We start from the raw sequence: 54795 nt of genomic DNA on the forward strand, positions 1-54795 counted from the left end.
ACGGGGGAGGGGGGTGGCGGGCTTGGCTTGCGGCTCCGCCGGGCCTGCCTCGGCCTCCGGACCGGGGTCGGCCTGCGGCTCCTCTGCCTGCGGCGCGGGCTGCGGTTCCGCCGCCTCGGCTTCGCCTTCGGCGGATTCGTTCCCACCCGCACCACCCGTGACGGTCTCGTCGTCGGGTGCGGGTGGCCCCTGTGGGGCGTCCCCGCCGTCGGCGGCTTGCGGTCCGTCCACGTCACCACTCGCCCCGGCCTCCGGCCCGGACTCGGGCTCCGGAAGGGCCTTGGGCTCAGCCTCTGCCTCGACGTCTGGCTCGGGCTCGGGTGCGGGCTCAGCCTTGGCCCCGGGCCCGGCCTCTGCCTCGACCTCAGACTTGGCCGCGGCCTCAGGTTCCGGAACGGCCTTGGCCTCAGGGGCGGGCTCGGGCTCCGGAACGGCCTCAGGTTCGGCCTTCGCCTCGGCCTCCGGGACGGCCTCAGGCTCGGGCGCGGCCTTGGCTTCGGGCTCGGGCTCTGCCTCGACGTCAGACTGTGCCTCGACCTCGGGCGCGGGGTCTGCCTCGACCTTGGCCGGTTTGGGGGCGGTCGGTTCTGCTGGGTGGGGGACCGTGACGTTGTCGAAGGCCGCTGTGACCAGGTCGTGTTCCTGGTCGTCCGAGTGGCGGGGCTCGGGGATTTCAGGGGCGGCGGACTCGGTCGGGGGCTGCGACGGGAGTCGGTCCGCACCCTCTGCTTCGGCCGGGCTGCCCTTGCGGGAGCGGCCGAACGCGTTCCGCAGGAGAGTGAGAATGCCCATGTGCGCAACCCTTCGGGTGAGTTGTGGCCCGTCGATCCCTGGCCAGGACGGACACGTAAGGTTAGCGGCCCAATATCTCAGTGCGGTGACGCGTTCGTCCGCGAGTGCAGCGTGAGGTCGACCAGTACCGCCCGGTGGTCCGTGTTCGTGAGGGTGGGGAAGCCGGCGCGGGTCGCCGAGAAGTCCGGGGTCACCAGGACGTGGTCGATCTGGGCGCCGATGACGGAGGCCGTGCGGGACGGCCAGGTGGGGGTGCGGTCGTGGCCGGCCAGGCGGGCCGCGTCGGACAGACCGGTGTCGAGAATGTGACGGAAGCCCGCGTGGTCCTGGGAGGCGTTGAAGTCGCCCGCGAGGACGGTCGGGGTCCGGGGGGAGGACGCGGCGAACGACCGCAGGCGGTTCAGTTCGCGGTGCCAGAGGGCCACCTGGCCCGGCAGCGGGGGCATGGGGTGGGCGAGCTGGAGGCGGACGGAGTGCCCGCGGATGTCGGCCACCGCGCCCGGCATGCCCATGGTGCCGCGGACCCCGGCGGTGCCCCGGAGCGGGAAGCGGCTGAGGATGAGCGAGCCGTGTGAGCCGGCCGCCGCCACCGCCTGCCGGTAGGGGTAGCCGGCCCCGAACTCCCGTCGCAGCGTGGCCTGGCAACCGTACTCGCACTCCTCGACGAACACGATGTCCGGCTTGTCGGCACGGATCAGGGGGACCAGGGCCGGGGTGCCGTGTCCGAACTCGACGTTCGAGGTCAGGACGCGGAAGGAGGCCAGCGGGGGGCCGTCCGGTTCGTGCAGCTTGCCGTAGGGGTCGCTGAACCACGCGAGCAGACCGAGGACGGCGACGGACCAGACCAGGCCCGGCCACCAGCGGGCCAGCAGTGAGAACAGGAGAGCGACGCCGGCCGGCACGAGCAGCCACGGCAGGAAGGCGAGCAGTTGCGGTACCGGCGTGATGCCGTCGGTGTCGGCGACGCGGCAGCCGGCCACCACGCTCACCCCGGCCAGCAGCAGCCCGGCGCACCAGGCACCGAACCGGCGTCCGGGGCGATCTGTCACGCGCCGAGCCTACGAGCGCCCGTCGACTCGCGCCAGGAAGCCGGCCAACACCGCGTTGAACTCCGCCGGCCGCTCCAGGTTCGGCATGTGCGCCGCGCCCTCGACGACGTGCAGCATGGAGTCGGGCAGGGCCGCGTGCATCGCCTCGGCGTCGGAGACCGGCGTGTACGTGTCGTCGGAGCCGACCACCACCAGGGCGGGGACGGAGACGGTGGTGAGCAGGCCCCGGTAGTCGGGGCGTTCGGCGCGGCCGCGCAGGGCCGCCGCCGCGCCCTCGGGGTCCGTCGCCGTCATCATGCGGTGCACATGGGACTTGACCTCGGCGTCGGCGTACGGGGCGACCATCTTCTCCAGCACCTCGTCGGCGTAGCCACGCATGCCCTCGCGCAGCAGCCGTTCCGCCATGGCGGCCCGGGACCGCCTGCCCTCGGGTGTCTCCGGGGCGGGGAAGGTGTCCGCGAGGACCAGGCCCCGGATCCGGTCCGGGAACCGCCGGTAGCACTCCATGACGATCTGGCCGCCCATCGACAGCCCGCCCAGCACGAAGTCGCCGACGCCCAGGTCGTCCAGCAGTGCCCCGATGTCCTCGGCGTGGAGCGGGAGCGGAGTGGTGCCCGGGGTGACGGGGGAGGCGCCGTAGCCGCGCAGGTCGGGAACGATCACCCGGCGTTCGGGCGAGAACGCCGACAGCTGCGGCTCCCACATCGAGCGGTCGAAGGGGTGGCCGTGGACGAGGATCAGGGGGAGGCGTGAGGTATGGGCGCCTTTGTCGTCGTATGCGAGGAAGGGGGGCATGTGGGGAGCCTAGGCCGGGCCAACTCCTCGGTGCAATAAAATCTTTGCCCTCGGTGCAATGTGCGGATCGGGGCAAGGGGGCGGGCAGAGTGCAGGACCATCGCGACTACCGGCGGATCGCCGACCGGATCGCCGCCGACATCGTGGGCGGGCGGCTCAGTCCCGGGCAACGGCTGCCGCCGCAGCGCGCGTTCGCCCGCCGGTACGGCCTCGCACCGTCCACGGCGGGCCGGGTATACGGCGAACTCGTGCGCCGCGGGTTGGTGGTGGGCGAGGTGGGGCGGGGGACCTTCGTCCGCGCCACACCAGCGGGGGCGGCGGCCGGACGCGCCCTCACCGAGGCCGGCACCACGGTCCCGGACGCCTCGGACGCTCCGCACGCGGCCCCCGCCCCCGTCGTCAACCTGGAGCTGAACTACCCCTCCGCACCGGGCCAGTCCGAGCTGCTGGCCCCCGCCCTCACCCCCCTGCTGCGGCCCGACGTGCTGACCGAGGCCCTGCGCCCAGCCGCCGTCACCGGCACCGGGGCCGCCCGGTCGGCCGTCGCCGACCTGCTCGCCACCGGTGGCCGGCGGCCCGACCCGGCCGGGATCCTGTTCACCGGCAACGCCCGCCAGGCCATCGCCGCGACCCTCGCCTCCCTGGTCCGGCCGGGCGGCCGGGTCGGGGTGGAGCCGCTGACGTATCCGCTGGTCAAGGAGATCGCCGGGCGGCTGGCCCTCACCCTGGTGCCGCTCGCGACGGACGAGCACGGCGTGCTGCCGGAGTCGCTCGCGGGCGCCCGCCTCGGTGCCCTCTACCTCCAGCCGACCCTGCACAACCCGACCTCGCTGACCATGAGCGCGGGGCGGCGCCGGGAACTCGCCGATGCCGTCACGGACTTGGGCCTGCCCGTCGTCGAGGATCGCATCTGGTCGTTCCTGCACACCGGCCCCGAGCCCCCGCTCGCCGCGCTCGCGCCGGGGCTCACCCACGTCGTCGACGGGCTGTCCAAGCGGGTCGCGCCCGGTCTGACGGTCGGCTTCGCCGTCGTACCGCCCGAGCGGGCCGGGGCGGTGGCGGCCGCCGTACGGTCGGGCGGGTCGAGTCCGGGGTCCTTCGCGCTGGAGGCGGCCGTGCGGTGGATCGGGGACGGGACCGTGGCTCGGCTGGTGGCCGCGAAGCGGCGGGACGCGGGGCGGCGCCAGCGGCTGGTGGCCAGGGAACTGGCCGGCTTCGCCGTGCGGTCCGACCCGGCCGCCTACTTCGCCTGGTGGGAACTGCCCGCGCCGTGGCGGGCGGACACGTTCACGGCCGCCGCGCGGGCGCACGGCGTCGCCGTCACCCCGGGCAGCGCGTTCTGCGTCGACCCGAGCCGGACCCCGAACGCGGTCAGGCTCGGACTCGCGTCGGCGCCTGAGCAGGAGCTGGCGCGGGCGCTGCGGACTCTGGCAGGGCTCGCCCGGTCCCGCTCCGGCGCAGGTACCGGCTGACCCAGGCAACCGCGGCCACGGTGAGGCCGAGCGCGAGGAGGAGCCAGGACGCCGTGCGCAGGGTGGCGGTGAGGGCGTCGTAGACGGCGCCGACGGCCGGGTGGGGGACGTCGGCGGGCAGGTCGGCGAGGGTCAGGCTGCGGCCCAGGGTCAGGGCCAGGCCGAGCAGGGCACCGCCGAGGGCGGTGCCGAGCGCGGTCGCCGCGATGGCGCGGCGGCGGTGGACGGCGACGGCGATCCCGGTGGCGGCGAAGGCGACGGCCGCCACGGGAAGCCAGAAGCCGGCGACTTCCAGCACGTGGAATCCCTTCCGGAACCGGGCCAGTTCGCCCGCCGGGAGCACCGCGACAGCGGTGTGCTCCACGGGGATGTGGGCGGCGAGCGGCACATGGTCCTCGGTGAGTTGCTGTTTGACCCGGGCCGTGACGGGCGCCAGGTCGACGGTGACCGGCCCGGCGGGTCCGCCCCGCCCGCGCAGGGCGCGCAGGACGGCGTCGTGCGTGACCCGGTTGCCGGTGTTCCAGGCCACGCGGAACGCGCGGGTCTGGGTGAAGGAGCGCACGGCGTCCTGGACGAACGGGCGTACGGTGCCCGGCATCGCGTGGCCGGTGTCCACCTGGCGCAGGATGCCGTCGCCGACCGTCTCCGCGACGGCTTCCCGCACGGCCGGGTCGGCGGCGAGCGGTGCCATCGTGGTGACGTAACGGCCCGTGTCGGCGAGCCCGTACGACGCCCAGGCCGCCAACGCGCCGAAGGGCACGAGCAGACAGGCCAGGGCGATCAGTACGGCCGACAGGGCGGTCCTGAGTCGTGGGGGCACGTATCCAGGCAACGGCCGGTGGGCCGGGGGCGCGAGCGGTACGACGCCATTCGGGCGACGCGTCACGCCGTACGGCCGTCCACGCCGGCGGAAGGCCGGCGGAAGTCTGGCGGAAAGCCGGCGGAATTGTAGATTCCGCTCTCCGGTGGAGCGTTCACCCGAACGGGTGTTTCCTGGTGCTGGGGAGAAGGAGGCGAACGTATGCGCACCAGTGTGACCCTGCGAACCCTGTCCGCGGCCCTGCTCACCGGCGGCACCCTCGCCGCGGTGGCGTCGGCGACCCCGGCGTCGGCCGCGCCGGAGACGACACCAGCCACCACACCGGCTTCCGCGCCGGCCTCGTCGTACGCGTCCGGCAACAGCGGTGACGGACGCCCGGTCTGGGGCACCGTGACCTCCGCGACCGCACTCAACGTGCGGGCGGCGCCCACCACCCACTCCACCGTGGTCGACCGGCTCGCGCCGGGCAGCCGGGAGCGGGTGCAGTGCGCGGTGACCGGACAGAGCGTCAACGGCACCGCCACCTGGTACTGGTTGCCCGGCTCCAAGGGCTGGGCGAGCGCCGCGTTCGTCGGCACGGGCCGTCACCAGGTGCCCGACTGTGCGGACCCGTGCCCGGTCTGGAAGGACGGCTCGGGCTGGACCAACGGCGGCTGGACCCCGGACGGGAACGGCTCCGGCTGGACGTGGAGCAGCACGGACTCCGGATCCGACTCCGGTTCCTTCCACCTCGACATCTCCGTCTCCGGTTCGTGGAGCTGACGAAGGTTCGGAGAGCTGACGGAGACTGACGAGGACAGGGAGTGCGTGGGCCACGGCCTCGGCAGGAGGCCGTGGCCCACGCGCGGCTCAGCGGACCCGGTGGCCGGCCTCGTCCTCGCGCGTGTAGAAGCGGTAGAAGAACGCGCCGTACGTCACCACCGAGACCAGCAGCGAATAGCCGATACCCCGCAGATACGTGCCGCCGGCCTGCGTGTACATGAACCCGAACGCGGTGCCGACGAACGCCGTCCACAGCAGGGCGTGCACCTCCCGCCGCACATGCGGGGCGATGGCCAGGACGGCCATGTACACCAGCGCGAACACCAGCGCGCTGAGGAACCCCAGCAGCAGGTTCGAGCCCGTGATGGGGCCGCCGTCGCGGTCGTTGGACGCGACCCAGTAGCCGTAGATCAGCCCCAGCCCCACCGGCCAGCCGATCCGGCCGATCGCGTGGGTGCGGGGCTCGAAGACGTCGACGGGCGCGTGGCCGCCCGGACCGTGCCCGGCCGTCACCTCGGGGGTACCGCCGCGTCGGGGCATGCCACCGGGTGCGGGTGCCGCATGAGCCATGAGAGCACTCCTCTCTCCTCGCCCCCGTCTTCCAGGGCACACCGGGGGACGTACCCTGGCAAATCGGCCACATCGGACCCCGGGTACCCCGGTGCGGGGCGGTGGCCCGGATGCGGGCCGTCGGCGCCCGTGTTTCGCTGAGGGACATGGAGGGCCTGGCCGGCGCGACCGAGGACGAGGCCCTGCGGCGCCGGACGCTGCGAATCGGCGGGCGCAGCGTGGCCTGGGTGGCACCGCTGCTGGTGCTCGCCGCGGTCACGGTGCTCGACGTCGTGACCGGCGAGCGGTACCGGTTCGTCTCCTGGATCGTCCTGGTACCCGGTACGGCCGCGGCCCTGTGCGGTATCTGGACCACCGCCGCCATAGCGGTGCTGTCCCTCGCGACCTACCTGGCGCTGGACAGCGCGTGGCCCGGCCAGTACGAGGCCGGACTGCCCGACTTCCTCCTCGTCGGCCTCGGCGGGGTGCTGGCCGTGCTGGCCTGCGCGGTCCGGCTGCGCCGCGAGCGCGGCATGCTGCACATGCGGGACGTCGCCGAGACCACGCGCCGTACCGTGCTGCGCCCGCTGCCGCCGCTGTGGGCGGGCCTGGAGCACGCGGCCCTCTACCTCTCCGCCGACGCCGAGGCGCGGGTCGGCGGCGACTTCTACGACATGCAGCCCGGCCCGCACGGCGTCCGGCTACTTCTCGGCGACGTGCAGGGCAAGGGGCTGGGCGCGGTCGAGACGGCGGCCACGCTGCTCGGCACGTTCCGGGAGGCCGGCTACCACGAGAGTGACCTCGCGGCCGTCGCCGAGCGGCTGGAGTCACGGATCGTCCGGTACCGCGAGTACACCGCCGCGCTCGGCCGCCCCGACGGCGACCGTTTCGCGACCGCCGTGCTCATCGGCTTCCCGGCGGCCGGATCCGGCGTCGTCGAGGTCGTCAACTTCGGTCACCTGCCGCCCCTCGCCGTCGGCCCGCACGGCATACGCCCGCTGCCCGCCGGGAACGGCGTTCCGCTCGGCCTCTGCGACCTCGTGGGTGGACTGCCGCCCCTGAGGCGGGTGCCGCTCGCGGCCGACGAGACGCTGCTGCTGGTCAGCGACGGGGTCACGGAGGCGCGCGATGTCTCCGGCGAGTTCTACCCCCTGCGGGCCGAGTTGGCGCGGGCGATCGCCGCGGACCCCGGGCGGGCCGAACCCCGGCGCCTGGTACGGCGGGTACGGGAGGGGGTGCTTCGCCACACCGGCGGGCAACTGGCCGACGACACGACGGCGTTCGCGGTACGGCGGGCGCGGGCGCCTCGGGCGCCGTCATAGGTGGTGTCTCGTCCGACGGCGCGTCGTGGCTGAGCGCGCAGTTCCCCGCGCCCCTTTGGGGGCGCGGCCACTGGCCCGGAGTCTCATGTGCAGCGGATACGGTGCTGGTTGCAGGAACCGACTGGCGCGACGACAGGGGAGGGGACCATGCCCGGAACCGTGCTGCTGCTGGCGGCTTCGCCGCTGGGGCGGTCGTGTGTGGTGGACGCGGCCGGTGTGCTCCCCGTCCTCGCGGCCGTGGCCCCTTCGGTGCTGGCCGGTACCGAGACGGCCAACGTCGTCGAACTCGCCGACCCGCTCGACCCGCAGGCCGTTCTCACCCGGCTGCGCGCGGCGGCCGCCGCTCCCGGACCCCTCACGCTGTACGTCACCGGGCAGCTGCATCTCGACCGCCGGCAGCGCCTGCCGCATCTGGCGCTCGCCCGCACCACCCCGGCGACCGTCCGCTACACCGCGCTGCCCTGGCACTGGATCCGTGAGGAACTGCGGCTGCGGCCGGCCGGGGCCACGGCACTCTTCGTCGACCTGCACACCGACGCCGACACCTGGCAGTACCTGGCGGGCCGCCCGCTCGACTCGGGCCGCGACAACGCCGTCTACGGCCGGATCGCCCCGCCGCCCGGCCGGCGGGGGCTGGCGGAGCCGACGTACATGAAGGCCGTGGCGACGCTGCTGCGCAGCGGGCACCGGCCGCCCTCGGAGCAGTTGCACCAGCAGGCCGTGGCCAGGCTCGGGGACGAGGCGGCGACGAACATCCTGCTCGGCGCGCGGGCCGCGCACAGCGGTGACCCGCACGCCGCCATCAGCGCGGCGGTCCGGGCCGGCCGGTACGCCGAGGCCGACGCGCTCGCCGGGCGCTGGGAGCAGACCGCCGCACGCGCGCACGGTCCCGCCTCCGAGGACGCCCTGCACTGGGCCGAAGTCCGCGCCGACCTGGCGATGTTCGCGGGGGACGCGGCGGGCAGCTGCCGGGCCTGGCTGACCGTCGCCGGGACGCGGCTGGGCGCCGGGCAGCCGGTGGACGCGGCCGCCGTGGAGGCGGCCGTGGACCGCGCCCACCACCAGTGGGGCCGCATCGAGGACCCGGCCCGGGCCCGTGAACTCGGGCCTGCCCTGGCCCAGTTGCGCCTGCGGGTCCCGGGCCGCCGCGAGGGTGCCCTGGAGAACGTCCAGCAGCACCTGCGGCAGCTCCAGACCCAGTGACGGCGGCGTCGTCGCGGGCCGCCGGACGGGCTCAGCGCCGCTCGACGGTCTCCAGGTACAGGCCGACGTAGCGGTCCACGTCCACCTCCAGGCCCACGTCCACCAGGGTCTGCATGCGGGCGCCCTCGTGGATCTCGGCCTCGCCGGGTCGCGGGCGGCGGTCCACGACCGTCTGGCCCCGGGTGGGTCCGGGGGCCAGGGACACCTCGACCGGGAGGCGGCGGGTGGTCAGGCCCGCGGGGTCGGCCACGGCGCAGACCGCGCCCGCGTCGCCGAGGCCGCCCGCCTCCTCGGCCTCCGTGGGGCCGCCCTGGGAAGTCGGCCGGTGGGCGAGGAGGTCGCCGGCCAGCCGGGTGCCGGGGTCGGTGCTCGCGCGCAGGCGGTGCACGTCCGTACCGGGGACGACGACCCGCATGAACACGTCCAGGCCGTACATGGTGATCGGTACCCCGGCGGTGAGGAGGATCGCCGCCGCCTCCGGGTCGTGCCACACGTTGAACTCGGCGACCGGGGTCGCGTTGCCCGTCGCGACGGCGCCGCCCATGAAGACGATCCGCTCGATGTTGCGGGTCACCTCCGGGTGGGTGCGCAGCAGCAGGGCGATGTTGGTGAGGGGCGCGGTCGGGATCAGGGTGACCGGGCGGGGGCTGGCCAGGATCTCCCGGTGCAGGAGCGTCACCGCGTCCACTGCGGCCGGGGCACGGGTCGGCGCGGGCAGGCCCAGGTCGCCCATGCCGTCGTGGCCGTGCACATGCCGGGCCGAGCGGGCCGGCTCGATCAGCGGCCGCTCGGCACCCCGGGCCACCGGGATGTCCGGGGCACCGGCCCGCTCCAGCACGGTCAGCGTGTTGCGGACCACCCCGTCGACGTCCGTGTTCCCGGCGACACAGGTCACCGCGCGCAGGTCCAGCCCCGGGTGGCGTACGGCGAACAGCAGGGCCAGGGCGTCGTCGACCCCGGTGTCGCAGTCGATGATCACGGGGATGGCGGGCCGGTCGCTCACAGCGGACTCCTTCCGTCGGGACCGACCTTAGAGCCCGCACCGAGAGACCGCGCGTCTCACGGCCACGGTCGTCTCACGGGCCGGCCTTCTTACGGCCCCGGCCGTCTTACGGGCCCGGTCCGCTCTCAGCCCCAGTCCTCTTACGGCCACGGTCGTCTCACGGCCCCGGCCCTCTCGCGGCCCCCGCCTTCTCGCGGCCCCCGCCTTCTCGCGGCCCCGGCCGTCGTCCTACGGCCACAGCCCGGACCCCCGGGCCGCCACCCTCTCGCCGATCCGTCGCAGCAGCTCCGGGGCGGGCATCGGGCCGGGGCGGCGGCCGTCCCGCAGGCGTACGGCGGCCAGGCCCGCCTCCGCCTCACGGGCGCCCAGCACCACCTGGTACGGCACCAGGCGGGCCGCCCGGATCCGGGCGCCCAGGGTGCCCCGGTCGGGGCCCGACAGCTCGGCCCGCAGCCCCAGGGACTCCGCCTCCCGCACCAGTGCCGCCGCCCGCTCCCGCTGCTCCTCGGCCACCGGCAGCACGGTCAGCTGCACGGGCGCCAGCCAGGCCGGGAAGGCGCCGCCGTGGGTCTCGATGAGGTGGGCGACGGCCCGCTCCACGCTGCCGATCACGCTGCGGTGCACCATGACCGGGCGGTGCCGGCCGCCGTCGGGGCCGATGTAGTGCAGGTCGAAGCGGGCGGGCTGGTGGAAGTCGATCTGCACGGTCGACAGGGTCGACTCGCGGCCGGCCGGGTCGGCGATCTGGACGTCGATCTTCGGGCCGTAGAACGCGGCCTCCCCCGCCTCCTCCTCGTACTCCACGCCCGCCGCGTCCAGCACCTCCCGCAGCAGTGCGGTGGCCCGGTGCCACAGCGCGGGGTCGGCGACGTACTTGCCGCCCTCGCCGGGCAGGGACAGGCGGTGCCGTACGGCCCGGATGCCGAGGTCGGCGTAGGCGCGGGCGATCAGTTCCAGGGCGGCGCGGGCCTCCTCGACGGCCTGGTCGAGGGTGCAGAAGATGTGGGCGTCGTTCAGCTGGATGGCCCGGACCCGGGTCAGCCCGCCGAGCACCCCGGACAGCTCGGCCCGGTACATGGTTCCCAACTCGGCGATGCGGAGGGGTAGTTCACGGTAGCTGTGGGAGCGGGAGCGGTAGATCAGGGCGTGGTGCGGGCAGAGGCTGGGCCGCAGGACCAGTTCCTCGGCCGCACTGACGTCCTCGGGCCCACCGGAGTCCTCGAAACCGCCCAGCCTCATCGGCGGGTACATGTCCTCGCTGTAGTGGTCCCAGTGCCCGGAGATCTCGTACAGCTCGCGTTTGCCGAGGACCGGCGAGTACACGTGCCGGTAGCCGGCCCGGCGCTCGGCGTCCCGGACGTACTCCTCCAGGGTGTGGCGTACGACGGCCCCGTCGGGCAGCCAGTAGGGCAGGCCGGCGCCCATCAGGGGGTCGGTGCCGAAGAGGCCGAGGTCGCGGCCGAGGCGGCGGTGGTCGGGCAGGGGGGCGTTCTCGTTCACGGGCGGAACCTCTCGCTGAGGGAGGCGGACACCCCGTGAGAGGACCGACACGACCGCTGGCACGGCCGAAGCCCCGGGGCGTTCGCCCCGGGGCTTCGGATGACTGGCTCAGGTGTCAGCGCGCCGGGACGGTCTCCGGCGTCGTCGTGCCCCTCGGGCACATCGCGGACTTCGCGGACTTCTGGGCGGCGCGCTGCATACGAGGACCGTAACAAGCCGCCGCGCCCGCCCTCAACGCAATTGCTCACTCGTACGGACCGGAGCGCTGGTGGGGTCGGCCCCGCGATGGTGCCGTGGGGGAAGGCGGCCTCTCCCCCCACCGGCCCGACCCCCGACCAGGAGGCACCCCGATGACCCCTGCCGCGATATCCCGCCGTGCCCTCCTCCTGGCCGTCGGTCTGGTCACCCTCTCCGGCTGCGCCACCCTCGGCCTCGAACACCCGGCGACCGCGCCGACGCCGACCCCGACGATCGACCGGCCGACGCCCACCGCGAAGGCGCCGAACCGGGCCGACGGCTCCACGCTCAGCGACGCGCAGGCCCGTGAGGCCCTCATCACGGAGACCGACCTGGGGCCGCCGTGGACCGCCACGCGCGGGGCGGCCACCTGGCGGGACGGTCTGCTGAAGGCGAGCACCTCGGCCGGGGACTGCCAGCGCCTGCTCGACGCCCTCTACGACGACGAACTCCTCGGTGGCCCGCCGCGCGTCGCCGTCGGCCTCGACGACACCGACACCGACGCCCAGATCCGCTTCCAGATCGGCGCACGCCGGCCGGCGGACGTCGACGGGGCGCTGGCCTGGCTCGGCGGCATGCCGTCGCAGTGCGCCCGGTTCACGGCCACCACGGAGGCCGGCACCCTCGAGGACATCCAGGTCACCGACGCCCCGCTGCCCGACGTCGGGGACGTACGCCAGGGTCTGCACATCACCGTGGCCGCCCTCACCCGCGACGGGGACCAGCTGCTCCTGACGATGGACGTGGCCGCCGTCCGGGTCGGCACGGACGCCTTCGCCCTCACCAACGGCGGTCTGGGCGACGTACCGAACGACGCCACGCAGGCAGCCGTGCAACTGGGCGCACTGCGCCTGGCCGACGTGCGCAAGCAGGGCCGGGCCCAGGTCTGAACACCCTTGCGCCCCTTGCCGATCCAGCCGTCCGTCCCTAGGTTGAACGGCACCCCGCCCCTGCCCGACCGACCCCCCACCGCTGTTGCTGCGAGGTCCCCGTGCCCGAACGCACAAGCGCGAGCCCCCACTCCCGGCTCCGCGCCCTGAGCGCGACCCCCACCGCCCGAAGCGTCGCCGCCGCCGTCCTCACCATCGCCGCCCTGATCACCGCGGGCAACGCGATCCCGGCCCACGCGGCGGAACCGGCACCCTCCCTCACCGCCCCGGCCGCCGGGCACTGAGGCAGCAGTTCCCTCACTCCGACGCCGCGGGTGCCTCCAGGGTCCAGCGGTCCTCCACGCGGGCGAGGCGCCAGTAGGAGAGGGCGAGGGCCCAGACGACGACGAAGAGACCGACGATGATGTAGCCGACGCTGTCCAGGTTGAGGCCGGCGATCCAGGTGGTGACGGCGTCGCTCAGGGCGAACTTGTCGTGCAGGACGCCGACCAGTTCGATCGTGCCGATGAAGAAGGCGACCGCGATGGACAGGCCGGTGATGGTGAGGTTGTAGAACACCTTGCGGACGGGGTTGGAGAACGCCCACTGGTAGGCGAAGTTCATGAACGTGCCGTCCAGCGTGTCGAACAGGCTCATGCCGGCCGCGAAGAGGAGCGGCAGGCACAGCACCGCGTACCACGGCAGTCCCGCCGCCGCGCCCGAGCCGGCCATCACCATCAGCGTGACCTCGGTGGCCGTGTCGAAGCCGAGGCCGAACAGGAAGCCCAGCGGGTACATCTGGCCCGGCCGGGACACGGACCTGGTGAGCCGGCCCAGCAGCCGGTTCATGAACCCCCGGGAGTCCAGGTGCTGTTCGAGTTCCTTCTCGTCGTACGTCCCCGCCCGCATCGCGCGGAACACGCGCAGGATGCCGACCAGGGCGATCAGGTTGAGCGCGGCGATGAGATAGAGGAACGTGCCCGAGATCGTCGTACCGAGGAACCCGAGCACCCGGTGGGTGGCCGAGTGCTCGTCTGTCACCTTTCCGGCCAGCGAGGTGCCGCCCGCGATCAGCAGGGCGAGCAGCACGACCACGCTGGAGTGGCCGAGCGCGAACCAGAAGCCGACGGACACCGGCCGCTTGCCGTCGGCCATCAGCTTGCGGGTGGTGTTGTCGATCGCGGCGATGTGGTCGGCGTCGAAGGCGTGCCGCATGCCGAGGGTGTAGGCGGTGACGCCGAGGCCGATGCCGAAGACCTCGTGGCCGACCTTGTAGTGCTGCGGGGCGACCAGCAGGAACAGCACGCCGAACGCGACGACGTGCAGGGCGGCGATCACGGCCAGCAGCCCCGCCGTGCGGTAGGTGTCCTCCCGCCGCCACTTGAAGGTGTTCGGCCCGGGGGCGTCCGGTCCGGTCGAGCTCGGCCTCACGGCCGTACTGCGGGCAGGGTCGGGCAAGGTCATCCGGTTCACGCTCCAGCACCTCGTGGATCACTTCGTGAGCTGCCGTGGCCGGTCTCCTGGCTGACGGGTCGCGCGTTCGCCGTCCCTGCCTTCCCGGTCGTACGACCAGTGGCCCGGCGGGTGCCGGACGGGACGAGAACTCCCCGATCACAGTGGCGAGGGCCGCGTCGGCATGGACCCCTGAGGGGCCGTCACCGACTTCCCGAACACCACGGCGTGCCTACGGTAGAGGTGCGGGCGGGTGCCTGCATAGCTGCATACCTGGGCAGGTATTCAAGATCACATCGCGGCCTGCGAAGATGTCGGCATGCATCTCGTGCCTGCCGACCGAGCGGACCGTCGCACCATCGACGGTCACCGGGTGTGCGAGGCGATCGCCGCCATCGGCGACGCGGGCCACGTACGCACCTGGGCCGACCGCTTCTCCCTGCTCGCAGACCCCAACCGGCTGGCCCTCCTGCTCGCCCTGCACCGCACGGGCCCGCTCGCCGTCTCCGACCTCGCCATCGCCACCGGCATGAACGACCCCGCCGTCTCCCAGGCCCTCCGCCTGCTGCGCGCCGCCGGCGCGGTAACGGGCGAGAAGGAGGGCCGCGTGGTCCGCTACCGCTTGGTCGACGAGGAGATCGCAGCGGTACTCCAACACTGCTGAACCCGCCTGCCCGCCGCCCACCAAGGCCCCCTCCCGCCCCACCGAGTCGTCCGCCGGGGGTTCCTTCCGTCCCGCCGGGTCGTCCGTCGGGGGTTCCTTCCGTCCCTGCGGGTCGTCCGCGGGGGGTTCCTTCCGTCCCACCGGGTCGACCACCAAGGGTCCCTCCCGCCCCTGCGGGTCGTCCGCGGGGGGTTCCTTCCGTCCCACCGGGTCGACCACCAAGGGTCCCTCCGCCCCACCGAGTCGGCCGTCCGGGGCCCCCTCCGGGCCACCGAGTCGGGCCTCGGCGGTTACTTCTCGATCCAGCGAGTCGGGTGGTGGGTGGGCGAGGCCGGGGGGTTCGGGGGCGGAGCCCCCTGAGGGGCCCAGCGCGGCGCCGCCGCACGAGCACCAACCCGGCCCAGTGTCACCGCGCCCCAACCCCAATGTTCCCTTTCCGGGCAATGTGGACAGAGTCCAGGTATGGCAGACCTCTCCCCCCGCAACCCCGACTGGTGGCGCCAGGCAGTCATCTACCAGATCTACCCCCGCAGCTTCGCCGACGCCGACGGCGACGGACTCGGCGACCTCAACGGCATCACCGCCCATCTCGACCACCTCGCCACCCTCGGCGTCGACGCCCTCTGGCTCAGCCCCTTCTACCCCTCCGAACTCGCCGACGGCGGCTACGACGTCGCCGACCACCGTGACGTCGACCCCCGCCTCGGCACCCTCGACGACTTCGACGCCCTCGCCGCCGAGGCCCACCGCCTCGGCCTGAAGGTCGTCGTCGACCTCGTCCCCAACCACACCTCGCACCAGCACGCCTGGTTCCAGGAGGCCCTGCGCTCCGCCCCCGGCTCCCCCGCCCGCGACCGCTACGTCTTCCGCCCCGGCCGCGGCCCGCACGGCGAACTCCCGCCCACCGACTGGCAGTCCGTGTTCGGCGGCACCGCCTGGCGCCGTGTCCCCGACGGCGAGTGGTACCTCCACCTCTTCGCCCCCGAGCAGCCCGACCTCAACTGGGCCAACGAGGAGGTGCGCGCCGACTTCCGCACCACGCTCCGCTTCTGGTCCGACCGCGGCGTGGACGGCTTCCGCGTCGACGTCGCCCACGGCCTCGCCAAGGACCTCACCGAGCCACTCCGCGACACCGGCGACATCGGCGCCACCGGCGAGGACGCCCTGCCCCGGGTCCCGCCCGGCACCCACCCCCACTGGGACCGGGACGAGGTCCACGAGATCTACCGCGACTGGCGCCGCGTCTTCGACTCCTACACCCCGCCCCGCACCGCCGTCGCCGAGGCCTGGGTACCGGACGCCCGCCGCGCCCTGTACGCCCGCCCCGACGAACTCGGCCAGGCCTTCAACTTCGAGTACCTGCAAGCCGGCTGGGACGCGGACGAACTGCGCGAGGTCATCGGCGGCTCCCTCGCCACCGCCCGCGCCGCCGGCGCCTCGGCGACCTGGGTGCTGTCCAACCACGACGTCGTCCGGCACGCCACCCGCCTGATGCTCCCGCCCGGCACCGACCCCGACGCCTGGCTGCTGTCCGGCGGTCACGCGCCGGCCGTCGACCAGGAGGCCGGCCTGCGCCGGGCCCGCGCGGCCACGCTGCTGATGCTGGCGCTGCCGGGATCGTCGTACGTCTACCAGGGCGAGGAACTCGGCCTGCCCGAGGTCGCCGACCTGCCCACCGAGGTCCTCCAGGACCCCATCTGGGAGCAGACCGGCCACGTCCGCAAGGGCCGCGACGGCTGCCGGGTGCCCCTGCCGTGGACGACGACCGGACCGTCGTACGGCTTCGGGACCGGGGCCTCCTGGCTGCCGCAGCCGGCGTCGTTCGCGTCGTACGCCGTCGAGGCACAGGCCGGTACCGAGGGCTCCACGCTGGAGCTGTACCGCACCGCCCTGCGCCTGCGCCGCAAGCTGCTCCAGGGCGAGTCGCTGACCTGGACGCCCGGGGCGCCGGCCGGGGTCCTGGACTTCGCCCGCACCGAGGCCTGGCGCTGCGTCACCAACCTCACCGCCGCGCCCGTGCCCCTGCCCCCGGGCGAGGTCCTGCTGGCCAGCACCCCGCTCCCGGAGGCGGGACTCCTCCCGCCGGACACCACCGTGTGGCTGGACTAACCCGCCGTCGGGGCCGGCCCCGGCGCGTTGCCCCGGTCCTTGCTGTCCCCGCTGTCGGTGATGCCGTTCAGGTCCAGCGGCGTGGACGTCGCGTTCGGCGGCGGGGTGAGGATCACCTCGGGCTGGCCGGCGGGCGGGGGCGGCGGCGTCAGGTCGGCCTGGGGCAGCTTCGGCGGGGTCGTCTGCTGGAAGAGGGTCTGGTCGAAGTCGATCAGGCCCGTCCTCTCCATCACCGTGATGTGGTCGAGCACGGTGTCGTTGGCCTGGTCGGCCAGCGCCCGCACCAGCGAGTTCTTGGTGGTGGAGCGGATCTTCGCGATCGTGTTGAAGATAGAGCCGTGCGTCATCCGCAGCGTGTTGGCGAAGTCGACGTCGAACTGTCTGCCCTGGTCGGACTTGAGCGTCTGCACGAAGCCCTCCTGCTGGGGGCTCGCCACGTTGGGCAGCGTGATGTTCAGCATCGGCGCGATCTTGCGGCAGGAGGCGTCCAGCGCCGCGTGCCCGTCGATCAGGTGCCGGCTCGCGGTGACCACCCCCTTGGTGGTGCCCTTCTGCAGCCCCAGCTGCCCCACCGGGTACTCCCACAGCCCCGCCGCCCGCACCTTCACCACGAAGTCCCGGTCGCCCTCGGTCAGCGGCCCCCACTGGGTGTTGGCGATGATCCGGGTGGACTGGCTGGTCACCTGGTTCAGGCCGAGCATGCCGGGATAGACGAGCGCGGCGAGGGTGAGGGCCATCGCACCCCCCACGAAAATGGTTCCCGTCGCGTTCCGCGAAAAGCGCACCGTGCCTCCTGCCCGGCCATGGATCCGCCCGGCGGGCGGTGAGGACACACAGCAGTACGGACGCGGGAGCCGTTCGTATCTGTCGCGCACCGAAAAATCCGGGAGCTTCCCGCGCCCCTCCGGCGACCTGGGCGGATCGCCCGTAACGCCTGCCTTGCCCGGCCCTCGGTTGGGCAAAGATTGACCATCCGCAGGGAGAGTTGACCATTCCCCGGCCGAACCCAGGACGAACCCCGCCCTAAGTTCGGCCGTATGCCCGCTCAACCCCCGCCCAGGATGCCCGCCGCGCTGCCCGTCCTGCCCTACCGCAAGCCCACCAAGGGCCGCGACTACTGGGTGCTGGACGACGTCCTGCCCGACGTGGACGCCGTACGGGAGCGGTGCCTGGCCAAGGACGACTGGGTCAAGGGGTACCCGTACACCTCGGAGACCTGGCCGGGCCTGCGCGCCATGCCCGGCCTGGAACCGGCGGAACTGGCCCGCATCGAGCGGCTGGTGAGGAAGGCGACCGGGGCGAAGGAGCTGTGGGTGCAGCAGGCGCCCGGCGGCGGCACCCTCAACCACAACTGCGTCCAGGTCGTCGGCGAGGGCGAGAGCGAGCCGCGCCCGCACACCGACTCGCGCGCGCTGTGCCGGTACGCGGCCGTGCTGTACCTGAACCCGGCCGTCCCCAAGGACTGCGGCACCAGCTTCTTCCGCCAGTCCCTGCCCGGCGGCCGGCTCGGCGGCAACGTCGTCCAGGCCCCGCACAACAACCTCGTCGAGGCCCTCGGCACCCGCTTCGTGGCGCCGAACGCTTTCGAGGAGGACGTCCGCGTCCCCCACAAGTACAACCGCCTCCTCCTCTACAACGCCAACCTCGTGCACAGCGCGACGGGCTACTCCGGTACGACGCTGGAGGAGAAGCGGATGACGGCGGTCTTCTTCTGGATGGCCTGACGGTGCGGTGACCTGGCCGGAGCCGCGGTGCTCTGGCAGGTTGCTCCCATGGACCACGACGGCACGGACCACGAGGACGCGGGCCACGAGGACGCGGATCACGAGGACGCGGACCACGACGGCACGGACCCGTACTTCTCCCACCGGCGGCTGCTGTTCGCGACCGCCTACCGCATGCTCGGGAGCGTGACGGACACCGAGGACGTCCTCCAGGACACCTGGCTCACCTGGCACGCCGCCGACCGCACCACCGTCCGCAGTCCCCGCGCCTACCTGGTCCGCACGGTCACCAACCTCTGCCTCAACCGCCTCACCTCCGCGCGCGCCACCCGCGAGCACTACGTCGGACCCTGGCTCCCCGAACCCCTCCTGGCCTCCCCCGACGCTGCCGAGGAGACGGAGCTGGCGGACAGCGTGTCGACGGCGATGCTGGTCGTCCTGGAGACGCTCGCCCCGGTCGAACGGGCGGTGTTCGTGCTCCGCGAGGTCTTCGGCTTCTCCCACGCGGAGATCGCCGGCTTCCTGGACCGCCCCGAGCCCGCCGTCCGGCAGATCGCCCACCGGGCCCGCTCCCACGTGCGCTCCCGCCGCCCCCGCTACGACACCGACCCCGGGCGGCGCGCCGCCGTCACCGACCGCTTCATCGAGGCGTGCGCCGGCGGCGACCTCAACGCGGTGCTGGAACTCCTCGCCCCCGACGTCACCGTCTGGGCCGACGGCGGCGGCAAGGTCAGCGCCGCCCGCCGGCCCGTCCACGGCCCCGACCACGTGGCGCGCTGGATCCTCGGCATCCTGACCAAGCCGCAGATGACCGGCGTCGCCTTCGAACCCGCCCGGATCAACGGCGAACCGTCCCTCCTCCTCACCGCCTCCGGCACCCCGGCAGGAGCCCTCACCTACGACCTCACGGAGGCGGGCATCACCAACATCCGCCTCCAGGTCAACCCGGACAAACTGCGCGGCCTGCGGCCGTCGGGGCTGTCGTAGCCGTACCTCTCGGCCGGGTCACGTGGCCCCGGCGCACCGCCGTACGCCAGGATGATCACGTGAATGACCAGATAGCGCAGTCCCTCTTCCGGCCCACCCGCTCGGCCGGGCGGATGGCCGTCGGCACCCTGCTGCTCGCCGGACTCGGCTACCTGCTGCGGGCGGTGTGGGAGATCAGGCTCGCCGCCGCCGGTGAACCGGCCTCCGGTCCGCCGGACCAGGGCGAGGGCGTGCACCGTCCGCTCACCGCGCTGGAGGACTCCTACCACTTCGTCGCCACGGTGACCGGAGTCCTGACCGCCGTCTGCGCGATCTGCTTCCTGGCCTGGCTCCGCCGCGTCCGCGAGAACGCCGCCGACCTCTCGGGCTGCCCCCCGAAGTACTCCGGTCTCTGGGTCTACCTCGGCTGGATCGTCCCCGTCGTCAACCTGTGGTTCCCGCGCGGCATCGTCGCCGACGCGTTCCGCACCACCGCCCCCGGCCGCCGCCTCCCCGCCTCCGTCAGCATCTGGTGGGCCCTCTGGCTGACCAGCCTCGTCACCGGCATCGGCCTCATCTACTCCGCCTCCACCGACGAGATCATCGCCCGCGCCTACTCCTCGATCTGGCCCCTCCTCGCCTCGGACGCGGCCACCATCGGCGCGGCAGCGGCAGGCGCACTGGCGGTACGGGCGGTGACGTCGGCGCAGCTGGCCTGCTTGGCTGGGGACGAGGCTGCGACACCGCCCGAGTGGGCCGGGGCATAGCTGGAGCTTGCCCCACCTCGCGGCCCCGGGAAGGGAGCACCGAGGTGCTCCCTCAGCCGCTCACAAGCGTCGAACGCCGGATAGGCTCGTCGGCGTGGCTGACTACGTGCAAGTGTCCACGGCGACCCCGACCCGTGAGCATGCTGTGGAGTTGGCGCGTTCCGTCGTCAGTGAGCGGTTGGCCGCAGGCGCCCAGATCGTCGGGCCGGTGATCTCCGCGTTCTGGCACGACGGAGAGTTCGGCACGGGCGAGGAATGGCGGTTGCTGCTGAAGACCAGCGCCGCTCGTTACCCGGATCTGGAGGCGCACATCCTCAGGCACCATCCATGGCAGAACCCGGAGCTTGCGGCTGTGCCCATTGTGTCCGGTTCCCAGGGCTGCCTGGAGTGGATCTCCGCCCACACCGAGCCGTCCGAGTAGGGCTCGGTGTGGGGCTCCCGTCACAGTGGGCGGTGGCCGGTGGCCAGCAAGTGGGAGCCGGCGGACAGTAGTTCGGGGTAGGGCTCGGCCATGCGGGCCGCGGTCAGGGCCGACTCGAACATGGGTGAGTCGATGAGGGACTTGCCGGTGTGGCGTTCCGCCGCGGCCAGGAGAGACCACGCGGGACCCTCGACGCCGTGCACCTCGCCCCCTTCGAACCCCGCTGCCGTCACCTCGCCGAGGAGTTGCTCCGCGCTGTGGAAGTACGCGGGCGTGAACGCCTTCTTCCCGTCGTGGGTCTGCGTGGCCAGGATGCCGCCGATGTTCTTCCGCATCGATTCCTTGTGGAGGTGCGCGTACGCGGTGTGTTCGAACAGCGAGGCGTACCGGTTGATGCCGGCCGCCGCGACGAGCCCTCCGGGCCGGAGCACGCGGTAGGCCTCGGCGAGGGCCCGGTCCCGGTCGGCGCGGTCGAGCAGGTGGTACAGCGGGCCGAGGACGAGGACGACGTCGTACGACCCGTTCGCCGCGGCCAACGCCCTGGCGTCGCCCAACTCGGCGGTGGCTCCGGTCTGGGCGGCCTGTTCGACGTGCCGGGGGACCGGGTCCACGAGGTGTACGGCGTACCCGTCGGCCACGAGCCATCGCGCGTGGGCGCCGGGCCCGCCTCCGACGTCGAGGACCTTCGCCGGCGGCTTCGGCAGTCGGCGGCGCAGCAACTCCTGGGTGCGTACCATCTCCAGGCGCCCGTCGGCGGTGGTGCTCAGCCGTTCCGCCTCGTCGATGGTCTCGCTGTAGAACCTGACGATCTCCGGCGCTACCTCGGGGCTTGTCATGTTGGGCATTCTGGAGGCTTACCGGTGGACCAGTCCAGTGATCGGAAGTGCTCACCATGACGCTGCTGAAGTACGAGCAGATCGCCGACGACCTGCGCACCCGCATGGCGAACGACGAGTTCGCGCCGGGGGACCTGCTGCCCTCGGGGCGTGACCTCGCCGAGCAGTGGGGAGTCTCGCGCGCCACGGTCGTCAAGGCGTACGACGTGCTGCGCAACGACGGTTTGGTCGTGGCACGCCAGGGCTCAGGCTTCGTCGTCGCGAAGACCCCGCTCGCCCGCCCGGCCGGTGGCCGGCGCGCAGGCGTCACCCGGCTGTCCGCCGGTGCTCCGTACCGGCGCCTCGGTGTCCCGGACCGTGCCGTGCCGCCCGCACGCGTGGGCGCGGCGCTCGAAATCGGCTCCGGGGAGCAGGCGTTGCGCCGCGTACGGCTGGTGCTGCTCGACGACGGTACGCCGCACAGCCTCGTGACGGCGTGGTTTCCCCCGCTCGTCGCGGACGCCGCGCCGCGTCTCTCGGCGAAGGGGCCTGTCGCCGAGGGCACCACGCACTACGTGCGACGGCAGACCGGCCGGTTCCCGGTGGAGGGAGTCGACATCACCACGGTGCGTCTGGCGACTCAGGAGGAGGCCCGGCTGCTGGAGGTGCGGTGTCCGTCGGCCGTGGCCGTCGTCCTGCACACGGCATTCGACCGGGACGGTACGCCGCTGGTGTGCGAGGAGGGGGTAACGGCACCCCACGTCTTCGAACAGATTGACAAGTACCCCATGTAACAAGGGAACTGACGTGCCATCGGTGATGGTGCGGGCTTGACTGGACCGGTCCACCGGTCCAGTCTCTGGGGTGGTTGGCCCGCACCGTGAAGGAGTGCCGCGCATGGAACCTGTCACCGAACCGCCGCCTCCGGCCCCGCGCCCGGCCAGTCCGGAGTGCCGCACGCTCCGGCATCCCGCAACGGACCGCAGGCGCGCGATCGAGGACTGGCTGCTCTCCACCCACCCAGCTCCTGGGCGCGCCCGCCGGGAATGGCAGGAGTACAAGGTGGCGCTGGTCCCCCTGGGAAAGCTGTTCGCCGCCGTGCGGATCCCGGGACAGGTGCTCCACGGTCTGGCCGGGTCGGCCGAGTGGGGCGAAGTGGACGCGTTCCTGGATGACGTGCTCGACGGTGGCGCGGCGATCTGTGACCCGCACGGGCCCCGGTACTACGTCCTGGTGCCGGCGGGCATGCCGGCCGCCTGGGGCCAGGCGGCGGAGGCGTGGCGGACCGTGCTCGGTGCGTGCGTTCTGGGGCGGGACACCTACCTGGGCGTGCCCCGCGTGACCGAAGTGGACTTCACTCCGCGGGCCTGCGTCAGCTACTGGGCCGTGCCCATGACCTCGCCCGCCGCACTCTGTGCCCCGCTGGGCGTCGCGCGGCTCCTCACGGACGCCTGGAAGGCGCGGGTGGACCCGGAGTTCTGATCCGGCATCAGGAAAGTACTTGCATTTAGGGAAAGTAGTCTCCATGATGAAAGTGACCACACGGGCGGCGCCGACCGAACCGCCCCAGCCGTAACGGAGGTTCACGCATGGGTGCCACGGGGGACGAGTCGATGGAGCTGCTTCGGGTGGCGCGCAAGGCGCGCGACGACGCCCGGGCGGCCGGTGCCGTGCGGTCACCGGTGTACGCCGTGGGGCAAGGCCTCGCCTGCGCCGCGGGGTTCAGCGCGCTGGGGCTGGCCGACGTGTGGCCGGGCTGGTCGGCGTGGCTGCTCGGCGCCGGTGTGCTCGCGCTGGCCGGGTTCCTCGTGCTCATCTGGGCCGGCGTGCATCATGGCGGGACGACTCCCTGGTTCGGGCGGCGCCGCAGCTGGGTGGCGTCCCTCGTGCCGATCGGTGTCGGCTTCCTCGCGTGGGTGCCGTACGGGCCGTCGGGGTGGCTCGTCGCCTTCGGGGTGGCCAGTGGGCTGGAGTACGTGATGCGGGGCGTCAGAACAGGAGCGGCGCAGTGAGTGACGGCGGCGGGAGACGCGCGACGGATCCGGCCCTGGACCGGGACCTGCACCACCCCACGCGGCTTGCCCTCGTGGCCTACCTCTCCGGTTGCGGCGAGGCCGAGTTCGGCGTCCTGCGGGACTACTGCCAGGTCTCCGACTCGACGATGAGCAAGACGCTCTCCGCCCTGGAGAAGACCGGGTACGTCAGTGTCCGCAAGGGGCACGTCGGCAAGCGGCCGCGCACCTGGGCCGCGCTGACGTTCACCGGCCGCAGGGCGCTCGCCGGCCACCTCGCGGCCCTGGAGGAGATCGCGGCGGCGGCCCGGCGGGCGGCGGCCGCGAACACCTCCGCCGACGGCAGCTGAACAACGACTGCCGTCGGCTTGCGAAGAGGGGGCCGGGGAGGAGGAGTTACTCCTCGTCGGAGGTCGTCGGGCGGGTGCGGCCGGGCTCCGGGAGCTCTGCGAGCTGGCCGCGCTCGTGGAGGACGTCACCGATGAACAGGTCGTACGCCAGGACGCCGACCACGCCGCCGATCAGCGGCCCCACGATGGGAATCCACCAGTACGCGCTGAACGAGCCCGCCAAACTCCCTGGGAAGGCCAGACTGTTCCAGCCCTCGGCCCAGGTGAAGAGGCGGGGTCCGAAGTCGCGGGCCGGGTTGATGGCGTAGCCCGCGTTCGCGCCGAAGGACATGCCGATCGCGGCGACCACGAAGCCGATGACCACCGGGCCGAGGTTGGCTTTCACGGCGGTGTTGCGCAGGTCGATCACCGCCACGATCAGCATCACCAGGAACGCCGTGCCGACGATCTGGTCGACCAGCGGGCCCCAGATGCCGCCGTGGAAGTACGGGGCTGGGAAGGTCGCGAAGATGGAGAACGTGGCGAGCGTGTGCCCGTTCGTCTTCGGCCCCCTCGTCGCGCCGTCGAAGGCGCTGATCGCATCGTGGTAGACGGCGTAGACCAGCGCCGCCCCGACGAAGGCGCCCGCCACCTGCGAGATGATGTACGGCACCACCTTGGCCCAGGAGAAGCCGCGGCGTACCGCGAATGCGAGGGTCACCGCGGGGTTGATGTGCGCGCCGCTGACGCCGCCCGCGACGTACACGCCGAACATGACGGCGAACGCCCAGCCCCAGGCGATCAGCAGCCAGTCACCGGCCGCGAGGAAGATCGTCGTGGGGGTGGCGGCACGGCCCGACCCGGGCAGTGCGGCGACCGCCATCGCGACCACACCGCAGCCGAACGCGATGAGCACGAATGTTCCGATGAACTCCGCCAGGCACTCACCCAGCAGACCCCCTCGCCTTCTGAGGTGGGAGGGCTTGATCAGCGGAGGGATCTCGACAGCCATGAAGGCCCCCTTTGAGAGGCGAGCGCGGCCACCCTGTCGCGTGTCATGTGACCGCCATCACCCATAGTGGCGCACAAACGCTCTTCACGCAGGATGCGCGTCAGCTGTCGAGGTCGTCGGCGTAGTGGCGGAAGCCCCGGCGCTCCCGGTGCATGCCCCACAGCGTCGCCGCGAGCACGTCCGGATCCTTGCGTACGTGCCCCGGCGTGATCGCCCCCGGGATGATCAGCTGGCCGACGTGGATCCCCTCGGCCGCGAGCCGCTCGTGCAGCAGATGCCCGTACGCGCTTTCCGCCGCGAACGCGATCGAGGTCCCCGCGCGCTCCGGATGCGGTACGGCCGCCGTGCCCCCGTTGACGAACAGGATCGTCCCGCGCCCCAGCGCCCGCATACCGGGCAGCACCTGCTGTACGGCGGCGACGGGACCGTACACCGAGAACTCGATCGGACCCAGCAGCTCCCGGGGCCCGGTCTCCAGCACCGGCCGCATGAAGTCCCGGTGCGGTACGGGGCTGTACTGCAGCACCTCGATGGGGCCCAGCGCGTCCGCTGCGGCGTGCAGGGCGCTCGCCAGCTCCTCGGGCCTGCGCACGTCGGCCCGGAAACCCCGCGCCGTGATCCCCTCGGCGGCCAGCTCGTTCACGAGGACCGCCAGCCGATCCGGATCGCGGGCGACGAGCGCGACCCCGTACCCCTCCCGTCCGAACCGCCGCGCGACGGCGGCCCCGAGCCCGGGGCCGGCACCCACGACGGCGACGGTGGTCGGCCCGGGACCGTGGGCATCGGCACTGGTGCTCATGCAGTCAGCCTTACCGCAGATGACGGCGGACCGCCCGTCCACAGCTGTGGACGACTGTGTCACCACCCCGTCGACAGCAGATGGTTGAGCAGCAGCGCCAGGGTCGCCTGGGCCGTCAGCCAGGCGCGGGGGTGGGGGAGGCGGGCGGTGGCGGGGAGGAGCCACAGGGCGAAGGGGAGCCAGATGCGTTCCGTCTCCGCCTTGCTCATGCCCGAGAGGTCGGCGATCAGGACGGCCAGCAGGGTGGCGGTGACGAGGACGGCCAGGCGGGCCGGGGGAGAGCCCCGGCGCAGCGGGCCACCGGTGAGCGTGCCGGCCGTGCGGGGGAGGGCGGCGGCTGTCGCCGGGCCCGTGATGAGGACCGTGCAGGCCAGGTTGGCCCAGACCCAGTAGCTGTAGGGGCGCGTGCCGCCGACCCCCTGGTTGTAGCGGGTGACCAGCAACTGGTACGCCGTCCACCAGTCGAAGCCCGCGAGGGTGAAGGCGAGGGGGACGACCGCGAGGCCCGCCAGGAGGGGCAGGACGAGGGCCGGGCGTACGGCGGCCCGGTGGCACAGCAGGAGCATGGCCGCGGCGATGACGGCGACGAGCGTGAGGCCGTAGGAGAGGTAGCAGGTCAGGCCGAGGAGGAGGCCGGAGCCGGCCGCCCACGCGGCTGAACCCACGGCTGGACCAGTGGCCGACCGGTGTGTGAGGGCCAGGGCCAGCAGGGCCAGGGCCCAGGCGGACACCGCCGTGAAGTAGGCGTCGGCCGAGGTGCCCAGCCAGACCGCCGCCGGGGCCAGGACCAGGAAGGGTGCCGCCCGGCGGGCCAGGGTCTCGTCCGCCAGCGCGCGGACCGCGACCAGTACGGCCGCGCACGCCGAGCCGCCGAGCACGACGCACCACGTCCCCGCCCAGCCGCCGCCCCCCAGCCCGATCCGGTCCAGGAGGACGAACGTGAGCGTGGCGGCGGGCGGGTGGCCGGCCACATGCGCGGGCCAGGGAGCGGGGGTGCCGGCGACGATGTGGTGGGTGAAGTCCCGCAGGGTGGCCGGGATGTCGTGGAAGCGGCCGATGACCGTCAGGTACTCGTTGTGGGTGGTGAGCCGGGTCGCGACCCCCCGGTGCCAGCCGTCGACCAGGGCCAGGGAGAAGATCCAGGCCGTCGACGCCGCCCAGGCCGTCACCAGCAGCGGGCGCCAGGACAGGCGGGCGGCCAGCGCCGGGCCGTAGGCGACCCCGGCCACCGCGAGGAGTACGGCCGCGGGGGTCCCCGGGCCGACGTGCGGGTCCCATTCCGCGAGCACCGGCGGCCAGTGCACGAACAACGTGTGGCGGGTGAACTGGATGTGCCGGCCGACCAGCACAGCCGCCGTCACCAGCAGGGCGGCGGCCCCGGCGGCCAACAGGTCGTACGGCACGCGGCGGGGGGAGCGGTCCGCGGCGGGGCGGCGGAACGTGCGGGAGGGGGAGGGGATCCGGGTCACACCGGCACGCTAGGACGAGCGGGGCGCGGCGAGCGGTCGTACGGCGCGGACGTCAGCGTTTCGTCATCGGTCGGACCCCCTTTTCCCGGCCTGACCAGGCCTACCGTCGGGACATGCGAGACGATCCGCGCCTTCCGTCCTCCCCCGGTTTCTGGCGCAGCCCCCTGCGCGGCCCCTGGTTCACCTCGGTGCTGGGCCTCGTCCTCCTCGTCGGCGTCACGGTGCTCTTCGTGACAGGGCTGGTGTCGTACGCCGCCTACAACCCGGGCCTGTCCCGCGTGAACGACACCACCCCGGACAAGGGCCTCCTCGGCTTCTACCTGTTCGCCTGGCCGACCGGACCCGTGTGGCTGTACCGGTTCACCCAGGGCCTCCACGTCACCCTCGGCATCACCCTGATCCCCGTCCTGCTGGCCAAGCTGTGGTCGGTGGTGCCGAGGCTCTTCGCCCTGCCGCCGGCCCGGTCCCTGGCGCACGCCCTGGAGCGGGTGTCGCTGCTGCTCCTCGTCGGCGGCGGCCTGTTCGAGTTCACCACCGGCGTCCTCAACGTCCAACTGGACTACGTCTTCCCGGGCTCCTTCTACCCGCTGCACTTCTACGGCGCCTGGGTGTTCTTCGCCGCCTTCCTCGCGCACGCCGCGCTGAAGGCGCCGAAGGCGGTCCGGACCGTACGGCGCCGGATGCGGGACGAGGGCGAGCGGTGCGAGGACGGGGGTGAGCCGGCCGGTGCGGGGCGCAGGGAGGACGGGAGCCTCGTCTCGCCGGACCCGGCTCCCCCCACCGTCTCCCGGCGCGGGGCGCTGTGGCTGGTCGGCGGCGGATCGCTCGCGCTGTTCGTGACGACCGTCGGGCAGAGCCTGGGCGGGCCGCTGCGCCGTACGGCCCTGCTGGCACCGCACGGCGGGTCCGACCCCGGCAGCGGTCCGAACGCGTTCCAGATCAACAAGACCGCCGCCTACGCGGGCGTTCGCGCGAAGGACACCGGCGAGGAGGCGTGGCGGCTGGTCGTCGTCGGGCCCGCCGGCACGCGTCGGCTCAGCCGAGCCGAACTGCTGCGCCTCCCGCAGTACAGCTCCTCGCTGCCCATCGCCTGCGTGGAGGGCTGGTCGACCGCCGACCAGTGGTGGCGCGGCGTACGGCTGCGGGACCTGGCCGCACTGGCCGGGTTCGACGGCGAGCCGCCCGACCTCTTCGTGGAGTCGCTCCAGCGGCACGGCGCCTTCCGGCGCGGGGCGCTGCGTGCCAACCAGGTGGCCGACCCGCGCTCCCTGCTCGCCCTGCGGGTCAACGGCGAGGACCTGTCCCCCGACCACGGCTACCCGGCCCGGATCATCGTGCCCGCCGCACCCGGCGTGCTCTGCACCAAGTGGGTGGCCAGGCTGACCTTCGGAGACCTGTGATGCGACCGCGTGTTCCGGTGGGGAGTCCCCTCCAACTGCTCCTGCTCATCTGCTCCTTCGCGCTCGCCGGTTATGCGGCGGTACGGCTCCTCGCCGGAGACTGGCGCGGCGTGACCCTGTGGATCGTGGGCGCCGCGCTGCTGCACGACCTCGTGCTCCTGCCGCTGTACTCGGTCGCCGACCGGGCGCTGGTGCGTGCGCTGGGCACGGCCGGGCGGCGGGCCTGGACGCCGTACGTGCGGGTGCCGGCCGTGCTGTCCGGACTGCTGCTGCTGGTGTGGTCCCCGCTCATCCTCGGTGTGACCGACCGGCGTTACCGGCTGCTCACCGGGCGCTCCGCCGATGGCTACCTCGGCCGCTGGCTGCTGATCACCGCCGTGCTCTTCGGCGGCTCGGCCCTGCTGCTCACGCTGCGCGCGCGGCGAGCGGCGCGCGTGCGCAGGGCCACGAAGCGGCGGTCGCCGGCCGCCCACTGAGCGGCGGGGCGCCATCCGGTCCGGGCCGCGTAGCGCAGCAGGGCCGGGGTGCCGATCCGGGCCCAGGGGAACGGGTCGCCTACGGCCGTACGGCCGTGAGGGGCGCCGACCATGTGCACGTGGGCGCGCTCGTCGATGTCGATGGGTGCTGTCTCGACGACCAACAGGCCGCCGGTGCGGAGGAGTTGGGCCGTGCGGCGCAGCAGGCCGGCGGGGTCGCCGCCGATGCCCACGTTGCCGTCCATCAGCAGGACCGTGCCCCAGCGGCCCTCGCCGGGGAGCGGGTCGAACACGGAGCGGTGCAGGGCCTGGCCGCCGAGGGCGAGGGTGCGGTGGACGGCCGCGTCGCTGACGTCGACGCCGAGGACGGTGCAGCCCCGGGTGGCGAGCTCCGCTACCAGGCGGCCGGGGCCGCAGCCGACGTCCAGGACGGCACCCTCGCAGCGGTCCAGTACAGCGCGGTCGACGGCGTCGGCGCGGGCGCACCAGCGCTCGACGTCGAGGGGGAGGAGCCGGCCGTCGGGGTGGCGGAGGAAGAGGGGGCCCCGGCCGGCGCGCAGGGCGGTGGCGTAGGGGCCGGTGGCCCAGTGCGCGGCGGTCCGCGACGCCGGCTGCAAGGCCGTCTCGGCTGCGCCTTCGGCGGATGTGTTCTCGCCCGCACCACCCGTGACGCTTTCGACGCCGGGTGCGGGTGGCCCCAGCCGGACCGACCCCCCGTCGGCGGCCGCGGGTGGCCGGTAGCGGGGGGCTGTCTGTGGCGGGGGTGAACTCAGCAGGCGCGGCACCGTGTTCATCGGGACCCCGCCGGGGCGCACTCGGACAGCAGGGCGGCGAACCGGCCGTGCGGGGCCAGGGCGGCGACGGCGTGGGCGTCGGCGGCGGTGTCGACGTCCCGGAGGCGGGGGAGGTCGCACACCCGGAGTCCGGCGGCGCGCAGCCGCTCCCGCTGGGCCTGCCCGGTCAGCGGCGACGACATCGGCACCCCGCGCAGCAGGGCGGGGTCGGGGCGGGCCAGGCCCAGCGCCCAGAAGCCGCCGTCCTCGGCCGGGCCGAAGCAGGCGTCGTAGCCGTCGAGGTCCACGGTGAGCAGCTCCGGGGTGACCTGTGGGGTGTCCATGCCGATCAGCAGGGCCGGCCCGGTGCAGCGGGCGAAGGCGTCGGCGAGCCGCGCGTCCAGTCCGCCCGCGCACTGAGGTACGACGTCGAAGCCGGGCGGCAGCCAGGGGCCGGGCCGGCCGTCGAGCACGAGGACGCGCCGGCCGGCCGGGGTGGCGGCCACCGCGTCCAGCGTGTCGGCGAGGGCGGCCTCGGCGAGCGCGGCGGCCTGGACGCCGGTGAACGGCGGACTGAGCCGCGTCTTGACCCGCCCCGGCCGGGGCTCCTTGGCGATGACGAGCAGGGTGGTGGGGCTGGTGCGTGCGGTCACCCGGGCCTCCCCGCCGCTGCTCGCTCCGGCCGCGCCGGGCCCTCGTTCAGGACGCGGCTCATGTCGCGTACCGCCTGCCAGGTGCCGCGCCAGGTGCCGGTGACCTTCGAGGCGCCGGCGCGGGGGCGGTACGGGACGTCGCGTTCCCGGACGCGCCAGCCGGCGTCGGCCGCGCGGACCACCATCTGCAGGGGGTAGCCGCTGCGCCGGTCGGTCAGGCCGAGGGAGAGGAGGGCCTCGCGGCGGGCGGCGCGCAGGGGGCCGAGGTCGTGCAGGCGCAGCCCGGTGCGGCGGCGCAGCAGCAGGGAGAGGGCCAGGTTGCCGGCGCGGGCGTGGGCGGGCCAGGCGCCCCGGCCCCGCGGGCGGCGCCTGCCCAGCACCAGGTCGGCCTCGCCGTCGCGGAGCGCGTCGACGAACGGCACGAGCAGCCCGGGGTCGAGGGAGGCGTCGCAGTCGCAGAAGCAGACGATGTCGGCGGTGGCGGCGGTCAGCCCGGCGTGGCAGGCGGCGCCGAAGCCCCGGCGCTCCTCGTGGACGACGGTCGCGCCGAGCGCGCCGGCGAGTCCGGCCGAGCCGTCGGTGGAGCCGTTGTCGACGACGAGGGCACGCCAGCCGGCCGGGATCCGGTCGAGCACCCAGGGCAGCGCCTCGGCCTCGTCCAGACAGGGCAGGACGACGTCCACGGAGGGACACGGGGGCAGGGGCAGCGGGGGCCGGAAAGGCTCCTCGGACGCCGGGGGCGCCGGGCGTCCCGGGGGTTCCATCGGTGAGGGTGAGGTGGTCACGAGGCTCACCCTACGAACGTGAACCGGGACAAACCGGGCCGCGGCACCTTACGAAACGCGGACGCCGAACGCCTGCTCACGCCTTCGCGCCCGCGCGGTGCGAGGGTGGAAACATGCAGCAGCCGCACGCCTCGCCGCCCCCCGAAGCGGCAACCCCGCAGGCGCCGACCCCCCACCCCGCCCCGGCCCCGGAAACGGCCTCCACACCGGTCGACGGAACCGCCTCCGCCCCGGCCCCCGGGACCACCTCCGCCCCCCAGCCCCGCCCCGGGGCCGCCCCCGGGCGGGTTCTCGTCGTCGATGACGATCCCACCGTCGCCGAGGTGGTCGCCGGGTATCTCGATCGGGCCGGGTACGTCGTGGACCGGGCCGCCGACGGGCCCGACGCTCTCGTCCGGGCGGCCGGGCACCGGCCGGACCTGGTGGTTCTGGACCTGATGCTGCCCGGCATGGACGGGCTGGAGGTGTGCCGGCGGCTGCGTGCGCGAGGCCCGGTGCCGGTCATCATGCTCACCGCGCGCGGCGACGAGGACGACCGCATCCTCGGCCTGGAGGTGGGCGCCGACGACTACGTCACCAAGCCGTTCAGCCCGCGCGAACTGGTGCTGCGCGTGGAGTCGGTACTGCGCCGCTCCCGCCCGGCCGGCCCCCGCGCCCCGCTCGGCGCGGCCGGTCTCGCCGTCGACCCCGCGGCCCGCCGTGCCACCAAGAACGGCGCCGAACTCGCCCTCACCCTGAGGGAGTTCGACCTCCTCGCCTTCCTCCTGCGGCATCCGGGGCGGGCGTTCGGCCGCGAGGAGCTGATGCGGGAGGTGTGGGGCTGGGACTTCGGCGACCTGTCGACCGTCACCGTCCACGTCCGCCGGCTGCGCGGCAAGGTCGAGGACGACCCGGCCCGCCCCCGCCTGATCCAGACGGTGTGGGGCGTCGGCTACCGCTTCGACCCCACCGGGGACCGGCGCGAGGGCGGGGACGGCCACCGGGACCGGACCGGGGAGGCGGACTGAGATGCGTGCCAACCTGCTCATCGCCCTCTACGCCTTCCTGGGTGCCGCCGCCACCGGCCTCGCCGGCGCGGTCGTCCTGCGGATGATCCGCCGCCGCTCCCTCACCGCGTCCCTCGGCGTGGTGTCCGGGGTCGGCGTGGTCGCGATGCTCGCCGGGACCATGGCCGTGGCCTGGGCGATGTTCCTGTCGCCGCACGACCTCAGGGTCGTCACCACCGTCGTCGCCATGGCCGCCGTCGTCTCCTTCGCCACGGCCCTGCTCCTCGGCCGCTGGGTGGTCGCGCGCAGCCGTGAACTCGCCGACGCGGCCCGGGACTTCGGTGAGGGCGGCGCCTTCGCGGTGCCTTCCGTCCCGGCCACCGCCGAACTCGACGCGCTCAGCCAGGAGTTGGCGGCCACCAGCGCCCGGCTCGCCGCGTCCCGGGAGCGCGAGCGCGCGCTGGAGACCTCCCGGCGGGAGCTGGTCGCCTGGATCTCGCACGACCTGCGCACGCCGCTCGCCGGTCTGCGGGCCATGTCGGAGGCGCTGGAGGACGGTGTCGCCGCCGACCCCGACCGCTACCTCAAGCAGATCCGCACCGAGGTGGAACGCCTCAACGACATGGTCGGCGACCTCTTCGAGCTCTCCCGCATACACGCCGGCACCCTCCCCCTCAGCCCCGCCCGCATCTCCCTCTACGACCTGGTCGGCGACGCCCTCGCCGGTGTCGGCCCCCTCGCGCGCGAGCACGGCGTACGGCTGGTCGGCGACCGGGTGGAACCGGTGCCGGTCGAGGTCGACGGCAAGGAGATGAGCCGCGTCCTGGCCAACCTCCTGGTCAACGCCATCCGCAGGACCCCGGCCGACGGTACGGTCGCCATCGCCGCCGAGCGCGCGCCGGACGGTGTCGTGCTCTCGGTCACCGACGGCTGCGGCGGCATCCCCGAGGAGGACCTGCCCCGCGTCTTCGACACCGGATGGCGCGGCACGGACGCGCGGACGCCGCCGGCGGGGGCGGGCCTGGGCCTGGCCATCGTCCGCGGCATCGTCGAGGCCCACCGCGGCCGTACGACCGTGCGCAACATCCCCGGCGGCTGCCGCTTCGAGGTCACCCTCCCGACGGGGGAGGCCACCGCCCAGGCCTGACTCGTCAGGGAGCCCCGGGTACGGTCGGCCGACCGCTCACCCCTCCGCCGCGAACTCCCGCATGCCCTCCGCGAAGGCGATCTCCGGTTTCCAGCCGAGGTCCGCCCGCAGGCGGCCGGAGTCGGCGGTGATGTGCCGTACGTCGCCGAGGCGGTACTCGCCGGTGGTCACGGGCGCGGGTCCGGCGCAGGCCGCGGCGAGGGCGTGCGCCAGGTCGCCGACGGTACGGGGCTCACCGCTGCCGGTGTTGTAGGCCGTCAGCGCTCCCGGCCGGCTCTCCGCCTCCAGGGCGGTGACGTTGGCCGCCGCGACGTCCCGGACATGGACGAAGTCCCGCCGCTGCCGCCCGTCCTCGAAGACGCGCGGTGCCTCACCGCGGCCGAGCGCCGAGCGGAAGAAGGAGGCGACGCCGGCGTACGGGGTGTCGCGGGGCATCCGGGGGCCGTACACGTTGTGGTAGCGCAGGGACACCGCCGTACCGCCCGTCGAGCGGGCCCAGGCGGCGGCCAGGTGCTCCTGGGCCAGTTTGGTCGTGGCGTACACGTTGCGCGGGTCGGCCGCCGCGTCCTCGCCGACCAGCCCCGGCGCCAACTCCGCTCCGCACAGCGGGCAGTGGGGCTCGAACCGGCCCGCGTCCAGGTCGGCCACGGCGCGCGGGCCGGGTCGTACGACGCCGTGCTCGGCACACTCGTAGCGGCCCTCGCCGTACACCACCATCGACCCGGCGAGCACCAGCCGCCGTACGTCCGCGTCGGCCATGGCGGCGAGCAGGACGGCGGTGCCGAGGTCGTTGCGGGAGATGTACTCGGCCGCGTCCGCGACGCCGTTGCCGAGGCCGACCATGGCCGCCTGGTGGGAGACGGCGTCCACCCCGGCCAGCGCCTCGGCCACGGCCACCGGGTTGCGCACGTCGGCGCCGGGTCCGGACCGGACGTCGTACACGACCGCCTCGTGACCGCGGGCCCGCAGGGCGTCGACGACATGGGACCCGATGAACCCGGCACCGCCGGTGACCAGTACGCGCATACTGTCACGCTAGGGCGGACGGGGGTGCCCGGCGGGGGTCGGCGCGGGGTACGTCACGGGTCCGTAAGACCCCTGGCGCGGGTGACCAGGTCATCAGACCGCTTCCTACCATGGCGGCATGTCCCTCTCGCCCCGCCCCGCAGCCCACCCTCCCGCGCAGACCGGCAGCTACTACGAGCGCATCGACGAGCACCGCTACAAGCCCACCGTCCACGCGAGCGGCGCCTGGGACCCCGACGAGCTGCACTTCAGCCCGCTCGGCGGCCTCGTCGTGCACGCGATCGACCACCACCTCGCCGGACGCCCCGGGCGGGGCGGCGGCCTGCTCCTCTCGCGGATCAGCTACGACATCCTGGGGCGGCTGGCCCTCGACGAGTGCGAGATCCGGGTGGAGACGGTCCGGCCCGGCCGCACCATCGAGTTGCTCGAAGCCGTCGTACGGGTGGCCGACCGTCCGGTGGTGCGGGCCCGCGCCTGGCTGCTGGCCGCCGGGGACACCGCGGCCGTCGCGGGCGGCGGTCCGCAGCAGCTCACCCGGCCCGGGGAACTGGACTCCTGGCCGATGGCGTCCCTGTGGCCCGGCGGGTACATCGCCTCCCTGGACGTACGGCCGCTCGCGCCGCCCCGGCCGGGCCGTACGACCGCGTGGATCTCCACCTCGCTCGACCTGGTCGCCGACGAGCCGATCAGCCCGCTCGCGTCGTACGTCGCCCTGGTCGACACCGCCAACGGCATCGCCGTACGCGAGGCGCCGACCGCGTGGATGTTCCCCAACGTCGACCTGACGCTCCATCTGCACCGGCAGCCCGAGGGCCGCTGGACCGGGCTGGACACCACCGTCACGTTCGGGCCGACGGGGCAGGGCGTCACCAGCACCGTGCTGCACGACGTCACCGGCCCGGTGGGCCACGCCCAGCAGATGCTCACGGTCCGCCCCCAACCTGAGTGACGCAGGTCACATCTGTGCCCTGTCACATCGCGTCCGGCCCGGTTGTCAGAGAGGCGTACACCGAACGACAACGGCACAGGAGCTGACGATGGACGCTCGTATGAACCTCTTCGGCAACGCGGTCGCAGGCAAGTTCCTCCGCTACCTCAACTCGGGCAGCAAGGCGGTCACGGACTCGGCGCTGCCGGCGGCGACCCAGGAGCTGGTGAAGATCCGCGCCAGCCAGATCAACGGCTGCGGGTTCTGCACCGACATGCACACCAAGGACGCCATGAAGGCGGGCGAGGACGTGCAGCGCCTCCTGCTGGTCGCGGCCTGGAGGGAGGCGACGGTGTTCACGCCCGCCGAGCGTGCCGCGCTGGAGCTGGCCGAGCAGGGCACCCGTATCGCCGACGCGGCCGGCGGCATCACCGACGAGGCCTGGGAGAACGCCGCCCAGCACTTCGACGAGGAGCAGCTCGGCGCGCTGGTCTCCCTCATCGCCCTGATCAACGCCTACAACCGCATGAACGTCATCGTCCAGCAGCCGGCCGGCGACTACCAGCCGGGCCAGTTCGGCTGAGCCCCACGCCGAGGAGCCGCGGCCGCGGCGGTCGCCGAAGGGCGCCACCGCGGCCGGCTGTGCCTCAGGCGGCGCCCAGACGGGCGCGCAGGGTGGCCGCGAAGTCCTCGGCCATCGCCAGGCGGGCGCGCAGGGATTCGCAGCGGGCGTCGGCCGTCTCCCGGTAGGCGTCGAGCCGGCCACGCAGCCGAGCCAGTTCCTCGCCGGTCGGCGGGCTGTCGGTGCGCCCCAGCCGGTCGGTGATCTCCAGCAGGTCCCGCATCTCCTCCAGGGAGAAGTCCAGCGGCTTCATGCGGCGGATCACCATCAGGCGCTCGACGTCCGAGTCCGTGTAGAGGCGGAAACCGCCCTTGCTGCGGGCGGAGGGGACGACGAGGCCGACTTCCTCGTAGTGGCGGATCGTGCGCAGCGACAGACCGGTCCGCTCGGCCACTTCACCGATCTGCATGTGCCGCTCTTCCGTCATCCCCCCATGATCCCCCTTCGTCGGGTGTCCTCGGCCCCACACCCTCCCCTCACGTCAGGGTAGAGTTGCCTCCTGTCGCCGCTGACGCCGGCTGGAACGCGGGTGCACCACGGCATCACCGCGCTGACGACGCGGGCGCGTACCGGATACGGGGACGCGTGCGCCTGAACGGAAACGGTCGCATGTCCCCAACGCTGCCCGCAGCGCCCAAGTCGCCCAGATCCCCCTGGTCTCGCCTGCCCAGGCCCGTGTGGCTGACCTCGCCGACGGTCCTGCGCACCGAGGTGCTGGCCGGTCTGGTCGTCGGTCTCGCGCTGATCCCGGAGGCGATCTCGTTCTCCGTCATCGCGGGCGTCGACCCCCGGGTCGGTCTGTACGCCGCCTGCACCATGGCCATGGTCATCGCGTTCGCCGGCGGACGCCCGGCCATGATCTCCGCCGCCACCGGCGCCGTCGCCCTGGTCGTGGCGCCGATAGCCCGCCAGTACGGGCTGGGCTACCTGGTCGCCACCGTCATGCTCGCCGGCGCCTTCCAGGTCGTCCTCGGTGCGCTGGGCGTCGCCAAGCTGATGCAGTTCGTGCCGCGCAGCGTCATGGTCGGCTTCGTCAACGCGCTGGGCATCCTGCTGTTCCTGGCCCAGATACCCAACCTGCACGACGTGCCGTGGGCGGTGTATCCGCTGGTCGTGGCCGGTCTGGTGCTCATGGTGCTGTTCCCGCGGCTGACCCGGGCGGTGCCGGCGCCGCTGGTGGCGATCGTGATCCTGACCGTGATCACCGTGGCCGCCGGGATCGCCGTACCGACGGTGGGGGACAAGGGCAAGCTGCCGTCCGCGCTACCGGTGCCGGGCCTGCCCGACGTGCCGTTCACCCCGCACACCCTGACAGTCATCGCCCCGTACGCCTTCGCCATGGCGCTGGTGGGGATCATGGAGTCGATGATGACCGCGAAGCTGGTCGACGACCTCACCGACACCCGGTCCGACAAGACCCGCGAAGCGGTCGGTCAGGGCATCGCCAACATCGTCACCGGGATCTTCGGCGGCATGGGCGGCTGCGGCATGATCGGCCAGACCATGATCAACGTCAAGAACGGCGCCCGTACCCGGCTGTCGACGTTCCTGGCCGGGTTCTTCCTGCTGATCCTGTGCATCGTGCTCGGCCCGGTCGTCTCCCGGATCCCCATGGCCGCCCTGGTCGCCGTCATGATCCTGGTCTCCGTCGGCACCTTCGACTGGCACTCGGTGAAGCCCGCCACGCTGCGACGGATGCCGGTCGGCGAGACGACGGTCATGGTCATCACCGTGATCGTCGTCGTCGCCACGTCCAATCTCTCCATCGGCGTGGTCGTCGGCTCCGTCACCGCGATGATCATCTTCGCCCGCCGGGTGGCCCACCTCACCCACGTCACCTCGGTCACCGACCCCGACGGCACCCAGGTCGTCTACTCCGTGACCGGCGAGCTGTTCTTCGCGTCCTCCAACGACCTGGTCACCCAGTTCGACTACAGGAACGACCCGGACGACGTCGTCATCGACCTCTCCGGCACCCACGTCTGGGACGCCTCCTCCGTGGCCGCCCTGGACGCCATCGAGACCAAGTACGCCCAGCGCGGCAAGAAGGTCACCATCGAGGGCCTCAACCAGCCGAGCGCCGCCATCCGTGAACGCCTCGCCGGCCGGCTGTGAGGCCCGTCCACACTTGGAGGCGCTCCCTGAGCGGTACGGTGCGCCACCGAGGCGTCCGGATCGAAACACGGAGTCACGCGCCGACCCGCCCGGCCCGGGAAACCCGGGCACCCGGTCCGTATGCGTCTGTTCAGCCGGAGCGGGGGGTGCCCGCCGAGTCGGCGGCCGCGCGGCGGTGCTCGGCGTTGATGCGCTGTGCCTCCTCGAGCTGGTCCTCGAGGATCACGATGCGGCACGCTGCCTCGATCGGCGTCCCCTTGTCGACGAGCTCGCGGGCGCGGGCGGCGATGCGCAGCTGGTAGCGGGAGTACCGGCGATGTCCTCCCTCCGAGCGGAGCGGAGTGATCAGACGAGCCTCCCCGATGGCCCGGAGGAAGGCCGGGGTGGTGCCGAGCATCTCGGCTGCCCGGCCCATCGTGTAAGCGGGGTAGTCGTCGTCGTCCAGACGATCATTCAGTGGGTTGTCCGATGTCATGTCACCTCGCTGTGTAACGCGTCGAGGGGCCCCGGTGCCGTACGGCACCAGGGCCCCGAAGGAAATTCAACACCATCCGTCGGCTCTGCTGCTCTGCCGACTTTCTGTTTCCGCTAACCGGCCCGGCGGGCCGGAGCGAGGGATCGCAGCTGCTTGACCGGGGACCACCATCCATTCCGGGGTCTTGCGGTACCCGGGCCGAGCGTTTCTCGGGCCCGGGCGATCCTGATGGCGTCTGCTCCTCCGTTCCTCTTGAAACCAACCGATGACTGAACCGGTACTGCCGTCGGCAGCTCCTCGACTGCGAGCCGCCCAGCGCGGCTCTCAGTCCCGTCGCCGCTACTGGGAAGTCCTTGGCTTCGAGGCTCGGGAGCCACACTGACCTGCGTACTTCGTGTCCATCCATCCGCCAGTTCGTGTCTGGCGGGTCTTCGTCGACCTTGGCTACACGAGGAACCATACCCATCTCGCTTCTGAATATCTACTCTGGTGAGAGAAGGTTTCATCCTTTTGGTGGAAGAAGAGGCCTGTGGTGATCGGTGCTCACCGGTTGGCCGGAAGCCGTCTCCCGGGGCCCGCGCGACCACTTCACAACGCCGCGGGCGGTTCCGGTACGGGCGAGGCCGCATAAGATCTGCCTCCATGTCGAACCCTGATGAGCTGCTCGTCGCCATCTCCGCCGCAGTGGAGTCCGAGCGAAGCAATCAGATGTCGTTGACCGTCGTCGTCGGCGGTGCCGTCATCACCGGGCGGCTGGCCCCGGAGGCGGTGTGGAGGGAGCGGGTGGCCGACGTCCTGAAGGACTCGGACCGTCTGGCCCCGTTCTCGGACGTCTTCGCCCGAGGTGGCCGGGAGAACCGGCCCGGTCGCGGCGAGGCGCCCACACATCTGCACTTCCACCTCGCCCGGATCCTGCAGGGCAGTCTCGGGATCCCGGAGACGGGCGGCATGTACCGGGTCGCGATCAAGGACATCAGCGCGTGGACCGTGGGCGATCTCGTCCACTTCGACCGGTGAGAGGGCAACCGCCCCCACCGGTGTGGTGAGGGCGCTTCACCGCCCGTTCCCCCGCCTCGGGATCGTGCCGCCGAGCCCTGCCCTGCCGAGCCGTTCCCTGCCGCGTCGAGGCCGCGTGGGATGCGGTACGCCCCGACGGCCGCCCATGCCACCGCGCGCGCCCCGGTGCGGTCGGGCGCGGGCGGTGGCAGGCGAAGCCGGGGCACGTCATGGTCCGCATGCCTTCGCGGCGGAGGAGGCAGGGCGGTCCCGGGGCCCGGCGGCCTTCCCGGCGAACGGACGGGTACCGGATGAGGACACGACGCCCGACGCCTGAAAGGGCGTAGTCGCGGGGGCGTGGCGGGATGCCACGGTCAGGCCGGGGGCAAGGACTACGCGCCGACCGGCCCAAGGCTGATCAGCGCGACGGGGTGAGTACGTCCGGAACCCGGCCGCCGCATTCACCGGCGCAGCCGGGGCGGTCACCGGGCGGCGACTGGGCGAGGACGTCCCGCAGCCGGATCCGGTCCGTGTACGCGGAACTGTCGCGGAGTACGGCGAGCCGGACCAGGGTGATCGAACCCGTGCTCTGGTCGTCCCCGTCGCAGACGGTCAGGTACTCGACCCGGGCGCCCGCCATGACGGCGAGGCCACCTCGACGGTCATGTCGTCGCACACCCGGGGCCCGTGGCCCGCGGCGTCCTCGATCACGACCTCGGGAGCGGGAGCGGGGCCCGGCATGACGTACTCGGTCCACGTCGGCGTCAAGGGTGTCTCCTTCGGCAGGGGCTGGTCGGCTCGGGGACGCTCGCGGCAGGGGAAGGCCACGGGGGCGTCGGGGGACGGCGCCGGACTAGGCGGCGGACTGTGCGGCGGAGTCGTTGCCCGGCCGCCGTGGGGTCCGTCGGCGCGCCCCGGCGCCGGCGGATCGGCCCTGACCGGTGCGGTCCCGGCGGCCCCGAGCCGGCGACGAGGCGCGGCGGGAGCGTTCGGGGGCGGGCGCGGCGATGACCACCGGGACGCCGGAGGGCGCCTGGGCGCCCGTGATGCGGCTCAGTTCCGCCTCGCCCGAGCGGACCGAAGTCACCTGCGGGCTGATGCCGGCCGAAGCCATCAGCCGGGTCATGCCCCGACGCTGGGCCGGGGTCACCAGGGTGACGACGCTGCCGGACTCCCCGGCGCGGGCCGTACGGCCGCCACGGTGCAGGTAGTCCTTGTGGTCAGTGGGCGGATCCACGTTGACGACCAGGTCGAGGTTGTCGACATGGATGCCGCGGGCCGCGACGTCGGTGGCCACCAGGACGGTGACCCGACCGTCCTTGAACTGCGCCAGCGTCCTGGTGCGCTGCGGCTGGGACCGGCCGCCGTGCAGGGCCCCGGCCCGGACACCGCTCTTCAGCAGATGCTCGGTCAGCCGGTCCACGGCGTGCTTGGTGTCGAGGAACATGATGACCCGGCCGTCCCGGGCCGCGATCTCCGTGGTCGTACGGTGCTTGTCCGCGTCGTGCACGTGGAGCACATGGTGCTCCATCGTGCTGACGGCACCGGCCGACGGGTCGACGGAGTGGACCACCGGGTCGGTCAGGTAGCGGCGGACCAGCAGGTCGACGTTGCGGTCCAGGGTGGCCGAGAACAACATCCGCTGACCGCCGGGGCGCACCTGGTCGAGCAGGGCGGTGACCTGGGGCATGAAGCCCATGTCGGTCATCTGGTCGGCCTCGTCGAGCACCGTGACGCCGACGTCGGTGAGCCGGCAGTCGCCGCGGTCGATGAGGTCCTTGAGCCGGCCGGGCGTGGCGACGACCACCTCCGCGCCGGCCCGCAGCGCACCGGCCTGCCTGCCGAGGGACACTCCGCCGACGACGGTGGCGAGCCGCAGCCGCACGGAGCGGGCGTAGGGAGCGAGCGCGTCGGTGACCTGCTGGGCCAGCTCACGGGTGGGCACGAGGATCAGGGCCAGTGGCCTGCGCGGCTCGGCACGGCGGCCCGCCGTACGGGCCAGTACGGGGAGGCCGAAGGCGGAGGGTCTTGCCCGACCCGGTGCGGCCGCGGCCGAGCACGTCACGGCCGGCCAGGGAATTGGGCAGGGTCGCCGCCTGGATCGGGAACGGTACGGTCACGCCTGCGTGGCCGAGTGTGGCCAGCAAGGGCGCCGGCATGGCGAGATCGGCGAACGCCTCGACAGCGGGCAACCCGGGGGTGATCGTCTTCGGAAGCGCGAACTCTCCCCCGGTGGGCCGCTGGTTCCGGTGTCCACCGGAGCGGCGAGGCACGCCGGATCGGCCCGGGGCGGAACGTCCCCCGGATCGTTCGTGGGCGCTATTCGTGCGGGTGCGAGCGGTACGTGTGCGGCTCATGCGGAACCTTCCTCGATGCGGGACGAGTATCAAGGGATTTCCGCAGCAGAATGAGCGGCGCAGAGAATCGCGAGAGAACGGCCCGATAAAACAGGGCCGAATCGCCCTGAAAACAAAGCGAGCTGGGGCCCGCACCCCAAGGTGCGGGCCCCAGCTGCGAAGTACGCGTATACGCCGGTGCGTCAGGCGGGAACGATGTTCTCGGCCGTCGGGCCCTTCTGGCCCTGGGCGATGTCGAACGACACCTTCTGGCCTTCCTGCAGCTCGCGGAAGCCCTGGGTGGCGATGTTCGAGTAGTGGGCGAAGACGTCGGCGCCGCCGCCGTCCTGCTCGATGAAGCCGAAGCCCTTTTCCGCGTTGAACCACTTCACGGTGCCAGTAGTCATTTGTTTCTCCTTCGGAGACGGTGTTCAGTAATGCGCCCTGTGCGCATCCTGTTGTCGCCGTGTTGATCAGCCGTCGGAAAAACTTTCTGGCAACCACACCTGCAACTGATGACGACAGTAGCACGTCGATGTCGGCCCTGCGCGGTGAGTAATTCCGTGCAGTCCGTGGCCGCAGGAAATATTGGCCGCCCGCCGACTCGATTTCTTATCTCGCCACCACAGATATTGATTTCGCGAGGCCACAGTGTCGCGGTGTCGCGGTCTGGTGGCGCGCGGCCTCGGGCACCGCTTCAGCCGCCCGGAAAGGGTTCTCAGCGCACCGCGTACGCGTTGTGGACCGTGGCCGTCGAGCTGTCACCGTGGGTGTCGGTGACCGTGGAGCGCAGACCGACGCGGCCGGCGGAGGCGGGGCTGTGGACGTTGGCGGTCCACTTGCCGTGGGACAGCTTCGCGGTGGTGGCGTGCCAGTGGACGCCGTCGTCGGTCGTGTACCAGGCGTGCACGGACTTCACCCCCTCCGACAGCCGGCCGATCGTGCCGTCGTTCGTCCCGAGGCGCTGCATCCCCGGCTCGACGGTCGTGGTCGAACGGGCGGCGGCCTGGCTCCTGGAGTTCAGCCCCTCGGGCCAGAGCCGGGTGATGTAGTCCCGGATCTGCCGGTTCTTGCCGGCGTCGGCGTAGAAGTGCAGGGAGAGGCTTGAGGTCGTCGACAGCGAGCCGGACGGCAGGCCGCCCCGGTGGGCGGTCTGGGTGACCGTGTACCAGCCGGACCCCGGGATCCGCACCTGCGGGGCGATGTCCTGCGAGGGGCCGTAGCTGCGCGAGTAGAGCGTCTTGCTCCCGTGGGTCAGCTTCAAGGAGCCGGAGGCCGGCACCCCTCCCGCCGTGAGCCTGGGGTCGCTGGACGCGGGGGTGGGTGACCGGCACATGGAACCAGAACGGCACGGGGTGCCCTCTGCGTGTTGTAGTGCCTTTTGCAGTCTCTTTTGCAGTCCCTTTGAGACAAGGACGAGCCACCGAATGATCACGCTCACGAAGGAAGACGGCCCAGCGGACCTGGACGGGGTGACCCATCTGTCCATCGGAGTTTCCTGGGACCCCACCGCCGGCAGCAGCGGCGGAGTGCTGGGCAAGCTGCGCCGCAAGACCGGCACCGATCTCGACCTGATCGCCATCGCCCTGCAGGGCGGTGACCCGGTGCGCCTCGCGGGTCTGGACTCGCTCGACCCCATGGGCAACGGCTCGTTGGTGCACAGCGGCGACAACCAGACGGGGCACGGGGACGGTGACGACGAGACGGTCACCGTCGAGTTCGCCCGGATACCGTCCAACATCACGTCGATCGTGTTCGTCGCCGCCGCGTACAAGAAGGGCAGTTCGTTCCAGAAGGCACGCAACATCAGCTTCAAGGTCTACGACGCGACCGGGGGCAGCTCTCAGCAGGTCGCCGACATCTGGCCCAGCCTGCTCACCCGGGACAACGGCTGCGCCGTGGCCAAGGCCGTTCGGGTCGGCGGCAGTTGGAAGCTCGAAGTGATCAACACGACGGGCAACGTCAAGCAGGGTGACGAGCACGCCCTCATGCGTTTCGCCGTCAGCAAGTAGGACGCCCGGCACTTCGTCACCGAGGCCCCGCTGGAGCCGGCGGGGCGAGGGCCGTCCAGCCGACGACGCCCATGAGGAGGCCGCCAAGCGCCGGGGTCTGGGACGAGCCGCTGTTCTCGCGCACCTTCGAGGGGCCGGGGCGCACACTGCCCAAGTCGGAAGTCCGCGACACGGTCGCCGATGCGGTCTGGCGTGAGACCGGCTCGGGCTCCGGATCCGCCCGGTGATCATCGTCATCGCCGATACGTCTGGCCTTCAGGCAGCGCTGGGTTCGGCTCACCCGGAACATCGGGCGGCGAACGAGGCCATCATGGCGGCGGGCCTGCTGGTCATGTCTCCCCTCCTGCCGGCCGCACTGGATCACGTGGCGACGCGCGAGCTCGGCAGGGAGGCTGCCGTCAGCGCGGTCGACGACCTGCGGCGCTGGATGAGCCTGGGGCGTGTCGTCCTGCCTGGGATCACGGAGGACCACCTGGGCGCCGCACAGTCCGTTCGTGTCCGCCACCGCGCGCTGGACCTCGACCCCGCCGACGCGGTGAATGTGGCGCTTGCAGCCGACCACGACACGGACGCGATTCTCACCCTCGACCGACGAGACTTCCGGGCCGTACGCCCGCTGGGCCGTTACAAGGAGTTCCGGGTACTCCCCGACGACCCCGACGACCTCCCGCTCTGACGCTGTTCCCTGGCGGTCAAGTGCCCGCTCCCGCAAGGGGCTTGTGTCCCGCCCGGGCAGCAACGGCACTCCAATGGAAATAAGCCCCAGGCCACTGACCTGGGGCTTCAATAAGAGCGGGTGACGAGAATCGAACTCGCGCTCTCAGCTTGGGAAGCGACGGCGCCTAGGGAGTTGGATAGCTTCTGACCTGGTCATACGCGCCTTAGTGCGGCGCCCGGGAGTGCAGGATTGCGCCGCTGTTGACCGTGGTTTACCGGTCTTATGGGCACGCTATGGGCACGCCGTCGGGCTGGAGCTGTGCAGGCCGCCTCTTGGCCGCTGGCTAGCAGCCGAGCTCTGGAAGCGATCGTTTGCCAAGAGGCCACAGTTGCGGGAGCACATAGAAGACGGAGCTACGGCGACCGAACAACCTGGGGTGAAGGCCCCGGTCACAGAGGGTCGGGATCCTCGTTCGGCGGGTCAGCCGCGCCGGAGCATACGAGAGGTTCGAATCCGCGAGGGTTGCCTCAAATACGCTTTCCAAATGTTCGTACGCGGGTCCGGCGAGGATCGCACCCGTCCTGACCTGGTGCGGAGCGTTCGGGATGGCCCCGTCCGGACGGGGCCGGACGGCGGCGAATGAGACCAGAACTGAGACCACGAAGCTGGGTCGTCTGCCAGGTCGGCAGCCTGATTCTGTAGCTGGTCACGGGCCCGCGACGGTCAGATCGACGGTACTCGGCTCGCACAGGGTTTCGTACTGACAGTGAGGCGTTGGTGAACCCCCCCCAGGGCATAGGGGCTTGTGATGGGGCTGAGCCCCACGATGTTCCTGAGGGGGAGGACGTGTCGAAAGCCGAGTTTGGGGCGCTCATCTTCGCCGCTTGGACAATGTCGATATGGGCCCTGACCATGACGGCAACGTCGCAGCGCCGACGTAACAGAACGCTCCTGGAACGGATCTGCTGGGCTCACGCGCGGGCGCGCGCGAGACGGCGCCGCGCTCACCTGGTGCGCCAGGTCCGCGACAGCTCCTTGGCGACGCGTCCAGACCGTCCGACGCTGGACTACTTGCAGCGCGAAGACGTCTTGTATCAGGCGTCCCGGAAGGCACTCGCCCTCAAGATGGTCGTCCCCGTCGCGATGTCCGTCTCAGCGGGTGGCGCCCTTGCCGCAGCCATCCAACGCACAAGCTGGCACGTCTGGCGCGACGCCGTCGCCATAGGGGTCTTGGTGACGCCCATGTTGATCACTGCTGTGATCGCCTCGCTTGTCGCGAACCAAGGCATGCAACGGTGGACAACCGAGGCTATGACGGTCACGGTGCGTAGAGCCTATGAGGCACTTCTCCAGCCTCTGGAGGTAACGGGGAAGGAGCCTCCGACGGCATCGCCCTTCAACTCTCCGCACGTTGCGGCAGTGCAAGCGTTGGAAGACTTCGCCATCGCGCTGGAGAGGTATGCCGTGCAACGTGCGCTTCCTGACGGCCGTAACCCCATGCCCCAGGTCGTGGCTCGTTTCGCAGCAGCCGCTGCCCTCGTGCGTGAGCTTCGGGACGGGGTTGAGCTTGACCGGATCGACGGTCCGAAGCGTGCTCTGCTCGAAGTGGAGCGAATCCTGAAAGTGCTCGCCAGCGGCCGGCTGCAAGATCTCGCACCTGGGGACGTATCCGCCGACGGGCTGTTGCACAGTCACCGCGAGCGCAGAGCATGGCGGCAGCAGGTGCTGCGGGGATCTGCGTTCACCTTGTGTCTCGCCGGCATCGTCTTTGCCCTGGCTTCGTCAGCTGTGGGCGTCGCCCTGGCCACGGCCGCCGCGGCGGGGCTAGTGGTCACCTGGGACAAGATCCTTCGTCTCTCCACCAGCTCGGACGCGAATAGGCCAGTGAGCACCTGACCGCTGATGGTCGACTCGGATCGGGGAACGCCGGCCCGTGCGCCCGCTTCGCCTGTCACTCGGTGCGGTGAACGGCCTGGGGAAGGGCAATCAGCGGCATCGGGAGCGTTGGACGGAGACCTACGCATCCAGCGCACCATCACAGGCGTTCATAGAGTCGAGGTACTCGTTGTAGAGCTCGAACGTCTCGGGTTCGCCCTCAGGCCATTCGGCGTCGTCCCGTACGTCTCGGGCGAGGTCGCCGATGGCCGATTGTTCGTCGACGTGGCGCACCAACCAAGCTCGAAAATCGCTCGGTTCGTTGGACATACGTACCCCCAGGGATTCGTTATGCCGACCCGTGTGACCGGCAGCCCTTACTCAACGCCTACCACGCACCGAACTGTTCGGTGCGGCAACTGAAGTACCGACTGAAATATTTCGTGCGTGACCGAAGTCTTCCGCGCAGTCCGACATATGTAGTGGCGCACCGAAGGTCCCCACCGAACTGAGGCGGACGCTACGCGAGACTCACGACCTTGCCGACTGCGCGGCCGATGCGATCACGGATTTCGTTTGCTGACACGTACAAGAGGGCCTGATCCAAGCACTCGGCAGCGGCAGCGAACTGGACAGCCTGCTGGCGCAGGTGGGCGTCGAGGAGGGGTAGGACGGCACCCGTGGTGCTGCGCCGCGCCTCCCGTGCGTACTGCACGGTGAGGGAGAAGGCCCAGCACGCGTGGAGGAAGCCGAAGACGGAACGCCGAGTGCCTCGCCAGGGGGAGAAGAAGGTGACTTCAGCGGGGAGGCTGATGTCGTACGCGGCCAGTGCGTCGTTGAGCCAGTTGTGGGCGGCTTCGTGGACGAGGTCGCGGGCCAGGATCTCGGGGTGGGCGGTGTAGTCGGTGAAGACGGTGCCCGGGAGGCGAGTGAGGGCCCAGCTGTGGAGGGTCTCGTCGAGTCGGCGACGGTTGAGCAGGCAGATGACGGGGGCGTGCTGGGTGAGCAGGGTGCCGAAGCCGTGCTCGGTCGCGGAGGCGAGGGCCGCACGAACGAGGTCACGGGCCTCGGGCGGGGCAGGGCTGGTGTCGGGGCCGACGAGGTAGTACGCGGTTTCGGAGATCTCAGAGCGGAGCAGGTCCACGGGGCGCGGGCTGAGCACGATGTGCGGGTCGGCCGACAGGTGGGTCAGGTCTCGCACCGTCGCATTGCGGCACCAATTAAGGCGGTCCGCGTCCCGGGCACGTGCGGCGTGTTCGGCGCCTTCGAGTAGGTGGTGGGCCACGGTGTAGTCGAGGGCGGACGAGCCGAGGCGGTTGCCGAGTACGGAGGCGATACGGCGGGTCCGCAGGCGCTGGTGGTCGGTGATGCCGTCGAGGGTGACCAGGGCTTCCGGGGAGAGAGCGCTCATCTGGGGCTCCGGGGGTGGAACGGGGCCGGACCAGGACGGGCCCGGCCCCGTGACGGGTCAGGATTCGGTTGTGGTGGGCTCAGCGGCGTCGTGCTGCACTGTGATGGCCAGCCAGGTCTCGGTGGCCGCGTTGGAGGTGTGCGCGGTGGTGCGCACAGGGTCGCCGTCGCGCAGGGACGCGACTGCCTCCAGGAACTCGTCGAACGTCTTGTCTTCTGCCACTGCTCGCTCTCTCCTCTGGTCGGGGCGTGGGCTGGGGGAGGGGTGGCTGTGGGGCGGGCCGCGGGGGCCGGTCATGGCGGCGAAGCCTCCTACTCGGAGACGAAGAGCGTGAGGAACTTGCGAACGCGGTCGGCGCGGACTGGTTCGGTGCCATGGACGAGCTGGCTGCCGAAGACCACGAGAGTGCCGGGAGCGGGTGCGACACTCCATCGCGTGCGGGGCATGGTGCGGAACCAGCGGGAGGACATGTCCGTCCCGTCGTGCGCGAAACGCATCCCCTGGACGTAACCCGACCCGGTCGGCGCCTCGTCGGCGGTCCAGGCGGCGTCGCTGCCCGTGGTCTCTACGTAGAACGCGCCGCCGGTTTCCTGGATGTCCGTGAGCGTGACCGTCGCGGCGGCGATCTGCCGGGGACGGGCGAGGGGATCGGGGGCGATGCCGTCGGCATGCGGGGTGATGTACTGGCCGGCGCCGTACTCGAGGTAGATCCACGGCCGGTGGCCAGTGACCGACGGCAGGGTGCGCGTGATGGCGGCCATGTGCAGCTTCAGGGCCTGATCGAGCAGGGAGGTCGCCTCGTACGGGATCTTGGTTACCTCGATCCGGCCGGCCGGCTCGTAGACGTCCTGCGCCTCGGCGAAGGAGTGACCGGGGATCTCGTGGATGGTGGTGCGGCGGGCCGTGCCGTACCGGTCTCGCCCCAGGGAGCCCAGGGTGTCGTCCATGACGAGGTTGAGTCGCTCGATCTCGTCCGGCTTGAGGAAGCCCTCCACTGTACGGATGGACAGAGTCTCGGCGATGTGGATCACAGGTCGCCTCCACAGGCGCAGTGGGTGGAGGGCGGGGCGGAGGCGGTTTCGGCCAGGGTCTCCGTGAGTACGTGCATGGCCTGGGCGAGGTCCTTGAAGTACTCGGCAGGTGTGGTGCCGGCAGTGGGCACGAGATGGAGGTCGAGCGTCGGATACACACGGCCGGTGGTGCGGCAGGTGAGCTCGCTGCGACCGAGGACCAATGAACACGCCCTGGGCAGGGAGAACTCGGCTCGGCTGGCGACACGGCACAGGCGCGCGGCTGTACGCGCGTACTCGACGCGGTCACGCGGCAGGATGCCGACCGAGAGGAACCGGGGCTCAGCTCCGGGGAGGTCGGCGTAGGCGTGGCCCTGGCAGCTGTCGTAGGTGATGGTGTTCCAGTGTGAGGTGAGCGCGGCGACGACCGGGCGGATGCCGGGTTCGATGCCCTCGTGCCACTGGGGATGGTGGGGGTCGAGATCGTCTGCCTCGTGCACACCGGGGAGGCCGACCGTGTTGATGTTGCCGTGGGCGCTGACCTGGAGGTGCGCGGGCGGCCGGGGCGCCGCCGGGTCGTCCCACCGGGCCAGGAACGCCGCGACGTGGTGCATGTCGTTGGGGCGGACGGGACGCCAGCGCAGCCGGGAACAGAACGTGTTGGGCGGGAGGGCCGGTTGGGCGAGGAGGGCGGCGACGCCGTCGATCAGGCGCATGCGGTGGTCGCAGTACGCGTCTTCGTCGCCCGCGGCGGCGAAGCGGAGGCGGACCGCCGGGCAGCCCGCGCCGCAGGAGTCGCGGTAGTCGCAGGTCGTGCACTTCGTGACCAGGGAGCGTGCCTGCTGAAGCAAGAGAGAGCCGCCCTGAGCGCGGGCCACGTCCGCCTCAGCGTGTACGTCGCCGAGCGTGACCAGGCGGGCCTGTGGCCAGGGCAGTTCGTCGCAGCTTCCCAGGCGGTCATCGGGATAGAGGGTGAGGATGTGGTCGCACTTCAAGTCGGAGAAGTGACAGGAGCGGGTCCGCAGCCCCTTCAGACGGCGGATGACGGAGACGACGGGCTCCAGCTTGATGCGGCGGAACACGCCATCGGTGACCCAGTGGTGGGCGGCCTCCAACACGAAGTCGGTGTACTGACGAGGCGTGACGGCCCAGGCCGGGCCGGTGGGGCCGATGGCCCGTCGCTGGAGTGCCCGGCTGGTCGGCGCACGGGATCCGACCACCGTGGTCGACCGGGTCACCGCCGCGTCGAAGCAAGGCACAAGGCTGACCGTCGTCACGGCGGGAAAGGAGGCGAGGTGCTCCATGACCTCGGAGGCCCGGCCGAGGACGTACGGGGTGACGGCGCAGATGACGCCGGCGCGGCGTTCCCGGCGGCCGAGGAGTTCCAGGGCTTCGATCACTCGCGGGTATGTGGGGCGGCCGTCGTAACCGACGCGCCACGAGTTCCCGACCGCGTCCCCGTCGAGGGAGATGCCGATCTCCAGCTCCGGGCAGTGCCGCTCGAACAGGTCCAGCCACGCGTCGTCGATCTGGAGGCCGTTGGTCTGGAGGCTCACGCGGATGACGTTCGGCTGTGCGGCGAGCGCGTCCAGCACCTCCGCGACCCGCTCCCGCCCGGCGCTCAGGGGCTCCCCGCCATGCAGTTCGACGCTGAGCGGCCGCCCGGAGAAGATCGAACCGAGTCGGTGGACCTGGGCCGCGCTGATGCGGGCGCCGCCCGGTGACTCCTTGCGCTTCTCGAAGCAGTACAGGCAGTCGATGTCGCAGGTCTCCCCGCGGAGCTTGAGGATGACGGAGACGGCCGTGTCCGGCCCGGTGCTCGACAGCGGGGCGTAGAGACTATCCAGGTCGACGGGGGTGGTGCGGGTGACGGGCATCAAGAGGACTCCTGAGGAGGAGGGGCGCGGTCTACGCGCCATCGCTGGAGACCGTGGACAGCCACCCGAGAAGCTGCCCGCCGGTGATGGGGATGTGGACGTCGCCACGGCGAAGGAACCACCCGTCGGCGTACCGCTGAGGCAGCCAGCCGACGTCAGGGGCACCCACGTTGGGAGGCTTCTGCAGCGGCTCGTCGACGGGCCAGCAGTCCAGGAGTGCTCTGGTCACGTGTCGCTGAACCGGACGGAACCACTCCCACGTTTCCGTGCGGGCCGGGCCGATCGGCGTACGGAGCGGAGCGCCGGCAAGCAGCGGCAGCCACTTGTCACCCAGGACCGGGTGGCCGTCCGCCGCGCAGCCGAGCGCGGTGAGGCAGGTCTCCAGCTTCCGGCACACGACGCCAGCGGGTTCGGCCAGGCCGTCCTCGACGAGGCCGGTCAGGTCCTCGGCGAGACTCGCCGCAACCTCGGCCTGGTCGGCGACCGCCCAGCGTCGGTAGCCTTGGCGCTCCTCGGGACCGAGCACCGGATCCCAGCGCCCGGAGCCGTACGAGAGAGCAGTGCGCAGGCACATGAGGTCGTGCATCGAGGCGCGTACCCGGCGGAACGATCCGAGGTCGTCGCGGCGGACGTCGAAGAAGCGGAGCAGGTGACGGAGTTCCTCCGCCCGCTGCGGCGCCGCCGCCTGGAGGTCGACACGGACGCCGTCCACGATGCGGGACTCCCACGCCGGAAGGGTGCCGTCCACGATGCCACGCAGGTCGATGTCGCTCGCCGCGTGGGCGAAGCCGCAGGCGAGGGCTCCCTCCAGCCAGACCTCACGAGCCTCGCCGGACGCGAGCAGAGCCTGGGCGACTCTGTCGGCGATCTCCCGGCGCAGTCGTGCCGATGGGTTCACCGGTGCCCTCCTTCGATCAGGATTTTGTCGGCGGCGGTGATCTCCTTGAGGAGAGCGATGGCCCATCGGTCGAGTGCGCCGCGCACGTCCGTCCGTTGGGCGCCGATGTGGGGCGAGGCCAGGAGGTTGAGCGGCACGGTGGAGCCGGTGAGGAGCGGCAGGTGCTCCCGCTCGACCGGGTCGAGTGCGAGGCCCGAGAGCCCGCCGTCCGCCAACGCCCGCAGGCAGGCGGCGACATCGAGGGTCTCCAGTCGCCCGGCGCAGATCAGCAGGGGCTGCTGCGGAGCGACGCGTGCCAGGAATTCCTCGCCGATGAACTGCCGGTTCGTGGCCCGCAGTGGCAGAGCGATCACGTGCACCTGCGACTGCTCCATGAGCGCCGCCTGCGACACCTGCCGCAGAGCGGGGGCATTCGACGGCCATGCGGCGTAGGCCGTGCGCGCCACACATGGGGCGAGGGCCCGGCCTGCGGCCAGCCCGACCGGACCAGCGCCCCAGACGCCCGCGGCCAGGGCGCCCAGTGAGACACCCATGCACGCCTCCTTGTCGTGGCGGCCGAGCATGAGCGCGTGCTGACCCAGGGGGATCCGCCGAGCCAGGGCGAGAGCAGCGGCGAGGACCCATTCGCCTACTGCGGCCGCCCCGGCGTCGGCGTTGCGGTGCAGCGTGATCCCACGGCGTTGGAGGGCGCTCACGTCGATGTGGTCGATGCCGGAGCCGGTCCGTACGACGTGCCGCAGGCGAGGAAGTGCGTCGAGCTCCCGCTTTCCGAGTCGGACACCGGAGCGGAGGACGACCACGGCCGCGTCGGCTGGCAAAGGCCAGTTCAGGTCCAGCAAATCGTGCACGAGGACGCCGGGCAGCGCGCGGCGGATCGCACTCGCATCCGCCGCTCCGCGGACCACGAGGATTGCGCTCATCCGAGGGCCCCCGGCTTCTCGTACCGGCCGAAGGCGAGATCACCCTCGCCGAAGACGACGGTCACGGGCGACGGCGCGCCGAAGTACGCGTCGCAGGCGCGCTTCACCCCCGGGAGTCCGTCCCAGGCCCGTGGATTGGCCGCCGTGTCCGCGTAGTCGTCGACGAGCAGCACGCCCGTCGGCATCAGGCGGGTGACGCAGTGCGTGAGTCCTGTGAGGGTCGAGTCGTAGAAGTCGCCGTCCAGGTAGGCGAACGCGATCTCGTCGGGCAGCTCTTTGGGAAGGGCCTCGTCGAACCATCCCGGGTGGATGACCGGCGCTGGCCTGCCCCAGGCCGCGTGCGTCGCGCGCACGTCGTCCGGGGATGACCGGAGCTCGCCCGCTGCCAGGTGGTCCGAGTCCTCGGTGCCGGGCGCGGGCATGCCCCGGAAGGAGTCGTAGACGTGGATCTCGCGGTCGTGGTCGCCCAGCGAGTCGAGCACGCTGCGGATCCAGAGGGCCATCGCGCCCCTGTAGCAGCCGAGTTCCACCACGGGGCCCGGCAGACTGCGGGCGGTCATGTCGGCGAGCTCGTCGGCGATCACCCGGAGCCGGTCGGCACAGACCGTCCCGGAGTGCTCCCGGAGCAGCCACTCCCGCAGATCGTTCAGTGTCGGATCCATGCAGGTCACCACCTGTCCACGAAGGGGTCGGCGAGCTGCCCGCTCAACGCCGCCGACAGCGGGCGGTTGATCCGGGGCAGCAGGTACACGTCGCCCAGACGTTCCAGCGGAACCCACTCGAAGCCCACCTGGATGGGGTCCGGCGGTTCCGGCATGCGCGGCTCGGCGTCGTCCACCTGCTCCGCGAGGAAGTTGAACTGAACCTTCTGTACGTCCCCGAACTCGCCCTGCCACGACTCGGGGACGTACTCGACGACGCACAGCAGACGCCGGACCACGACCTGCAGGCCGGTCTCCTGCGCGACCTTGCGGTTCACGGCCTGGCGCAGGTCCTCGCCGACCTGCGCCTTGCCGCCGGGGAGGTTGTAGTGGAACCCGGCCTCGTCGTCGTACGACAGGAGCAGGACGGCACCGTCGCGCACGATGGCCGCCTTCACGGAGACGCTGATCCGAAGCAGTTCGGGCGTCAGAGGCACGACAGCGCCTCCGGTTCGCCGACGCGCATCAGGTCGCCGACCTCCGCGAGGGACCCCGCGACGGTGGAGCGGAAGCTCCCTCCGCGCTGGAACTGACGAGCGGCGGTGCGCATACCCGCGAGGGCGGCACGGCTGAGCTGGTTCGCGTAGATGCAGAGGTGGAAGCCGGCCTCGCCGAGCTCGGCGGCGCTCAGGTCAGGGAACGCCGTGGGCACGCTGACCAGCGGCACCCCGTGACTCCACGCGCGTCCGATGGCTCGCGCTTGATCACCGGTCGCGTCCTTGGAGTGGATGAGGATCGCATCCGCTCCGGCGTCGGCGTACGCCTCGGCACGGGCGATCGCCGTGGCCATGTCCTCGCCGGCTATCAGGGCTTCGGTGCGGGCCACAACCACGAGGCCGTCACCGACGGTCTTCCGTATACGCCCCACCTGCTCGCACAGCAGATCCTGGTCGGCAAGGTTCTGGGCACGGTGGGCCGCGAAGCTGTTGCACTTGGGGTACGCGCTGTCCTCGACACACACCGCAGCGGCTCCGGCGCGCACCAGGTCGTACGCGAACCGCTCCGCCGTGCGCCCCGAGCCGCCCGCGTTGTCGATGTCCACGATGACAGGCAGTTCGGTGACACGGCCGAGCGAGGCGACCACGTCGCACAGGTCCCGGGGGCCCAGGACGTTGGCGTCCGGTAGCCCGGAGGCCGCGGATACCTCCAGACCGCTGACCCACAGGGTGTCGAAGCCTGCCTCCGCCGCGACGTGTGCGGCGAGCGCGTTCACCGCACCGATCGCCAGGAGAGGGTGCTTCCGGTCGCTGTCGTTGAGGGCATCGCGCAGACGCCTGGCTTTCGTGCCGTCAGTCACGGGTCTCTCCTCCTTCCGTGTGGGCGGCGATGGGCGGTACCAGCTGGCGATCGCGCAGTACGTCCCAGGCGGCGAGCAGCACCTCGGACCGGGGGCGGCGGGCATCCAGGCGGACCACGTCGCCGAGGAGCGGGAACTGGTCGGGCTTCGTAGCCACGGCTTCATAGGTCTCCCGAACCCGGCTCTGGACGTCGTGCACGTCCCAGTCGGCTCGGACGGCGTCTCCCTGTCGGGCCTGCGCCCGGCTCATAGAGGCGTCGGTTTCCAGGTCCAGGACGAGTGTGAGATCGGGGGCCACGGTGAGGTGCGCGGCCAGCGTCTCGTACGTCTCCGACGCCCTCATGCCGTGCTTCACGGCGAAGAAAGCCAGCTCGCTGAGCAGCCAGCGATCTGCGATCACGGGCCGGGCCGGTCGCTGAGGGAGCACAAGGCGGTCCAGCGTGGCTCGCTTGTCCGCCGCGATCGCGGAAAGGTAGGCGTCACGGTTCCCGGCGTTCGGCTGGTAC

58 protein-coding genes, 2 pseudogenes and 1 riboswitch (2 of these 61 running past the window's edge) are annotated in these 54795 nt (G+C 72.3%); of the genes and pseudogenes, 26 read left to right on the forward strand and 34 right to left on the reverse strand.

The window, feature by feature from the left end; all coding sequences use genetic code 11:
• From ABZ854_RS06125 to ABZ854_RS06135, 3 genes are all read right to left on the reverse strand, one after another.
• Window positions 1–792, reverse strand: the 5' portion of a protein-coding gene (locus tag ABZ854_RS06125) for a VWA domain-containing protein (RefSeq protein ID WP_361204993.1). 639 nt of this gene lie to the left of the window's left edge; the window shows 792 of its 1431 coding nt (coding positions 1–792); it begins with the start codon at window positions 790–792; the stop codon falls past the left edge of the window.
• 77 nt (window positions 793–869) lie between these two features.
• Window positions 870–1841: an endonuclease/exonuclease/phosphatase family protein gene (locus ABZ854_RS06130; RefSeq protein WP_361204996.1), complete on the reverse strand. Its 972-nt coding sequence runs from the start codon at window positions 1839–1841 to the stop codon at window positions 870–872.
• Between the two features lie 9 nt (window positions 1842–1850).
• Window positions 1851–2636 carry an alpha/beta hydrolase gene (locus tag ABZ854_RS06135; protein ID WP_361204999.1) on the reverse strand — a complete coding sequence of 262 codons (786 nt, stop codon included), beginning with the start codon at window positions 2634–2636 and terminating at the stop codon, window positions 1851–1853.
• An 89-nt stretch (window positions 2637–2725) separates the two neighbouring features.
• On the opposite strand from ABZ854_RS06135, the gene ABZ854_RS06140 reads away from it, so the two are divergent.
• Window positions 2726–4108 (forward strand): PLP-dependent aminotransferase family protein, encoded by a 1383-nt coding sequence (locus ABZ854_RS06140; RefSeq protein WP_361205001.1) that lies wholly within the window; start codon window positions 2726–2728, stop codon window positions 4106–4108.
• Here the strand turns inward: ABZ854_RS06140 and ABZ854_RS06145 are convergent.
• On the reverse strand, window positions 4008–4928 hold the full coding sequence (locus ABZ854_RS06145; protein WP_361205004.1) for a hypothetical protein: 921 nt from the start codon (window positions 4926–4928) through the stop codon (window positions 4008–4010). The two genes, ABZ854_RS06140 and ABZ854_RS06145, sit on opposite strands and share 101 nt — an antisense overlap.
• 201 nt (window positions 4929–5129) lie before the next feature.
• On the opposite strand from ABZ854_RS06145, the gene ABZ854_RS06150 reads away from it, so the two are divergent.
• Entirely contained in the window at window positions 5130–5690 is a 561-nt protein-coding gene (locus tag ABZ854_RS06150) for an SH3 domain-containing protein (protein WP_361205007.1), read from the forward strand.
• Between the two features lie 87 nt (window positions 5691–5777).
• On the opposite strand, the gene ABZ854_RS06155 is transcribed toward ABZ854_RS06150, so the two are convergent.
• Window positions 5778–6260 carry a hypothetical protein gene (locus ABZ854_RS06155; RefSeq protein ID WP_361205010.1) on the reverse strand — a complete coding sequence of 161 codons (483 nt, stop codon included), beginning with the start codon at window positions 6258–6260 and terminating at the stop codon, window positions 5778–5780.
• A 146-nt stretch (window positions 6261–6406) separates the two neighbouring features.
• On the opposite strand from ABZ854_RS06155, the gene ABZ854_RS06160 reads away from it, so the two are divergent.
• A complete protein-coding gene (locus tag ABZ854_RS06160; RefSeq protein WP_361205013.1) occupies window positions 6407–7561 on the forward strand; it encodes a PP2C family protein-serine/threonine phosphatase in 1155 nt (384 codons plus the stop codon).
• Window positions 7562–7708: 147 nt separating this feature from the next.
• Window positions 7709–8764, forward strand: coding sequence for a hypothetical protein (locus tag ABZ854_RS06165; RefSeq protein ID WP_361205016.1), 1056 nt, complete (start codon window positions 7709–7711; stop codon window positions 8762–8764).
• Window positions 8765–8795: 31 nt separating this feature from the next.
• On the opposite strand, the gene ABZ854_RS06170 is transcribed toward ABZ854_RS06165, so the two are convergent.
• Together ABZ854_RS06170 and thrS are read right to left on the reverse strand one after the other, a co-directional pair.
• Window positions 8796–9767: a nucleoside hydrolase gene (locus ABZ854_RS06170; protein WP_361205019.1), complete on the reverse strand. Its 972-nt coding sequence runs from the start codon at window positions 9765–9767 to the stop codon at window positions 8796–8798.
• A 228-nt stretch (window positions 9768–9995) separates the two neighbouring features.
• On the reverse strand, window positions 9996–11249 hold the full coding sequence (gene thrS, locus ABZ854_RS06175) for a threonine--tRNA ligase (RefSeq protein ID WP_361205184.1): 1254 nt from the start codon (window positions 11247–11249) through the stop codon (window positions 9996–9998).
• Between the two features lie 368 nt (window positions 11250–11617).
• Between thrS and ABZ854_RS06180 the strand changes: the two genes are divergently transcribed.
• Complete coding sequence (locus ABZ854_RS06180) at window positions 11618–12394, forward strand: hypothetical protein (protein ID WP_361205022.1); 777 nt, start codon at window positions 11618–11620, stop codon at window positions 12392–12394.
• Window positions 12395–12495: 101 nt separating this feature from the next.
• Entirely contained in the window at window positions 12496–12678 is a 183-nt protein-coding gene (locus tag ABZ854_RS06185) for a hypothetical protein (RefSeq protein WP_361205025.1), read from the forward strand.
• Between the two features lie 13 nt (window positions 12679–12691).
• On the opposite strand, the gene ABZ854_RS06190 is transcribed toward ABZ854_RS06185, so the two are convergent.
• Entirely contained in the window at window positions 12692–13804 is a 1113-nt protein-coding gene (locus tag ABZ854_RS06190) for a HoxN/HupN/NixA family nickel/cobalt transporter (protein WP_361205028.1), read from the reverse strand.
• 61 nt (window positions 13805–13865) lie between these two features.
• A riboswitch (cobalamin riboswitch) is annotated at window positions 13866–14066 on the reverse strand.
• 78 nt (window positions 14067–14144) lie between these two features.
• Here ABZ854_RS06190 and ABZ854_RS06195 point away from each other — a divergent pair.
• Window positions 14145–14489, forward strand: coding sequence for a metalloregulator ArsR/SmtB family transcription factor (locus tag ABZ854_RS06195; RefSeq protein ID WP_361205031.1), 345 nt, complete (start codon window positions 14145–14147; stop codon window positions 14487–14489).
• Window positions 14490–14951: 462 nt separating this feature from the next.
• A complete protein-coding gene (locus tag ABZ854_RS06200; RefSeq protein WP_361205035.1) occupies window positions 14952–16598 on the forward strand; it encodes a glycoside hydrolase family 13 protein in 1647 nt (548 codons plus the stop codon).
• Here the strand turns inward: ABZ854_RS06200 and ABZ854_RS06205 are convergent.
• Window positions 16595–17335, reverse strand: coding sequence for a DUF4142 domain-containing protein (locus tag ABZ854_RS06205; RefSeq protein ID WP_361205038.1), 741 nt, complete (start codon window positions 17333–17335; stop codon window positions 16595–16597). The genes ABZ854_RS06200 and ABZ854_RS06205 overlap by 4 nt on opposite strands.
• 300 nt (window positions 17336–17635) lie before the next feature.
• On the opposite strand from ABZ854_RS06205, the gene ABZ854_RS06210 reads away from it, so the two are divergent.
• The 4 genes from ABZ854_RS06210 (at window position 17636) to cutA (ending at window position 20476) form a co-directional block, all read left to right on the forward strand.
• A complete protein-coding gene (locus tag ABZ854_RS06210) occupies window positions 17636–18322 on the forward strand; it encodes a DUF6445 family protein (protein ID WP_361205041.1) in 687 nt (228 codons plus the stop codon).
• A 174-nt stretch (window positions 18323–18496) separates the two neighbouring features.
• Window positions 18497–19309 carry an RNA polymerase sigma factor SigJ gene (gene sigJ / locus ABZ854_RS06215; protein WP_361205187.1) on the forward strand — a complete coding sequence of 271 codons (813 nt, stop codon included), beginning with the start codon at window positions 18497–18499 and terminating at the stop codon, window positions 19307–19309.
• 59 nt (window positions 19310–19368) lie between these two features.
• On the forward strand, window positions 19369–20055 hold the full coding sequence (locus ABZ854_RS06220; protein WP_361205044.1) for a DUF4328 domain-containing protein: 687 nt from the start codon (window positions 19369–19371) through the stop codon (window positions 20053–20055).
• A gap of 94 nt (window positions 20056–20149) precedes the next feature.
• Window positions 20150–20476 carry a divalent-cation tolerance protein CutA gene (cutA, locus tag ABZ854_RS06225; RefSeq protein ID WP_361205047.1) on the forward strand — a complete coding sequence of 109 codons (327 nt, stop codon included), beginning with the start codon at window positions 20150–20152 and terminating at the stop codon, window positions 20474–20476.
• 20 nt (window positions 20477–20496) lie between these two features.
• On the opposite strand, the gene ABZ854_RS06230 is transcribed toward cutA, so the two are convergent.
• Window positions 20497–21312 (reverse strand): methyltransferase domain-containing protein, encoded by an 816-nt coding sequence (locus ABZ854_RS06230; RefSeq protein ID WP_361205050.1) that lies wholly within the window; start codon window positions 21310–21312, stop codon window positions 20497–20499.
• Between the two features lie 56 nt (window positions 21313–21368).
• On the opposite strand from ABZ854_RS06230, the gene ABZ854_RS06235 reads away from it, so the two are divergent.
• From ABZ854_RS06235 to ABZ854_RS06250, 4 genes are all read left to right on the forward strand, one after another.
• Window positions 21369–22085, forward strand: coding sequence for a GntR family transcriptional regulator (locus tag ABZ854_RS06235; RefSeq protein ID WP_361205053.1), 717 nt, complete (start codon window positions 21369–21371; stop codon window positions 22083–22085).
• Between the two features lie 103 nt (window positions 22086–22188).
• The gene (locus ABZ854_RS06240) at window positions 22189–22773 is read left to right on the forward strand and encodes a hypothetical protein (protein ID WP_361205056.1); all 585 of its coding nucleotides are present in this window, start codon (window positions 22189–22191) and stop codon (window positions 22771–22773) included.
• Between the two features lie 107 nt (window positions 22774–22880).
• Window positions 22881–23303, forward strand: coding sequence for a hypothetical protein (locus tag ABZ854_RS06245; protein ID WP_361205060.1), 423 nt, complete (start codon window positions 22881–22883; stop codon window positions 23301–23303).
• The gene (locus ABZ854_RS06250; RefSeq protein WP_361205063.1) at window positions 23300–23653 is read left to right on the forward strand and encodes a transcriptional regulator; all 354 of its coding nucleotides are present in this window, start codon (window positions 23300–23302) and stop codon (window positions 23651–23653) included. The genes ABZ854_RS06245 and ABZ854_RS06250 overlap by 4 nt, the downstream gene beginning before the upstream one ends.
• A gap of 46 nt (window positions 23654–23699) precedes the next feature.
• Here the strand turns inward: ABZ854_RS06250 and ABZ854_RS06255 are convergent, their stop codons facing one another.
• The 3 genes from ABZ854_RS06255 to ABZ854_RS06265 form a co-directional block, all read right to left on the reverse strand.
• Entirely contained in the window at window positions 23700–24644 is a 945-nt protein-coding gene (locus tag ABZ854_RS06255) for an MIP/aquaporin family protein (protein WP_361205066.1), read from the reverse strand.
• 100 nt (window positions 24645–24744) lie between these two features.
• A complete protein-coding gene (locus ABZ854_RS06260; RefSeq protein WP_361205069.1) occupies window positions 24745–25443 on the reverse strand; it encodes an SDR family NAD(P)-dependent oxidoreductase in 699 nt (232 codons plus the stop codon).
• Between the two features lie 59 nt (window positions 25444–25502).
• Window positions 25503–26846, reverse strand: a complete 1344-nt coding sequence (locus tag ABZ854_RS06265; RefSeq protein ID WP_361205190.1) for a hypothetical protein — start codon at window positions 26844–26846, stop codon at window positions 25503–25505.
• 179 nt (window positions 26847–27025) lie between these two features.
• On the opposite strand from ABZ854_RS06265, the gene ABZ854_RS06270 reads away from it, so the two are divergent.
• Window positions 27026–28312: a molybdopterin-dependent oxidoreductase gene (locus tag ABZ854_RS06270; RefSeq protein ID WP_361205072.1), complete on the forward strand. Its 1287-nt coding sequence runs from the start codon at window positions 27026–27028 to the stop codon at window positions 28310–28312.
• Between the two features lie 346 nt (window positions 28313–28658).
• Here ABZ854_RS06270 and ABZ854_RS06275 read toward each other — a convergent pair whose 3' ends face one another.
• From ABZ854_RS06275 to ABZ854_RS06285, 3 genes are all read right to left on the reverse strand, one after another.
• Entirely contained in the window at window positions 28659–29405 is a 747-nt protein-coding gene (locus tag ABZ854_RS06275; RefSeq protein WP_361205075.1) for a methyltransferase domain-containing protein, read from the reverse strand.
• A 173-nt stretch (window positions 29406–29578) separates the two neighbouring features.
• Entirely contained in the window at window positions 29579–30214 is a 636-nt protein-coding gene (locus ABZ854_RS06280) for a DUF2064 domain-containing protein (RefSeq protein WP_361205078.1), read from the reverse strand.
• On the reverse strand, window positions 30211–30897 hold the full coding sequence (locus ABZ854_RS06285; RefSeq protein ID WP_361205193.1) for a glycosyltransferase family 2 protein: 687 nt from the start codon (window positions 30895–30897) through the stop codon (window positions 30211–30213). Before ABZ854_RS06285 ends, ABZ854_RS06280 begins: the two co-directional genes overlap by 4 nt.
• Before the next feature lie 215 nt (window positions 30898–31112).
• Between ABZ854_RS06285 and ABZ854_RS06290 the strand changes: the two genes are divergently transcribed.
• Together ABZ854_RS06290 and ABZ854_RS06295 are read left to right on the forward strand one after the other, a co-directional pair.
• Entirely contained in the window at window positions 31113–32006 is an 894-nt protein-coding gene (locus ABZ854_RS06290) for a response regulator transcription factor (protein ID WP_361205081.1), read from the forward strand.
• 1 nt (window position 32007) lies between these two features.
• On the forward strand, window positions 32008–33132 hold the full coding sequence (locus tag ABZ854_RS06295; protein WP_361205084.1) for a HAMP domain-containing sensor histidine kinase: 1125 nt from the start codon (window positions 32008–32010) through the stop codon (window positions 33130–33132).
• A 36-nt stretch (window positions 33133–33168) separates the two neighbouring features.
• On the opposite strand, the gene ABZ854_RS06300 is transcribed toward ABZ854_RS06295, so the two are convergent.
• Window positions 33169–34158, reverse strand: a complete 990-nt coding sequence (locus ABZ854_RS06300; RefSeq protein WP_361205087.1) for an NAD-dependent epimerase/dehydratase family protein — start codon at window positions 34156–34158, stop codon at window positions 33169–33171.
• Between the two features lie 118 nt (window positions 34159–34276).
• Here ABZ854_RS06300 and ABZ854_RS06305 point away from each other — a divergent pair, with 118 nt between their 5' ends.
• Together ABZ854_RS06305 and ABZ854_RS06310 are read left to right on the forward strand one after the other, a co-directional pair.
• Window positions 34277–35107 (forward strand): thioesterase family protein, encoded by an 831-nt coding sequence (locus tag ABZ854_RS06305; RefSeq protein WP_361205090.1) that lies wholly within the window; start codon window positions 34277–34279, stop codon window positions 35105–35107.
• 88 nt (window positions 35108–35195) lie between these two features.
• Entirely contained in the window at window positions 35196–35669 is a 474-nt protein-coding gene (locus ABZ854_RS06310; protein WP_361205093.1) for a carboxymuconolactone decarboxylase family protein, read from the forward strand.
• 64 nt (window positions 35670–35733) lie between these two features.
• Here the strand turns inward: ABZ854_RS06310 and ABZ854_RS06315 are convergent, their stop codons facing one another.
• Entirely contained in the window at window positions 35734–36135 is a 402-nt protein-coding gene (locus ABZ854_RS06315; protein WP_361205096.1) for a MerR family transcriptional regulator, read from the reverse strand.
• Between the two features lie 182 nt (window positions 36136–36317).
• On the opposite strand from ABZ854_RS06315, the gene ABZ854_RS06320 reads away from it, so the two are divergent.
• Complete coding sequence (locus tag ABZ854_RS06320) at window positions 36318–37823, forward strand: SulP family inorganic anion transporter (protein ID WP_361205099.1); 1506 nt, start codon at window positions 36318–36320, stop codon at window positions 37821–37823.
• Window positions 37824–37953: 130 nt separating this feature from the next.
• Here the strand turns inward: ABZ854_RS06320 and ABZ854_RS06325 are convergent, their stop codons facing one another.
• Window positions 37954–38298, reverse strand: coding sequence for a MerR family transcriptional regulator (locus ABZ854_RS06325; RefSeq protein ID WP_361205102.1), 345 nt, complete (start codon window positions 38296–38298; stop codon window positions 37954–37956).
• Window positions 38299–38940: 642 nt separating this feature from the next.
• Between ABZ854_RS06325 and ABZ854_RS06330 the strand changes: the two genes are divergently transcribed.
• A complete protein-coding gene (locus ABZ854_RS06330) occupies window positions 38941–39315 on the forward strand; it encodes a hypothetical protein (protein WP_361205105.1) in 375 nt (124 codons plus the stop codon).
• Between the two features lie 397 nt (window positions 39316–39712).
• Here the strand turns inward: ABZ854_RS06330 and ABZ854_RS06335 are convergent.
• From ABZ854_RS06335 to ABZ854_RS06350, 4 genes and pseudogenes are all read right to left on the reverse strand, one after another.
• A pseudogene (locus ABZ854_RS06335) lies at window positions 39713–40035 on the reverse strand (CBS domain-containing protein).
• Window positions 40036–40147: 112 nt separating this feature from the next.
• Window positions 40148–41651 (reverse strand): annotated as a pseudogene (locus ABZ854_RS06340) (DEAD/DEAH box helicase).
• A gap of 182 nt (window positions 41652–41833) precedes the next feature.
• Complete coding sequence (locus tag ABZ854_RS06345) at window positions 41834–42037, reverse strand: cold-shock protein (RefSeq protein WP_361205109.1); 204 nt, start codon at window positions 42035–42037, stop codon at window positions 41834–41836.
• A gap of 311 nt (window positions 42038–42348) precedes the next feature.
• Entirely contained in the window at window positions 42349–42894 is a 546-nt protein-coding gene (locus ABZ854_RS06350; RefSeq protein WP_361205112.1) for a hypothetical protein, read from the reverse strand.
• 163 nt (window positions 42895–43057) lie between these two features.
• Between ABZ854_RS06350 and ABZ854_RS06355 the strand changes: the two genes are divergently transcribed.
• The 3 genes from ABZ854_RS06355 (at window position 43058) to ABZ854_RS06365 (ending at window position 46196) form a co-directional block, all read left to right on the forward strand.
• The gene (locus ABZ854_RS06355) at window positions 43058–43642 is read left to right on the forward strand and encodes a TerD family protein (RefSeq protein WP_361205115.1); all 585 of its coding nucleotides are present in this window, start codon (window positions 43058–43060) and stop codon (window positions 43640–43642) included.
• Between the two features lie 223 nt (window positions 43643–43865).
• Window positions 43866–44318, forward strand: a complete 453-nt coding sequence (locus ABZ854_RS06360) for a PIN domain-containing protein (protein ID WP_361205118.1) — start codon at window positions 43866–43868, stop codon at window positions 44316–44318.
• A gap of 1053 nt (window positions 44319–45371) precedes the next feature.
• Window positions 45372–46196, forward strand: a complete 825-nt coding sequence (locus ABZ854_RS06365; RefSeq protein ID WP_361205121.1) for a hypothetical protein — start codon at window positions 45372–45374, stop codon at window positions 46194–46196.
• A 120-nt stretch (window positions 46197–46316) separates the two neighbouring features.
• Here the strand turns inward: ABZ854_RS06365 and ABZ854_RS06370 are convergent, their stop codons facing one another.
• The 11 genes from ABZ854_RS06370 to ABZ854_RS06420 form a co-directional block, all read right to left on the reverse strand.
• Window positions 46317–46505 carry a hypothetical protein gene (locus ABZ854_RS06370; protein WP_361205124.1) on the reverse strand — a complete coding sequence of 63 codons (189 nt, stop codon included), beginning with the start codon at window positions 46503–46505 and terminating at the stop codon, window positions 46317–46319.
• A gap of 190 nt (window positions 46506–46695) precedes the next feature.
• A complete protein-coding gene (locus ABZ854_RS06375; protein ID WP_361205127.1) occupies window positions 46696–47586 on the reverse strand; it encodes an HEXXH motif-containing putative peptide modification protein in 891 nt (296 codons plus the stop codon).
• A gap of 57 nt (window positions 47587–47643) precedes the next feature.
• Window positions 47644–47808, reverse strand: coding sequence for a hypothetical protein (locus ABZ854_RS06380; RefSeq protein ID WP_361205130.1), 165 nt, complete (start codon window positions 47806–47808; stop codon window positions 47644–47646).
• A gap of 89 nt (window positions 47809–47897) precedes the next feature.
• On the reverse strand, window positions 47898–48617 hold the full coding sequence (locus tag ABZ854_RS06385) for a 2OG-Fe(II) oxygenase (protein ID WP_361205133.1): 720 nt from the start codon (window positions 48615–48617) through the stop codon (window positions 47898–47900).
• Window positions 48614–50473: a radical SAM protein gene (locus tag ABZ854_RS06390; protein WP_361205136.1), complete on the reverse strand. Its 1860-nt coding sequence runs from the start codon at window positions 50471–50473 to the stop codon at window positions 48614–48616. The genes ABZ854_RS06385 and ABZ854_RS06390 overlap by 4 nt, the downstream gene beginning before the upstream one ends.
• Window positions 50474–50504: 31 nt before the next feature.
• Window positions 50505–51371, reverse strand: coding sequence for a hypothetical protein (locus ABZ854_RS06395; RefSeq protein ID WP_361205139.1), 867 nt, complete (start codon window positions 51369–51371; stop codon window positions 50505–50507).
• Window positions 51368–52291, reverse strand: a complete 924-nt coding sequence (locus ABZ854_RS06400; protein ID WP_361205142.1) for an NAD(P)-dependent oxidoreductase — start codon at window positions 52289–52291, stop codon at window positions 51368–51370. Before ABZ854_RS06400 ends, ABZ854_RS06395 begins: the two co-directional genes overlap by 4 nt.
• Window positions 52288–52953: a TylF/MycF/NovP-related O-methyltransferase gene (locus ABZ854_RS06405; protein WP_361205145.1), complete on the reverse strand. Its 666-nt coding sequence runs from the start codon at window positions 52951–52953 to the stop codon at window positions 52288–52290. The genes ABZ854_RS06400 and ABZ854_RS06405 overlap by 4 nt, the downstream gene beginning before the upstream one ends.
• 5 nt (window positions 52954–52958) lie before the next feature.
• Window positions 52959–53429 carry an NUDIX domain-containing protein gene (locus ABZ854_RS06410; protein ID WP_361205148.1) on the reverse strand — a complete coding sequence of 157 codons (471 nt, stop codon included), beginning with the start codon at window positions 53427–53429 and terminating at the stop codon, window positions 52959–52961.
• Window positions 53420–54289, reverse strand: a complete 870-nt coding sequence (locus ABZ854_RS06415; protein WP_361205151.1) for an isocitrate lyase/phosphoenolpyruvate mutase family protein — start codon at window positions 54287–54289, stop codon at window positions 53420–53422. Before ABZ854_RS06415 ends, ABZ854_RS06410 begins: the two co-directional genes overlap by 10 nt.
• Window positions 54282–54795 carry the 3' portion of a dTMP kinase gene (locus ABZ854_RS06420; RefSeq protein ID WP_361205154.1) on the reverse strand. The gene runs 173 nt beyond the window's last position, so only the last 514 of its 687 coding nucleotides appear in the window; its start codon lies beyond the right edge, outside the window — the gene reads right to left on this strand; it ends in the stop codon at window positions 54282–54284. The genes ABZ854_RS06415 and ABZ854_RS06420 overlap by 8 nt, the downstream gene beginning before the upstream one ends.

The sequence above is a fragment of the Streptomyces sp. NPDC047028 genome (assembly GCF_040644095.1).
Classification (GTDB): domain Bacteria; phylum Actinomycetota; class Actinomycetes; order Streptomycetales; family Streptomycetaceae; genus Streptomyces.

Bases quoted from the DNA above. Each gene is read 5' to 3' on its own strand.
- ABZ854_RS06135 (WP_361204999.1), bottom strand. From the start codon at position 2,636: ATGCCCCCCTTCCTCGCATACGACGACAAAGGCGCCCATACCTCACGC.
- ABZ854_RS06150 (WP_361205007.1), top strand. From the start codon at position 5,130: ATGCGCACCAGTGTGACCCTGCGAACCCTGTCCGCGGCCCTGCTCACC.
- ABZ854_RS06155 (WP_361205010.1), bottom strand. From the start codon at position 6,260: ATGGCTCATGCGGCACCCGCACCCGGTGGCATGCCCCGACGCGGCGGT.
- ABZ854_RS06160 (WP_361205013.1), top strand. From the start codon at position 6,407: ATGGAGGGCCTGGCCGGCGCGACCGAGGACGAGGCCCTGCGGCGCCGG.
- ABZ854_RS06165 (WP_361205016.1), top strand. From the start codon at position 7,709: ATGCCCGGAACCGTGCTGCTGCTGGCGGCTTCGCCGCTGGGGCGGTCG.
- ABZ854_RS06180 (WP_361205022.1), top strand. From the start codon at position 11,618: ATGACCCCTGCCGCGATATCCCGCCGTGCCCTCCTCCTGGCCGTCGGT.
- ABZ854_RS06195 (WP_361205031.1), top strand. From the start codon at position 14,145: ATGCATCTCGTGCCTGCCGACCGAGCGGACCGTCGCACCATCGACGGT.
- ABZ854_RS06200 (WP_361205035.1), top strand. From the start codon at position 14,952: ATGGCAGACCTCTCCCCCCGCAACCCCGACTGGTGGCGCCAGGCAGTC.
- ABZ854_RS06205 (WP_361205038.1), bottom strand. From the start codon at position 17,335: ATGGCCCTCACCCTCGCCGCGCTCGTCTATCCCGGCATGCTCGGCCTG.
- ABZ854_RS06210 (WP_361205041.1), top strand. From the start codon at position 17,636: ATGCCCGCTCAACCCCCGCCCAGGATGCCCGCCGCGCTGCCCGTCCTG.
- sigJ (WP_361205187.1), top strand. From the start codon at position 18,497: ATGCTCGGGAGCGTGACGGACACCGAGGACGTCCTCCAGGACACCTGG.
- ABZ854_RS06230 (WP_361205050.1), bottom strand. From the start codon at position 21,312: ATGACAAGCCCCGAGGTAGCGCCGGAGATCGTCAGGTTCTACAGCGAG.
- ABZ854_RS06235 (WP_361205053.1), top strand. From the start codon at position 21,369: ATGACGCTGCTGAAGTACGAGCAGATCGCCGACGACCTGCGCACCCGC.
- ABZ854_RS06240 (WP_361205056.1), top strand. From the start codon at position 22,189: ATGGAACCTGTCACCGAACCGCCGCCTCCGGCCCCGCGCCCGGCCAGT.
- ABZ854_RS06245 (WP_361205060.1), top strand. From the start codon at position 22,881: ATGGGTGCCACGGGGGACGAGTCGATGGAGCTGCTTCGGGTGGCGCGC.
- ABZ854_RS06255 (WP_361205066.1), bottom strand. From the start codon at position 24,644: ATGGCTGTCGAGATCCCTCCGCTGATCAAGCCCTCCCACCTCAGAAGG.
- ABZ854_RS06260 (WP_361205069.1), bottom strand. From the start codon at position 25,443: ATGAGCACCAGTGCCGATGCCCACGGTCCCGGGCCGACCACCGTCGCC.
- ABZ854_RS06270 (WP_361205072.1), top strand. From the start codon at position 27,026: ATGCGAGACGATCCGCGCCTTCCGTCCTCCCCCGGTTTCTGGCGCAGC.
- ABZ854_RS06290 (WP_361205081.1), top strand. From the start codon at position 31,113: ATGCAGCAGCCGCACGCCTCGCCGCCCCCCGAAGCGGCAACCCCGCAG.
- ABZ854_RS06295 (WP_361205084.1), top strand. From the start codon at position 32,008: ATGCGTGCCAACCTGCTCATCGCCCTCTACGCCTTCCTGGGTGCCGCC.
- ABZ854_RS06300 (WP_361205087.1), bottom strand. From the start codon at position 34,158: ATGCGCGTACTGGTCACCGGCGGTGCCGGGTTCATCGGGTCCCATGTC.
- ABZ854_RS06305 (WP_361205090.1), top strand. From the start codon at position 34,277: ATGTCCCTCTCGCCCCGCCCCGCAGCCCACCCTCCCGCGCAGACCGGC.
- ABZ854_RS06310 (WP_361205093.1), top strand. From the start codon at position 35,196: ATGGACGCTCGTATGAACCTCTTCGGCAACGCGGTCGCAGGCAAGTTC.
- ABZ854_RS06315 (WP_361205096.1), bottom strand. From the start codon at position 36,135: ATGACGGAAGAGCGGCACATGCAGATCGGTGAAGTGGCCGAGCGGACC.
- ABZ854_RS06320 (WP_361205099.1), top strand. From the start codon at position 36,318: ATGTCCCCAACGCTGCCCGCAGCGCCCAAGTCGCCCAGATCCCCCTGG.
- ABZ854_RS06325 (WP_361205102.1), bottom strand. From the start codon at position 38,298: ATGACATCGGACAACCCACTGAATGATCGTCTGGACGACGACGACTAC.
- ABZ854_RS06330 (WP_361205105.1), top strand. From the start codon at position 38,941: ATGTCGAACCCTGATGAGCTGCTCGTCGCCATCTCCGCCGCAGTGGAG.
- ABZ854_RS06345 (WP_361205109.1), bottom strand. From the start codon at position 42,037: ATGACTACTGGCACCGTGAAGTGGTTCAACGCGGAAAAGGGCTTCGGC.
- ABZ854_RS06355 (WP_361205115.1), top strand. From the start codon at position 43,058: ATGATCACGCTCACGAAGGAAGACGGCCCAGCGGACCTGGACGGGGTG.
- ABZ854_RS06370 (WP_361205124.1), bottom strand. From the start codon at position 46,505: ATGTCCAACGAACCGAGCGATTTTCGAGCTTGGTTGGTGCGCCACGTC.
- ABZ854_RS06375 (WP_361205127.1), bottom strand. From the start codon at position 47,586: ATGAGCGCTCTCTCCCCGGAAGCCCTGGTCACCCTCGACGGCATCACC.
- ABZ854_RS06390 (WP_361205136.1), bottom strand. From the start codon at position 50,473: ATGCCCGTCACCCGCACCACCCCCGTCGACCTGGATAGTCTCTACGCC.
- ABZ854_RS06400 (WP_361205142.1), bottom strand. From the start codon at position 52,291: ATGAGCGCAATCCTCGTGGTCCGCGGAGCGGCGGATGCGAGTGCGATC.
- ABZ854_RS06405 (WP_361205145.1), bottom strand. From the start codon at position 52,953: ATGGATCCGACACTGAACGATCTGCGGGAGTGGCTGCTCCGGGAGCAC.